Source organism: Luteimonas qiangzhengi (assembly GCF_039548515.1).
GTDB lineage: Bacteria > Pseudomonadota > Gammaproteobacteria > Xanthomonadales > Xanthomonadaceae > Luteimonas.
In genome coordinates, this window is record NZ_JBCLVE010000005.1 from 1 (window position 1) to 55,784 (window position 55,784).

Consider the following 55,784-nt stretch of genomic DNA (forward strand, 5'->3'; position numbering starts at 1 on the left):
GGTGTTAGGCGCCAATGACACGACAACAGGCCATTGAAGCAATTCGAGCATCAGTCGCTCAGGGCACGGGCACTCCAATCGTCGAGCCTGATAGAGACGCTGCTGTGATCAAACTCGCACAGGAGCTTGAGAGTGCAACTATTGAGCCTGTTCCAGCCCTGATCGGAGGCATCGCCTACCCAGATGTGGGCCTTGGCGAAGCTCTGGCTGCTGAGTCACCGCTCGTCATTGCTCGCGCTGGTGACAACTGGCTCGGCTTTCTGCCGTCCCGTCAGGAATTCTTCCTTGCATATGGTCCGTCGCCTACTGAACTCAACGCACTGGGTTTCTTCTCGCCGGACGCTTTGGCTGAGTGGCACGGCTAGAGTCACGGGTCATTGCATGGCAGAGTTGGCGCCTAACAATTCATCAAGCCGACACCGCTTCGCGGCGCGGCTTAATTCAGGCGTTAGGCGGCAATGAGACTTTCTCTCCGACCCGCAGCTGATGAAGAGCGTGCCTTCTGTGAGTGGCTCAATCGTCGCAACATGGGCGGTTACCTCGCTACGAGAGGCATCGCCTGGGATCCAGGTCGCTTCGTCAGTAGCTGGATCGAGTTTGAGAACCTGATCATCCTGATGGAGTCTGACGCGGTTGGCTTGCTGCGACTGGCTCCGGAAGCGAATGCTTTGGGCCTTAGAGACCTTCAGGTAATTCAAGAGCACCAAGGTCGGGGCATCGGCACTTGGGCAGTACAGCAGGCGCAGGCTTTTGCGGCTACTCGCGGCTTCCCCCGGTTGCAGCTCCGGGTGTACGAGGAGAGCCCAGCTAGGACGTTGTATGCTCGCTTGGGGTTCGAGACAGAGTCGATTGCTGGTGGCACGGTCCATATGGCGTGGGCGGTGCCGCCTAACAGTTCGTTCAAGCCGAAACCGCTTCGCGGTTCGGCTTAACTCAAGGTGTTAGGCGTCACATGAACCTTCTCGCGCGGCCGTTGAACCCTTGGAAAGACCTGATTGTGCACTTGGGCGCGTGGGCTGTACTGCTAGCACTCCCCTCGCTTTTTTACTCGTTCGCCCCCAACTCTGATTTTGATCTTGCTCTAAAGCGCGCATACCCCAACGAGACAGCGATCGTACTTGGCGGCCACAGTCAGTTCAGTGGTTCTGGCACCCTCAAGCGGCGAAGCTATGTGCTCTTCCCGTCCGTGCTCATCGACCCAAAATTTGTCCAGGTTGAACAGCGCAACTCGAGTACTCCCGCAGTTCTTGAAGAGCGCGGTCTATTTTTAGCGACGCTTGTAATCTTCTTGGGGCTTTGCAGTTATTATTTCTGGCGACGTTGGCGCACCAGACCGGATGACGCCTAACAGTTCATTCAAGCCGAAACCGCTTCGCGGTTCGGCTTAACTCAAGTTGTTAGGCCTTGTTTCCCGCACTGTTGTTGCCGGGTTCCAGGCAATCTGTAGCGCCTCGCTCATCCGCAGCGTTTGCGCCTCGCACGCGCGGTGCAGGCATCGGCAGTCAGCCATGCAGCAGCTCGGCTTCGGACAGGCGCGACTCTTCGCAAGATGCGACCGGCCGAGTCGGCTTCGGGCAGGGCGCAGTGAGAGTTCTTGGCCGCGCGAGTCTATGGTTCTGGCTTCGGCCCCGGCAAGTAGCAGCCTCAGGGCGTTCGGCCAGACTTGTTGTACTGTTCGGCTCAGGGGTTGGGCTGCTGCAACGGGGCACGAGTGCCGAGGTGCGGCGGCCTAACAAGTCGTTCAAGCCGAATCCGCTTCGTTACGCAAAACACATGGCAGGTAAAGCTTGCCATGTGTTTCGCTTCACTACGCTGCTCGGCTTAACTCTGGTGTTAGGCCGCTGGGGAGTCACATGGCCAATCCAACCAACAAGCTTCTGGTAGCCGGGGCAGCACTCAGCGGATTTGCCGCGCTGTTGCATCTTGCGTGCTTGGTGGTGGGCGCGCCGCTGTTCCGCTTCTTGGGGGCCGGCGAGCAGATGGCCCAGCTCCACACAGCCGGTCATTGGTACCCCACCGTCGTTACCTTGGTTATTGCCAGCGTGCTCGTTGGGTGGAGCGCTTACGCTCTCTCCGGCGCGGGTGTAATTCGCAAGCTGCCTCTGCGCCGCACCGTACTCTCCGCGGTCACAGCCATCTACATTGGCCGCGGCGTCGCGTTCGTACCGGTCATGGCCTACTTTCCTGGGAACAGCGTGACGTTCTGGGTCGTGAGTTCCGCAACCTGCCTACTGATCGGCGTCGTCCACTTGGTGGGGCTCCGGAAATCTTGGGCCAGGCTGTCAGGCAGCGCGGCCTAACAATGCGTTCAAGCCGAAGCCGCTTCGTTCCGCAAAGCACATGGCAGGTACAGCTTGCCATGTGCTTTGCTCCACTACGCGTCTCGGCTTAACTTAGGCGTTAGGCCCCATAGGAGAGATTCAATGATGGAAGCAGTGTTATTTCTCGCATTAGCGTTGTCTGGTCCAGTGGACGTTGCCGAGCCGGTCGTTTGCATCAAAACATCTATTGATGCATCCGGCCGCACGTCCAACAACAAGGTCATTGCTAGCTCAGGTGACAGATCAAATGACCGGGGTGCACTCCAGTTTCTGCGGGCGCTTGATTTCTCACGCGTCCCTGTTGGCGTGGAGTTAGACCAGACCGGACACATCCTGGTTCGGGCTACAGGTTCTGATACATACACCGTTGACGTAACGGAGGCCCGACTACTCGAATCCTGTCCAACTGCGGGGCCGCATGGGGCCTAACCATGCGTTCAAGCCGAAGCCGCTTCGTTCCACCAACCACATGGCAGGTAAAGCTTGCCATGTGGCTGGCTCCACTACGCAGCTCGGCTTAACTTGGGTGTTAGCTTGCATAGGAGATTGCATGCAGTCTGTAAGAATCGCAGCTCTAGCTCTGACTTTACTAATGACATCATCGCCAGCGGTAGCCGAGAACCTGTCACTCGCCTGCTATGTCGGGTCAGATCCCGCACCATTTGTAGTGCGGGTGAATACGACCGAAGGCACCGTAGTTGATCGGGGAGAGGCTGGAAAGAACGTCACAATTACTGACGACTCAATTGCGTACTTCCGCTACAGCAAACCGAATACGGACAATTCTTTATGGAGAATTGAGATCGACAGGTGGACTGGGAACCTTACTGTCTACAACAAAAACGGCCAGCCCTTGCCGGTAGCAACACGTTGCGTGAAGCAACAGAAGGCACTCTAAGTGCAAGCTAACAATTCGTTCAAGCCGAGACCGCTTCGCGGCTCGGCTGCATGGTGGCGTGTACCACTCCGCCGTTCCGCGCAGCGGTCCGGCTTAACTCAGGCGTTAGGCCTCAAAAACAACTTCGAGATAGAGATGGCTACTACTCGCACATTGACGCCTCGTAAGGCGCTAATGTTTTTCACGTTCGCGCTTGTGGGATCACTGACCGGAACTTTGGTCGGGCCTCGCATCGCTGGGGCGTTTGACGGCTCACCGGTGTGGCTTCTTTCTGGCATTTTGTGCGTCTTAATTCTGCTCGCGTTGATCGTTACTTACATGGCATTTCGCCTTGCTACGAAGAGCAAGCGGCCAAGGCACTCCAAACAAGACGACGCGGCCTAACAATGCGTTCAAACCGAAATTGCATCGCTACACCAGCCACATGGCAGGAAGAGCTTGCCATGTGGCCGGCTACGCGCTGCAATTCGGCTTAACTTAGGTGTTAGGCGCCAATGACACGACAACAGGCCATTGAAGCAATTCGAGCATCAGTCGCTCAGGGCACGGGCACTCCAATCGTCGAGCCTGATAGAGACGCTGCTGTGATCAAACTCGCACAGGAGCTTGAGAGTGCAACTATTGAGCCTGTTCCAGCCCTGATCGGAGGCATCGCCTACCCAGATGTGGGCCTTGGCGAAGCTCTGGCTGCTGAGTCACCGCTCGTCATTGCTCGCGCTGGTGACAACTGGCTCGGCTTTCTGCCGTCCCGTCAGGAATTCTTCCTTGCATATGGTCCGTCGCCTACTGAACTCAACGCACTGGGTTTCTTCTCGCCGGACGCTTTGGCTGAGTGGCACGGCTAGAGTCACGGGTCATTGCATGGCAGAGTTGGCGCCTAACAATTCATCAAGCCGACACCGCTTCGCGGCGCGGCTTAATTCAGGCGTTAGGCGGCAATGAGACTTTCTCTCCGACCCGCAGCTGATGAAGAGCGTGCCTTCTGTGAGTGGCTCAATCGTCGCAACATGGGCGGTTACCTCGCTACGAGAGGCATCGCCTGGGATCCAGGTCGCTTCGTCAGTAGCTGGATCGAGTTTGAGAACCTGATCATCCTGATGGAGTCTGACGCGGTTGGCTTGCTGCGACTGGCTCCGGAAGCGAATGCTTTGGGCCTTAGAGACCTTCAGGTAATTCAAGAGCACCAAGGTCGGGGCATCGGCACTTGGGCAGTACAGCAGGCGCAGGCTTTTGCGGCTACTCGCGGCTTCCCCCGGTTGCAGCTCCGGGTGTACGAGGAGAGCCCAGCTAGGACGTTGTATGCTCGCTTGGGGTTCGAGACAGAGTCGATTGCTGGTGGCACGGTCCATATGGCGTGGGCGGTGCCGCCTAACAGTTCGTTCAAGCCGAAACCGCTTCGCGGTTCGGCTTAACTCAAGGTGTTAGCGCCCATGACAAACCATGCTCACTGACACTCCAAAGCTGCTTGGTGACGCTCGTGCCATATCCGAGCGCATGCAGCTGCTTCGTGATCCTCATATCGCGCCCTTGACCGACTACGTTGAGCGGCTGCGTCTAGAGGCCGGACCCGGCGCCGTGATTCCCTACTTCGACCCTTGGGACGGAGGTATTGAGGCTGAGGTTCTTTTTCTGTTGGAAGCCCCTGGAGCAAAAGCCGTCAGATCTGGCTTCGTATCACGTAACAATCCAGATGAAACAGCGAAGAATATTTTCGAGTTGTGCCACGAGGCTGGACTTCATAGAAAGGCCATGGCTCTCTGGAGCGTGGTCCCTTGGTATATTGGAACTGGCAGCAAGATTCGCGCTGCCACACCAGCCGATCTTGAGGCCGGTCTGAAACCGCTGCCGCGCTTACTCGAACTTCTGCCGAGGGTAAGAACCGTGGTCTTGGTCGGCCGCAAAGCCGAGCGAGCTCAGCCTCATATCAATGAAGTCAGATATCGTGTATTCACGTCACCGCATCCTAGCCCGCTCTTTGTCAACAATGCTCCCGGCAATCGTGAAAGGCTTCTCTCAGCTTTTCGCCAAGTGCGTGACGCTGTCGTCCCACGCGCTGGGCGCTAACAAATCATTCAAGCCGATGCCGCTTCGCGGCACGGCTTAATTCTAGTGTTAGGCCGCGGGGCAACACCGAGGGCACCGCTGCATCCATCGTTCAATCTCGACTCGCAGTTAAAACGGAGAGCTCAGCATGTCCACTGGCGTCGTAGTTGTTTTTATCGTCATTCTGATTGCAGCGGCGGCAACCTACGCGGCAAAGAGAAAGAAGGGGTAAGGGCTATTGTGCGGTGCAAGGAGTCAAGAGACATCGGCTCTTGCACCGTAACTCCCGCACAGGAAGATCGGGTCCAATCCAGCCATGTTGTTCACAATTGCTGCATGCGTCATCTGTGGCATCGTGCTGGTGGCTGCAGGCTCATGGGTCGCGGCCTAACAGTTCGTTCAAGCCGACCCCGCTTCGCTGCTTCTCTTGAGTTGACGGGTGCTGGTACGCTTCCGGTCCACCAGCCGTCGCCGCAGCGGGGCGGCTTAACTCAAGGTGTTAGGCGGCTGAGCAACCACGTCACAAATTGAGACAATGATGGAAGACGACTACGAACTTGTAATGTCCCCGCTCTGCCAGTCCATTACTGACAGCGGACACACCGTACGCGTTGAGATCTATCGCGGGCCGGACACTGACTGGACCCTCGAAGTGGTCGATGCATCCAACACTTCTACCGTTTGGGACGATCTGTTCGCCACGGATCAGGCCGCCTTGGATGAGGTGCTGCGGATCATCCGAGAGGATGGTATGAAGTCAATCGTAGAGCCCTCTGGGGAGGCAGCACAGTGATGGGCAGCCGCCTAACCGATGGGTGTCCACTTTTTCGAAGGAAGTCCCCGCCTGAGATGCTTCGGCTTCCAGGACTGATTGTGCTTGGTGTCGGCCGCCGAAACGTTCCAATCAGCGCAGAGCTTCAGGAAGCCGAGCTACCCAGCCGGAGCCAACAAGCGATGAGCATGGGTATACACCGCATGTCCGTCATCGCGGGCAAACCCGATCAGTGTCAGGTTGGCGCGTTCCGCGAGTGAAAGCGCGAGCGCGGTGGGAGCGGACACCGCGGCCATCAGGGCCACACCGGCACTGGCCGCTTTCATGGCCATTTCATAACTGGCGCGGCTGGTGACAACGAGGAAACCGGCGGCGGGATCAGCGTCCTCGGCGTGCATGGCGCCGATCAGCTTGTCCAGGGCGTTGTGACGGCCCACGTCTTCGCGTACCAGCTGCAAACCGCCATCGAGGGCGGCCCAGCCTGCGGCATGGGTCGCACCGGTGCGGGCATTGATGTCCTGGCCGGAGCGCAGTCCGCGTAGGGCCCGCTGCAATGCCGGCACGGTCACGCGCACGTCCGCGGCGACCGGGGGCGGATAACGCAGCGCCGCTTCCAACAACTCGCTGCCGCATACACCGCAGCCGCTGCGCCCGCTCATGCTGCGTCGCCGGTTCTCCAACGCCTGGGCGCGATTGGCGGGAATGCGCATGCGGATCTGGATGCCTTCGATCAGGTGCTCGACGCTGTCGATAACCAGATCCGCCCGCGCGTCGACGATGCCTTCGCTGAGGGCGAAACCGGCCGCGAAATCCTCGAGGTCGGTTGGGGTGGCCATCATTACCGCGAACGGCTGGTCGTTGTAGACGAAGGCGACCGGCACTTCTTCGGCGATGTGGTCATCAAGCTGGCGGCCGGTATTGCCGCGCCAGCGGTGTACGCGGCGGACAACGCTGCCGGGGGTGGCGCGCGCATCGGGCGGGGCTGAAGAGGGGTTCGACATGCTGTCAGCATGCCGCAATCGGCATCGCGATGCTGGCTGGATCGGGGGCACCCCGCCTGCCGGGGCTTTTCCCGACGCGCCGCGGCGGGCATCATGCTGGCAGACCCAGAACGGAGTTTCCGATGCGCCAGCTGTTACTGCCATTGCTGCTTGTTGGACTGGCCGGCTGCGCGCTGCTGCAGCCCGCGGCCACTCCCACCGATGGCGCCGCGCACTCCTCCGAGCGGGAGCTGGAAACCACGTTCATCGTGGTCCGCCATGCGGAAAAGGCCACGGACGACACGGAAGACCCGGCGCTTGATGCCGACGGCGAGGCCCGCGCCGAGGCGCTGGCTCGGGAGCTGGCCGACGTGCCCCTGACAGCGATCTATTCCACGCCCACCAAGCGCACCCGTGGTACGGCGGCGCCCGTGGCGGCTGAAAAGTCGCTGGAAGTGCGGGACTACGATCCCGCGCTGGCGGCGACCGAACTGGCCACGCTGTTGCACATCCGCCATGCGGGCGATGCGATCCTGCTGGTGGGGCACAGCAATACGGTGCCCGACATCGTGACTGCGCTGTGCGCCTGCCCGGTGGAGGCAATGAGCGAGGCGGAGTACGGGGATCTGTTCCGCGTGCGCATTGCGTCAGGCGGTAAGGCCACGCTGGAGCGCGACCGCTTCTGAGCCGCCCGGTGCATCGACGCCCGCTACAACAGTGACCGACGTCACAAATCGGTGCGCGGATGGCGAGTATGGTCGGAGCTGGGAGGAGCGCTTGTGCAGCGTCACGCTGCGCCACCAGCGCATCCAGAAGGGGAGAACCGCAATGAATTCCATGACCAGACGACTGCTGCCGCTTGTCGCTTTTGCTTTGGCAATGAGCGCTGCAACGGGAGCCAACGCGCAGGCGGGGTCGACCTGTCCGCAGCTGCCGGCCGATTCAGGACTGAGCTGGGAGCAGCGTGGGAACGACGCATTCCTGATCTGCAGCGCGGTGGGCGCGGACGGCAGCGAAGCATTCGGCCTGTCACTGTCCGCCAATTCACCATTCCAGCCGCGGCGTGCCTTTCGGGAAGAGCGCGGCGTGGTGGCCGGCAAGGACATCCGCTGGTATCGGGCGGAAGTGGGCACCCAGCCTGACATCCTCGTCCGGGAAACCCGGGTGGAACTGAGCCGGGACCAGGTGGCTCACATCTGGATGCGCACGTCTTCCGAAGAGGTGCTGCAGGAACGCATGCTGCTAGTGGAACGGCTGGATTTCGATGATATGCGGGTCAGCAGCAACTGAGCGACCTGGCGCGATTTAACTGAAATGGAACACCCGGCAGTGAGCTTCGGGCTGTGGGCGGGCGGACGGTTTTCCTGCAAGGACCTGGCGCCCTATATCGTGGCAGCTGGCGCCGGCGGGCTTTGCGCCGATCGCGATCGGCCTGACGCTGACCCTGATTCACCTGATCTCGATCCCGGTGACCAATACCTCGGTGAACCCGGCACGCTCGGTGGGCGTGGCGCTGTTTGCGGATACGGCCGCGGTGTCACAGCTGTGGCTGTTTTGGTTGGCGCCGCTGCTGGGCGGGGCGATCGGTGGTCTGGTCTACAAGTGGCTGGGGAGCGAAGTTCGCGAGTCGGGGGCGTAGCCCCGACCTACGGGAGAGGGGAATACCGCGCCCCCGCAGGGGCGTAGCCCCGACCTGCTGGAGAGGAGAATGCCGCGCCCCCGCAGGGGCGTAGCCCCGACCTGCGGGTGGACTGCTTGAGTGTCGGCGGCGTAGCCCAGACCTACGGGGTTGGCAGTAGGTCGGGGCTATGCCCCCGACGCACATGCTGCGCTCAGAAACGGCCTTCCTGGAAGTCGACAAAGGCCTGCATCAGCTCCTCACGGGTGTTCATGACGAACGGACCGTGGCGTGCAACCGGTTCGCGCAGCGGGCGGCCGGCGACGAGGATCAGGCGCGCACCGGCCTCACCCGCACGCAGGGCCAGCAGGTCGCCGCCGCCCAGGACGGCAATCTCCTGCGTATCGAGCGCCCTCGCCTCCTCGCCGACGCCGATCTCAACGGCGCCTTCGAAGGCGTAGGCAAACGCACTGTGGCCTTCAGGCAGCGCGAACTCCCAGCTGCGCCCGGCTTCCAGCGCGATATCCAGGTACAGCGGATCGGTGGCCGGCTGCACGATCGGTCCGGCGACCTCGCCGACGCTGCCGGCAATCACCTTCACCTCGACACCCTCCGACGGGCTGGCGGTGGGAATACACTCGGGGCCGAACTCCTGGTAACGCGGCTCGGTCATCTTGTCCTTGGCCGGCAGGTTCACCCACAGCTGGAAGCCGCGCATGCGGCCCTCCTCCTGCTCGGGCATCTCCGAATGCACCAGACCGCGGCCGGCGGTCATCCACTGCACCGCACCCGGCACCAGCAGGCCCTCGTTGCCGTGGTTGTCGCGGTGGCGCATGCGGCCGTCAAGCATGTAGGTGACGGTCTCGAAGCCGCGGTGCGGATGCTCCGGAAAGCCGGCGATGTAGTCCTCGGCACGGTCGGTGCCGAATTCGTCCAGCAGCAGGAACGGATCCAGGTCGGGCAGCTGCGGGCCGCCGATCACCCGGGTCAGCTTGACCCCGGCGCCGTCGGAAGCGGGCATGCCGCGCAGCTTGCGGGCGATGCGGGCGTGGGACGCGGTGGTGTTCATGTCTGGCTCCTGTGCGGGAACCGGAATAATGGGGGCGCACGGCCCCTTTGCGCAGGTGCGTGGGTGAAACGGTGGGTTACGCAGGGCGTCGGGGGCGTAGCCCCGACCTACAGGGATATCTTACGCGCGACTGCCGGCGGTCGTTTTCCATACCGAGGGCCGCTGCAGTCGCCACGCCCTGTGGATGCGCGGATTGCGGGCAAAGTCGGTGGGGATGGTGTCGGGCGTGATTTCCTCGCACTGGGCAAACTGCGCCACGGCCTCTTCATCCAGGCGGAAGCGGCGGAAGTTGTTGCTGAAGTACAGCACGCCCCCCGGCGTCAGCCGGGCCACCGCAGCCTGCAGCAGGCGCACGTGCCCGCCCTGGATCTCGAAATCATTGGCGCGGGCGGAGTTGGAGAAGGTGGGCGGGTCGCAGAAAATCAGGTCGTACTGGCCGCGCTCGGCCTCAAGCCAGGTCAGCGCGTCCGCCTGGACCATGCGGTGGTCGCTGCCGCCCAGGCCATTCTCACCCAGGTTGTCGGCCAGCCACTGCAGATAGGTGGCCGACAGGTCCACACTGGTGGTCTGTGCGGCACCACCGATGGCGGCCTGCACAGTGGCCACGCCGGTGTAGCAGAACAGGTTGAGAAAGCGCTTGCCGCGCGCCTCGGCGCCGATGCGGGCGCGCAGCGGGCGGTGATCAAGGAACAGCCCGGTATCCAGGTAATCGAACAGGTTCACCTGCAGCCGCGCCGCGCCCTCATTCACCACGATGTGCTCGCCACGCGCATCCATGCGTCCGTATTTGCTGCCTCCCTTGCCGCGGGTGCGGGTCTTGACCGCGATGCGCTCCTGGGGGAGTTCAAACACCTCGCGGGCGGCAGCCAGCAGGTCACCGAGGCGGCGACGGGCGGTCTGCTCGGGGATGGTGGCCGGCGGGGCGTATTCCTGCACATGCAGCCAGTGCTGATCGGGGGCGTCGGCCTCGGTGTAGACATCGATGGCGGCGGCGTATTCCGGCAGGTCGGCATCGTAGACGCGGTAACAGCCGATGCCTTCGCGCGCGCGCCAGGATTTGAGCCCGCGCAGGTTCTTGCGCAGGCGGTTGGCCACCATCTGCGCGCCTTCGCCGAGCGGTTGCGGCGCGGAGGATTCGCGCTTGGCCGGAGCGACGTCGTCACAGACGATCAGGCTGCATTCGAGCGAGCCATTCCAGAGCCGGTAACGCTTGCGGGCGCGAAGGCGGGTGGCGAAAGCCAGCTCCTCATCGCCGCACAGCAGGCTGGCGCGCCAGCCGGGAACCGCACTGGCCAGGGCTGCGCCCAGGGCCCGATACAGCGCCGGATCGGCAGCCAGGCGGGCGTCATAAGGGGGATTGCACACCGCCAGGCCTGCCGGGGCGTGCCCGTCGCTATCGGCGCCGCTCGTGAGCGTTGGGAATGCATCGGCCAGGCGCTCGATCGGGACCACCCGGAAGTTGATTGAATCGGCCAGCCCAGCGGCTGCAGCATTGGTGATGGCCGCATCGATGGCACGCCGGTCGATATCGCTGCCGTAAAAGTGCGGACGCAAGGCCGCGCGGCCGGCCTGTTCGCGGGTCAGCGCTTCCTGCCACAGGGTGTTCCATGTTTCGCGCTCGAACCCCGGCCAGCGGGACGGCAGGATGGCCTGGGCAGTCTGCGTGTCCGCCTGCTCAGGCCGGTGCTGCCTGCCGGAATCACCGGCCAGCGCGCGCAACCGCAGCAGTCCGGGCGCCACATCGGCCGCCATCAGCGCGCCTTCGATCAGCAGCGTACCGCTGCCGCACATCGGATCCAGCAGCCCACCGCCATCGGCGTACACCTGCGGCCAGTTGCCACGCAGCAATACCGCGGCGGCCAGGTTTTCCTTCAGCGGCGCATCGCCCTGGGCCTTGCGCCAGCCGCGCCGGTGCAGCGGGCCGCCGCCCAGGTCCACGGACAGCAGCGCCCTGCCCTTGCGCACCACCAGGTTCAGGCGCAGGTCGGGTCGCTCCAGATCCACGTCCGGGCGGGTGCCGTCGCGATCACGCATGGCGTCGACCACGGCGTCCTTGGTGCGCTGGGCAGCGTAGCGGGCGTGGGTGATGGCGGTGCCGGACACGTGGGCATCCACGGCAAGCGTCATGCCGGGGCTCAGGTGTTCATGCCACTCCAGCGCGCGGGCGCCTTCGTAAAGGGCGTGCTCATCCGGGCAGTCCCAGTCGGCCAGCGGCCACAGCACCCGGCTGGCGGTGCGCGCCCACAGCACGGCGCGCTGGGCGTCGGTCAGGCTGCCGGTGGTGTTGACGCCGGCGACGGTGGCGGTGGCTTTTTCACAGCCCAGCGCCAGCAGCTCATCGGCAAGCAGGTATTCAAGACCTTTGGCGCAGGAGACAAAGAAATTCATGGCGACAGGATACAGGCCGCCGGGCCATTCGAATGGCGCCGGGCATGGCAGCAAGCCGTTCGCGAAAGTCGCGGAATCGGGTGATTACAGGGAAGAAAGCAGCTCGGCGAACGCGTCGGCGGAAGCCTGCACATGGCGCTCCAGGCGGTGGTTGTCATCCACCAGCAGCAGACGCGCGCGGCGCGGGCGGGCCCAGGCGATCACCTGGGCGGCGTCGATCAGCTCATCGTCCCAGCCGTGCACGATCGAAACCGGCACGTCGGCCGCATCCAGCGCGGGCGCCGGGCTCAGCCGCGCCGGGGGCGCCATCAGGAACAGCCCCGCCACCGGGACCTGCAGCGACACCCGACCGGAAATCCACGCACCCAGGCTGGAACCGGCCAGCACCAGCGGCCCGCGCGTGGCCGCGCCCCGGGCGCCCTTGAGCAGGCGCTGCAGCCTGCTGGGCACATCGCCCAGCTCGCTGATTTCCTGGCGGGCGTCCAGATCGGTGTAGTCGGGCCGCTCGTGGGTCCAGCCCAGGCGCTCGCAGACTTCGGCCAGCGCGGTCACCTTGGTGGCGCCCGGCCCGCTCTCGAATCCGTGGGAAAGGATGACGTGGCCGCGTGCGCTCATGCCCGCGAACGCCTGCAGCAATCGTTACCGCGCAAAAGCATGTCCATGCGGGGATGCTAGAGCATTTCCCTCACCACCGAGACGTCGCACCCGCGCGCGCGGCGATAAATCGCCTAGCATCGGCACATGGCCGATACCGCACCCTCCATCACCCGCCAGCACCTGCCCTACGTCGAGCGCCTGGGGCACCGCACGCTCGATGACATCGACCTGGTGGTGATCCACTGCACCGAGCTGCCGGATATGGCCATGGCGCGCGAATACGGCGAGCGCATCCTGTACCCGGACGCCGGCACCGGCGCGGCCGGGCACTGGTACGTGGACCGCGACGGCGCGTTGACCGAATACGTGCCGGTCGAACGCATTGCCCACCACGTGCGCGGCTGGAACCCGCGCTCGGTGGGGATCGAACTGGTCAACATCGGCCGCTATCCGCACTGGTATGACAGCCGCCACCAGGCCATGACCGAGCCTTACACCGACGCGCAGATCGAGGCGCTGCTGCAGCTACTGCGTCACCTGCGGGCAGCCCTGCCGCAGCTGCGCTGGATCGCGGGCCACGAGGCGCTGGATACGGATCGGATGCAGGCCAGCGATGACCCGGCCCTGACCGTGGCGCGTAAGGTGGATCCCGGTCCGCTGTTTCCCTGGGACGAGGTGCTGGCGCGGATTCCGCTGGAACGGCTGCCCACCTAGCAGTCAGGCCCCTGCCCGCCCGGGCCACGGGGCCGGCAGGTACAATTGCAGCCCCTGAAAACAGCCGCCGCACGCATGCCTTCCCCCGCTTCCGAACTGATTGACCTGCTCTCATTGGAGCGGCTGGAACAGGACCTGTTCCGCGGCCAGAGCCGTGACATTGGTACCCGCTACGTGTTTGGCGGCCAGGTGCTGGGCCAGGCGCTGTCGGCCGCCCAGACCACCATGACCCACCCGCGACCGGCGCATTCGCTGCACGCCTATTTCCTGCGTGCGGGCGATGTGGATCATCCGATCGTGTACGAAGTCGACCGCACCCGCGATGGCGGATCTTTCTCGGTACGCCGGGTGACCGCGGTGCAGCACGGCAAGGTGATCTTCTTCTGCGCGGCCTCGTTCCAGGAGCCCGAACAGGGCGCCGAGCACCAGCTGACGATGCCGGAGGTGCCCAGGCCCGATGACATTGCACCGCTGGCGCCGCTGTCGGCCGCCAGGCTGGAAAAACTGCCGACCAAGGTGCAGCGATGGCTGGACCGGGCCGGGCCGTTTGAATTCCGCCACGTGTACCCGCGCGACGATCTGGATCCGCCCAAGCGCCCGCCGTACCAGCAGGTGTGGTTCCGCTTGGCCGAAAAGGTGGGTGATGCGCCGGAGCTGCACCGGGCGCTGCTGGCCTACGCCTCCGATTTCCACCTGCTGGGCACGGCGACCTTCCCCCACGGCATCAGCTATTACCAGCCGAATGTGCAGATGGCATCGCTGGATCACGCGCTGTGGTTCCACCGTCCGTTCCGCGCCGACGAGTGGCTGCTGTATTCGATCGACAGCCCCAGCGCCAGCGGCTCACGGGGCCTTGCCCGCGGGATGATCTACGATATCAACGGCCATCTGGTGGCCAGTACCGCCCAGGAAGGCCTGATCCGCATGGCCGCCGTTGCGGCCGGTGAAGTGAACCAATGAGACAGATTTTCAGCAGCATGCGTGTGGAAAACGTGGAGCGCCTGGCGCAGATCATGCGCGAGGAGGGGATCGAGGTGCAGATCACCAACGGCCGCTCCTACATGAGCGGGCGCAGCCGTGTTTTCAACTACCGCGACACTCCGCCTGCGCGGCAGCAGCCCGCGCTGTGGGTGGTGCGTTCGGAAGACCAGCCGCGGGCGCGCCAGCTGATGCGCGACATCGGCATGCCGGGCCCGCCCACTACACGCCCGGTCACCGACAGCTACCTGTCATCGGCGGACCTGCCGCCGATCACCCCGGAAAAACCGCAGCAGACGCCGCGTCAGCGGCTGATCATGCGCTACCGGCGCCTGCTGCTGGTGGCCATCGCGATTATGGCCGCGCTGGTTATCGGACGTTCGTTCTGACCTTCAGCTCGTCCTGACTCAGGAAGCCGTCGCGGTTGTCATCCATCCAGGCAAAGCTGCCCAGCAGGCGGGGCATCTTTTCCTCGACTTCCACCCGGCTCAGCACGCCGTCGCCATTGAGGTCGGCCGCGCTGAAGCGCTCCTGGAAGCGACGCTCGCGCTCGGCCTCGCGCTGCGGGCGCTGGGCCTGCTGCCAGGCACGCAGTTCGGTGCGAACGATATAGCCGTCGCTGTTGGCGTCGATGGCATCGAACTGCTCCAGCAGCCAGCCGCCACCCATGCCACTCATCCCGGTCATGCCCGGATGGCCGCGATGGCCGCGATGACCGGGCTGTCCCCGCTCGCCCTGCCCGGCCTGGCTGGTGCGTTCCGCGCGTTTCTCAGCGCGCTCCTCCGCGCGTTCGATCCGGGCCTGCGCTGCCTGTTCCAGTTCGACGCGGCTGATACGGCCGTCCCCGTCGGTATCCAGGCGGGCGATGCCCATTGCCCCGCCCTGCCCCCGATGGGCGAAACGGTGTCCACGATGATGCTTGCCGCCACGGCGCGCCTGCATTTCCGACGCCTCCGTACGTTCCGACGCGCTGGCGTCGCGCTGCGCAGCTTGTGCGGGATCAGCGGCCATCGCCTGTGCGGACAGGGCGCCGAGGGCGATGACGGTGGCTGCGAACAGAGTTGTGGTCTTCATTGCATGTGCTCCTGGTACGGCGGCGCCATGCCACCTGTGCACCGGTCAACGCAGCTGCCCCGGCCCCGGTTGACCCGGCCCGGAATACGTTCAGCAGGCGGACAGTCGCAGCAAATGCGATTGCGGGCAGTATGCTGACCCCATGGGTGACTCCGAATCCCTGCGCCTGTTCCATACCGGCCAGCATCCCTGCGGCTACTGGCCCGAGCGCACCGCGCGCGATCTGGTGCTGGATCCGCACGATCCGCGCCTGCCCGGCTTTTACGCCCGCGCGCTGCAATGGGGCTTCCGACGCTCCGGCGATATCGTGTACCGGCCGCACTGTCAGGGCTGCCGGGCCTGCGTTGCGGTACGGATTCCGGTCGCTCAGTTCCAACCCAGCCGTAGCCAGCGGCGCTGCCTGACCGCCAATGCCGACGTGCAGATGCGGGTACTGCCAGCCGAGCGCACCGATGAACAGCTGGCCCTGTACCAGCGCTACCTGCAGGCGCGCCACCCGAACGCCGGCATGGATGGGCACGGCGCAGCCGAGTTCGACCAGTTCCTGATCGGCAGCTGGACCAGTGGCCGGTTCCTGGAGTTTCGCAGTGACGGACGTCTGCTGGCGGTTGCCGCCACCGACATGGTTGAAGACGCCCTGTCGGCCGTCTACACGTTTTTTGAACCGGACGAAGCCGCGCGCGGCCTGGGCACGCTGGCGATCCTGCACCAGATCCAGTGGGCGCGGCGCGAGGGCCGCACCCACCTGTACCTGGGCTATTGGATCGACGGCCACGGCAAGATGGACTACAAACGCAGGTTCCGCCCGCTGGAGTCGTTTGACGGCCGAAGCTGGCGTCCGCTCGACTGAAGGCCCCTCCCCCGATGAAGCTCCGTCCGCTGCACTTCCTGATCCTGCTGTCCGCCGTGCTCGTCCTGACCGCCTGCGTGCGCGTCAACGTCTACGGCGATCCGGCCCTTGCCCGTTCCGCCATGACCGATACCCTGCGCGTCGCCAGCTACAACGTGTCCCTGTATTCGGATGAGGCCGGGGGCCTGATGCAGCGCCTGGAGGAAGGCGACGAAGGGGCCAGCCGTGTCGCGGCGGTATTGCAGCGGGTGCGGCCGGATATCGTGCTGCTCAACGAGTTTGATTACGAGGCCGACGGCAGCGCCGCTGATCTGTTCCAGCGCGCGTACCTTGGGCGTGCGCAGCCCGGCGGCGGACAGCCGCTGCACTACCCCTACCGCTACCTCGCACCGGTCAACACCGGGGTGCCGAGCGGGCTGGACCTGGACGGCGACGGCACCGTGGGCGGCGAAGGCCGGGCCCGCGGCAACGACGCCTGGGGCTACGGCCTGCATCCGGGCCAGTACGGCATGCTGCTGCTTTCACGCCACCCGATCGATGCCGACGCGGTGCGCACCTTCCAGCTGTTGAAGTGGAGCGACATGCCGGACGCGCGTCGGCCGCTGGATCCGGAAACCGGGGCGCCCTGGCATCCGCAAGATGTCTGGACCCGCCTGCGGCTGTCCTCCAAGTCACATTGGGACGTGCCGTTACGCACGCCGGGTGGCGTGGTCCACATACTGGCTTCGCATCCCACGCCGCCGGTGTTCGACGGCCCGGAAAAGCGCAACCAGGCGCGTAACGCCGATGAGATCCGGCTGTGGCAGGAGTACCTCTCCGGGCGCGATGTGCCGTGGCTGTGCGATGACGCCGGCCGCTGCGGCGGGCTGGCGGCGGACGCCCGGTTCGTGATCCTTGGCGACCTGAATAACGATCCTGCCGACGGGGCCGGCGTGCCCGAAGCGATCCTTGGCCTGCTTGAGCACCCGCGCGTGCTGCGCCATCGCACCCCGCGCAGTGAAGGCGCGGTGCACTCGGCGCTGACCGCCGGCGGCGCCAACCTCCAGCACCGCGGCGCCCACGCCCATGACACCGCGGATTTCGGACCGCGCAACGGCAACCTGCGGGCGGACTACGCGTTGCCCTCCACCGGCTTTGAATACCTGGGCGGGCAGGTGTACTGGCCGCCACCTGATGACCCCGCCGCCCCCATCGTGGAAGGCAGCGATCACCGATTGGTGTGGGTGGACCTGCGGCTCCCATAGCGGTTTCTGTTGACGAACTGATATCACTTTGATATCAATAACGCTCCAATCCCCAGCGGAGCGCTGCCCATGAAAGAGAATCCGATCCGGTCGCTGTCCGGCATACCCGTGCTGGCTGCCCTGCTGGCAGTGATGGCAGCCTGCGCCTATGCCTTCTACCTGGTGGTGGCCGCGGCCGGCGGAGTGGCGCTGCTGATCGGTGCCATCATCGTGGCGGTCCTGGCCGTATTCCTGCTGATCGGCCTGTACATGGTGGAACCGAACCAGTCGGCGGTGCTCAGCCTGTTCGGCAAATACGTGGGCACCGTGCAGGAAAACGGCCTGCGCTGGAACAACCCGTTCTTCACCAAGCGCAAGGTGAGCCTGCGGATCCGCAACTTCGAGAGCGGCAAGCTGAAGGTCAATGAGCTGGACGGCAGCCCGATCGAGATCGCCGCGGTGATCGTGTGGAAGGTGGTGGACTCGGCCGAGGCGGTGTTCAACGTCGATGACTACGAAAGCTTCGTGCACATCCAGTCCGAGGCCGCCCTGCGCGCCATGGCCACCAGCTACCCCTACGACCAGCACGAAGAAGACCAGATGTCACTTCGAAGCCATCCGGTAGCGATTTCAGACGAGCTCAAGCGGCACCTGGATGAGCGCCTGGCTTCGGCCGGCGTGGAGGTGCTGGAAGCCAGGATCAGCCACCTGGCCTACGCGCCGGAGATCGCCCAGGCGATGCTGCAGCGCCAGCAGGCCAACGCGGTGGTGGCGGCGCGTGCACGGATCGTGGCCGGTGCCTGCGGCATGGTGGAAATGGCGCTGGAGGAACTGCAGAAGAGCGGCACCGTGCAACTGGATGAGGAGCGCAAGGCGGCCATGGTGAGCAATCTGCTGGTGGTGCTGTGCAGTGACCGCGCGGCGCAGCCGGTACTCAATACCGGATCGCTGTACTGACCATGGAACATACACTTGTGATCCCGCTGATCGTCGCTGCCAGCAGCGTGCCGGCCTTCCTGGCTGCGCGTGCGTTTGCCGGCGACCGCCCTCGACTGGCCACGCTGATGCGCCTGGTGGGCATGGCGATTGTGGCCGGCGCGGTTGGCCTGGCCTGGGCCGGCGACGACCGCTCAAGGCAGCTGGCGGTTGCCGTGGGGGTCGCCTTGGCGGTGAACGGACTGGGTCTGTTCGTGCTGTGGGACATCCTGCGAAGGCGCCGCCGGGCTGGCAGGTGATGTCGCAGAAGAAGAGCTACCCGCTGCGCATCAACGCCGAGATCCTGGCCGCGGTGCAACGCTGGTCCGATGACGAGCTGCGCAGCCTCAACGCCCAGATCGAATACGTACTGCGCGATGCGCTGCGCAAGGCCGGGCGCCTGCCCGCAAAACCACAGCGCACGGGGGAGGAAAAATGAGCAGAAAATGGAGCTATCAGACGATCAAGCTCAAGACGAACTGGTGGGGCGCTGTTGACGAAAAGGCGGCGCAGGAACAGCTCAACAGGCTGGGACTCCAGGGCTGGGAACTGGTATCCGTCACATCCCAGGGAGCCGGATATCCGGCATTTGCGTACTTCAAGAAGGAGTTTTGATATGACCCATCGCACAATCCGTTTTGCCCTCGCCCTGCTTGCAGCCTTCGCTTTCTCCAGCGCCTGGGCCCAGAGTCCATCCGAACGGGCCCTGCAGGTGCTTGATCAGCTGGATGCGGGCCAGATCGAAGAGGTCACCGCCACATTCACCGATGAGATGGCCGCCGGCCTGGACGCGGCCACACTCGGCCAGCTGTGGGCCTCGCTTCCCCAGCAGCTCGGTGCGCTGCAGCAGCGCGGCACCCCGCAGGAACAGCGTCAGGACGATCATGATGTGGTGGTGGTGCCGCTGCAGTACGAGCGCGCCGCGGCCAACGCGATCCTGAGCTTCAACGACGCCGGCCAGCTGGCTGGACTGTTCGTGCAGCCGGCACAGCCCGCCGCACCGGCACCCGAGGCCCCGCAGCCGGCCGAGCCGGAAGAAGAGCAGTAATCCTGCACCCGGCCGGCGACGCCATGTCGCCGGCCGTCAACAAGGACACAGCACATGGCCCGATTGATGGAACAACTGGGCGGACTGCTCCTGGCCATTCTGGTTTGCGGCGCAGCCACGGCCGGCAGCTTCAGCGAACAGGAGCTTGAGATCGGCCCTGCCGATGCGCCTCTGCCCGCCACCTTGGTGATGCCTGAGGGCGAGGGTCCCTTCGCGGCCGTTGTGCTGGTACACGGCTCCGGCCCCCACGACGGCGATGGCACCATCGGCCCCAACCATCCACTGCGCGATATCGCCCACGGCCTGGCCGAACGGAGGATCGCCACGCTGCGCTATGACAAGCGCACCAAGGTGTACCCAATCGCCGCCGCTTTCGATCCCGACTTCGACCTGGACCGGGAAAGCACGGCCGACACCGTCACCGCCGTGGCGCTGTTGAAGGGCATTCCAGACATCGATCCGCAGCGCGTGTTCGTATTCGGCCACAGCCTGGGGGCGATGCTCACCCCGCGGATTGTTGAACGTTCGGACGCTGCCGGAGGCATCCTGTTCGCCGCGGCAGCGCGCCCGCTGCTGGATCTGATGCCGGAGCAGGTCCAGCGCATGGGAAATCTGCGTGGCGCCGATGCCGCAACCACACAGGCTTCCGTGGATGCAATCAACGACGCCATTGCCCGTCTGCGCGCAGGCGAGGACGTACCGGACATCCAGCAGCGCCTTGGCGCGTCGGCGGTGTATTTCCGCAGCACCGAAGCGCTGGATCCGATCGCCGAGGCGCGCGCCCTCGATCAGCCTCTGCTGGTGATGCACGGCGGGCGGGACATTCAGGTCACAGATACCGACTGGGCAGCGTGGCAGGCAGCGTTCGAAAGCGACCCGCGGGTCACGCTGAAGCACTGGCCGGCGCTCGGCCACCTGGGCATCGCCGCGGACGCGGATGACCCGCTCGCCACCTATCAGCAGCCGGGTCAGGTAAGCCCGTCGCTGATTGATGCCGTGTCCGCGTGGATCATGGAGCGCTGACGATGGGCAAGACGAAGACTCCTGGAGTCACCTTCCCTCTCGCCCCCACACCTGCCCGGTTCCGCCTGTGGCTGTGGCTGCTGGCCGGCGTGTTACCGGTTGTGGGAGCCGGTTGGCTGTTCATCCATCTGGCGGCCCGCGGCAGCATCACCCCGATCACGGCATTGCTCGGCTTCGTCGCGACGGTGCTGCCCGCGCTGCTCGTCGGCGTGGGGATCAGCCGGCAGGTGCGCCGTCACCGCCTGGTGCTGGGCGCCGGCTGGATCGGCGTGGCCACGGGCGCGCACCGGCGACGGATGCTGCTTTCGGAGCTGGATCTGGATCGTGCGCGGGTACTTGATCTGGATGAACACCTCGAGTTCAAGCCACGGCTGAAAACCAACGGCGCATTCGTGCCGGGGTTCCAGACGGGCTGGTACCGGCTGCGCAACGGCAGCCGTGCACTGGTGGCCCGCGCGGGCGGAAAGAAGATGCTGTGGATCCCGACCACGCATGATTTCGGGCTGCTGCTGCAGCCCCGACAGCCACGCGATCTGCTGCACGCGCTTCGTGATGCGGCCGCAGGAAACGTTGATCCCGTCAGTGCAGTCGATGCCGGGGCCAAGCCGGAGAAAACCTACTGGTTCCCCGCCAAGCAAATGGGCTGGGGCTGGGGCATCCCTTCCGCCTGGCAGGGTTGGGTGGTGCTTGGGCTGTTCATCCTCGGCGTGATGGGCTTGCCGCTGATTGGGCCGGAGGAGTGGGAGCTTCCCGGGATTGGACTGCTGGTGGTCGCGCTGCTGGTGATCTGCTTCCTGAAAGGCGAGCCACCACGCTGGCGCTGGGGATATGAAGATGAGGAATTCTGATCTGCGGCCAGGCCCGCGCCGGCAGCCGGGCAACCTGCTCAACACCGCCGAGGTGGAGGTATGGCCGGGTGGCCTGCTGCAGGCCCGTGCGAACCACGATGCACGTCTGCTGGCCCGTGCCCTGCGGGTGCTGCGGCGCAAGCGCGACGGTCGTTACCTGGCGGCGGCGCTCCCCGACGGATTGGCAGGGCTGCTGCCGGACTGGGACCGCGAACCCGGGATTGACGAAGCCCTGAGCGCGCTGCGCGCCCATCCGGGCCAGCTGCGCCCCGGTGCTGAGCCGATCGCCACCCTGCCCCTGCATCGCTTGCACGAGCGGCTGGATGCCCTGGGAGTGGACGCTGACGGCTACGCCAGTCGTACCGGACTGGAGCTGGTGGCGGAACCGGCCTGGCTGGCCTTCGCCGGGTTTGATCGCTATCGCCGGGCCCTCTGGCTGCAGGTGGAGGCCGCCAACGCCTGGCTGCGCATGCGCGAGGCGGCACGGCGCAACGGCGTGGTGCTGGAGGCGATTTCCGGATACCGCAGCCACGACTACCAGCTTGGCATTTTCGAGCGCAAGCTGGCGCGCGGGCAGGTGGTCGGAGAGATCCTGCAGGTCAACGCGGCGCCGGGCTACAGCGAGCACCATTCCGGGCTGGCGCTGGATATCAGCGCGCCGGGCGAACCCGCCGCGGAGGAATCGTTCGAATCCACCCCGGCCTTTGCCTGGCTGCAGGACAACGCGCCAATGCACGGTTTCCACATGAGCTATCCGCGCGACAACCCGCACGGCATCGTTTACGAGCCCTGGCACTGGTGCTTTGCACCGGCCCGGCGGCCCGCGCCTATTCCTGCGAGCGCTTGACCGGCTCCGCCACCCCGCTGGCCGCGTCGGCGATACGCCACAGGTAGAAGCTGGCGCAGGTGCGCCATGGCCCCCAGCGTTCGCCCCGCTCACGCAGCTGACGCGGGGTCGGCAGGGCGTCCAAACCGTCGATGACCTGTGCCCCTTTGCGTACGCCCAGATCATCGACCGGCAGCACGTCCGGGCGCCCCAGCCGGAACATCAGCATCATCTCCACCGTCCAGCGGCCGATGCCGCGGGTCGGCACCAGCGCCTCGATGATCTGCTCATCGGCCATGTACGACATGCGCCGGGTGCCTGGAATTTCCCCGCCTGCCTCGCGCGCAGCCAGGTCCCGCAATGCAAGCGTCTTGTTGCCGGACACGCCGCAGGCCCGCAGTGCGGCATCGTCTATCCCACCCAGGGTATCGGCATGCAGCCGCGTGCTGCCGATGGCCGCTTCTACGCGGCCCACGATGGTCGCCGCGGCCTTGCCGCTGAGCTGCTGGTAGAGAATGGCGCGGGCCAGTGCATCGACCGGATCAAACGCCTGCTTCCAGCGCCGCTCCGGCTCCAGCGGGCCGATCCTGCGCATCCAGGCCCCGAGTGCGGGGTCAACGCGCATCAGCCGGCGGCGGGCCACCTGCAGATCGAAACCGCGGCTGTAGCGAGCCATGACGCTCAGTCCCGCAGCAGGTCGGCGGCCAGCGTCAGCCAGCCCAGGATCATCAGGCTGCCGCCCAGCGGAGCCGCGGCCGTGGGCCAACCCAGCAGGGCAGCGCCCGCCAGGCTTCCCGAAAACAACAGCATGCCGGCAAACAGCAACAGCAGCGCGCCCAGGCGCAGGCGGCGGGCGGGCAGCGGCGCCAACAGGGCCAGCGCCACGCCGTGGCCGAACGCGAACAGGGCTGCGGTCTGCAACCACGCCTGGGCGGCGCCATCAACGCCGTGGGAGGCGTAGGCCGCCATCGCCACTGCCAGGCCTGCACACAGCGCGCCCAGCGCCGCCAGGATGGAACGCAAACGTCCGGCACCCGGCCGGTCTGTTTCCACAGTCATCATTTTTTCCACCTCGCCAAACGCAACACGCCGCACCCTGGGGGCGCGGCGTGTTGGTCAAACACCATGATGCAGTGCGGCGCTGGCCGTTACTGCTTCACGGTCCAGTAGACCTCGTACTGGCCTTCCGGCGTGAACGAGTCTTCGATACCGGACTTGTACAGCTCGAACGGACGCCCGGTCACCTCATGACCCTGGGTCATTGCCCAGGCGCGGATCGCGTTGCGCACGTTCTCCAGCTCAGCCATGAAGCCGGTGTAATCACCACCTGCCACAACGGTCGGCTCGGTACGCATGTACTCAACCGGCCCCAGCAGGTCGAGATCGGCCAGTTCGCCCTCATCGACCATCGGCTGGTCAGCGGCGACAGCAGCCGCAGCCTCTTCACCGTTGTCTTCTTCGTCGCCATTGTCGTTCGCGGCCGGGCCGCTGCCTGCGCTGCGCACCGGCTGGACCACGTCGAAGTTGTAGGTGTCGCGACCCAGTTCAGTGGTGACGATCCGCATCGGACCGGCTGCTTCCAGGTTGTTGGCATCCATGGTGCGGTTGATCCACTCCATGTTGCTTTCCATGGAACCCTGGATCTCGGCGGTGCGACGCTCGATCGCGCCGGCGCGGACCGCCAGCAGGTTCTCTGCCGGACGCTCGACCACGCGCAGGTTCTCCAGGGTGCTGCCGTCGACCGCGTAGTCCACGTTCGGCACTGCGGAGAGCATGTTGCTCAGCCGGCTCAGGCCCAGGGTCATGCTGTCGCCAACGCTGCGGCTCACGTACAGACCCGCGTAGCGGCCCATCAGGTTCCAGCCGTAGTCGACGCTGTAGGTCTGGGTGATCTGCAGGTTACGGCCGCCGCGACCGGTCGGACGCAGGGCAAAGGTGGTCTGCTTGTTGCTGCCCTGGCGGTCATCCTCGATCGCGATCTTCACCTCGCGGCGCGGCACGGACTCCACGATCGTCCAGCTGCCAGTGCCAACGGTGCGCACATCGGAGCTGTAGGAGATGGTGGCGCCCTCACCCGCGTCGGAGCCGGAGCGTTCCAGGCTCATGCGCGGGTCGTACAGCGCCATGGGATGCCACTCATGGAAGCGGCGGAAACTGTTGATCGTGTCGAACACGATGGTCTGGCGGCGGTTGGTCTCCACCTGCTCGACCAGCGTGCGGTTGGCGGGCAGCAATACGCCTACCACTACGAACAGCACGGCGACGATCACCAGGGAAATCAGAATTTCGAGCAAACGGGTCATTCAGGGTTCTCCACACCTATATCCAGCCGTGCCGGCTCGCAAGCGGGCAATCCTAACAAGTTGAGAGGTCGTGAGCGAGAGCGGGATTGCATATCCGGCGTTTTCAGGGGCATCACACCAGCCCCAGTTCGAACGCCTTCAGGACCGCACGGGTGCGATCGCGGACCCCGAGCTTGCTCAATATGTTTGAAACATGGTTTTTGATGGTGCCCTCGGCCACGCCGAGGGAGTTGGCGATCTCCTTGTTGGAAAATCCGCCCGCCATCAGCCGCAGGATCTCGGTCTCACGGTCGGTGAGCGGATCAGGACGGTCGAGACTGACGAATTCATTGCGCATGTGTTCCAGGCCCGACAGCAGGCGCTGGGTCATCGCCGGCTGTACCAGCGATCCGCCGCCGGCCACGGTGCGGATCGCACCCACCAGCTGCTCCAGGGACACGTCCTTGAGCAGGTAGCCCTTGGCGCCGGCCTTGAGCCCGGCCAGCACCAGCTGGTCGTCGTCGAAAGTGGTGAGGATGATGGTGGGTGGCAGCCGGTTTTCACGCGACAGCAGCTGCAGCGCCTCCAGGCCGGACATCAACGGCATGCGCATGTCCATCAGCACCACGTCGGGCGCCGCCTCTGGAATCACTTCCACGGCCTGCTTGCCATCCGAGGCCTCGGCCACGACTTCAATGCCGTCATCCAGGGCCAGCAGCGAGCGGATGCCCTGCCGGACCAGGGTCTGGTCGTCCACCAGGCAAACTCGGATCATGGGCTTCTCGGTTGCTTTGATCATGTGCTATCCAGTCCCAAAATGGCGGGAGCGCCGGGCGGGTCGACCGGGTCGTCGACCGGCAGCTCCAGGTCAAGCGCGAACCCTTCGCCGGGGGCGGTACGAACCACCATCTTCCCACCGTATGCGGTCAGCCGCTCGCGCATGCCGCGCAGCCCGTTGCCGAACCCTTCCAGGTTGACGCCGCGACCGTCATCCTGCGCCCGCACCCGGATCCAGCCGCCGGCCACGCTGTAGTCCAGCTCCAGCCGCTGCGCCTTGGCGTGGCGCACGGTGTTGGTGATGATTTCCTGGGTGCAGCGCAGCAACACGTGCGAACGCTCGGCGTCATCGATCAGGAACGGCTCGGGCATGCGCATTTCCACCGCCAGCCCGGGCACGTTTTCGGCCAGCGGCCTGAGCGTGGCGCTCATGTCGATGGCGCCATCGTCGCGAATCTGGCTGACCGCCTCACGCACATCGCTCAGCAGCAGCTTGGCCAGGGTATGGGCCTGGCCCACGTGCTCCTGGGCCGCGCCAGAGGTGAGGTGGTTGGCCACTTCCAGGTTCAGGCTGAGCGCGGTCAGGTGATGGCCGAGCAGGTCGTGCAGCTCGCGGGCAATGCGGGTGCGCTCATTCACACGCACGCTTTCAGCCAGCAGGGCGCGGGTGGCGCGCAATTCCGAATTCAGCCGCCGCTGCTCATCCCGGGCCTCGGCCTGCTGCCGGGCCACCAGCGCGGTGGTGAACACAAAGCTTGAAAAACCCATGTAACCGAGCGCCTGCAACACGCCCACCAGCAGCGGGAAGCCGAGCGGGCCGGTATAGATGGGCAGCACCGCCATGTTGCCCATCACCAGCCAGACCACGCCGATCCGCAGCGGCAGCATCCACGGCAGCAGCCCGGCCACCACCATCAGCAGGATGCTGCCCAGCGCGGTGCCGGACAGGTAGCTGACCCCGATGGCGCAGCAGGTCAGCAGCAGCAGGCCGATGTGGTCCCAGATGCCGGGCTTGCGGTCACCCAGCGAGCGGGTGATCCACCAGTAGACCCCGCCAAACAACAGGTACACGACCAGCCAGCGCAGGATCAGCAGCATCCAGCCCCTGTCAATCTCGTCGAGCGGGAGCGACTGCGGATCGATCAGGAAAATGATCAGCCACAGCCCGACCGCAGCCCATGTAAACAGGCCTGCGTAACGAAGCATCCGGCTGTTGCCAATGCGGACCAGCATGTTTTTCCGCGCATCGCTCAAAGTCAGGGCGAAGGGTTATCGAACCACCCCTGTTCGCGCAAGGCCGGAAAGGCATGCCCGCCCCCGCAGCGCGCGGCCACGGACCGCCGGGCGCGTGGGCCGCGTTCGCCGCCCCTGGCTGCCTGTGCGATAATTCGGGCGCTGTAGAGCAGCCGCTTCCCGAGGAGCGGATGTCCCCCGGAGCATGTAAATGTCGACCCTGATCCGCGACGTGTATGAACACGAACTGGATTCCATCCTTGCCCTGAACAACGCTGCCGGACCGGCCATCCTGCCGCTGGACGCCGCGCGCCTGCGCCATTTTTTCGACACCGCGGATTATTTCCGGGTGGCCGAGAATGACGGCAACGTGGCCGGGTTCCTGGTGGGGTTCGGGTCCGGGTCGGGCCATCAGGGCAGCAACTTCGCCTGGTTCGGCGAGCGCCACGCGTCGTTTTTCTATATCGACCGGATCGTGGTGGCCAGCCGCCGCCGCGGTGGTGGCGTGGGCCGGGCCTTCTATGCCGATGTGCAGAGCTTCGCCGAGGCCCGCTGGCCGCTGCTGACCTGTGAGGTGCTGATCGAGCACGACAGTGACTCCGCGCGCCTGTTCCACGGCGCTTTCGGCTTCCAGGAGGAAGGCCAGCATGTGATGCCGGAGACCGGAATCCGCGCCTCGATGCTGGTCAAGAAGATGTGCAGCTACCCCTGGATCCGCGAACGCTACGGCGATCGCCTGCCTGACGTACCGTGGCTGCTGCAGCCGCGCCAACACCGCGGCGGCCCGGCCGAGCGAGCAACTGGAACCTGATGATGGCGAGTGATTTCGAGCCGGCTGGCGAACTGAAGTTCGGCCAGGTCGGTATTGCCAACCTGCGCGTACGCACCCTGGACGTGGAGCGCCTTGGCGCGGAGATGCGTGAGCGGGTGCAGCGCGCGCCAAAAATGTTCGAACGCGCGGCGCTGGTGATCGATTTCGGCGGCCTGCCGGCCATTCCCGATGTCGCCACCGCCCGGACTCTGCTGGACGAACTGCGTGCCGCCGGCGCACTGCCCGTGGCCCTGGCCTGGGGCAGCGGCGACAACGAGGCGCTGGCCGTGCAGCTGCAAATGCCGGTCCTGGCCCGGTTCCGCGCCCAGTACGAGCGCGCTGACGGCTCCACGCCTGCCCCGGCGCAGGCCGCGCCGGCACCCGAGCCTGCCGCGGCGCCCGCTCTGCAGACCCAGGCGACCGCGGGACAGCCGGGCATGATCCTGCCCAACTCGGTGCGTTCGGGCCAGCAGGTGTATGCGGACAACCGCGACCTGACCGTGCTCAATGCGGTCAGCGCTGGCGCGGAAGTGCTGGCCGATGGCTCCATCCATATCTATGGCCCGCTGCGCGGACGGGCACTGGCTGGCGCCCAGGGCAATGCGAAGGCGCGTATTTTCTGCCGCGCCTTCCACGCCGAGCTGGTCGCGGTGGCCGGCCAGTACAAAGTGCTGGACGATATTCCGAAAGAATTGCACGGCAAGGCCGCGCAGGTCTGGCTTGAAGACGAAGAGTTGAAGATCGAGGCGCTTGATTAGCACCCGGTTTCGTGATGCGCTGGTCGCCAGCCGCATCTGCAGCACCCACGACAATAACAACCAACGATCCACACGGAGATCACGACATTGGCCGAAATCATCGTAGTCACCTCAGGCAAGGGCGGCGTGGGCAAGACCACCAGCAGCGCCAGCATCGCCAGCGGCCTGGCCCGGCGCGGCCACAAGACCGCGGTGATCGATTTCGACGTCGGCCTGCGCAACCTCGACCTGATCATGGGTTGTGAGCGCCGGGTGGTGTACGACTTCGTCAACGTGGTCCAGGGCGAAGCGTCGCTCAAGCAGGCCATGATCAAGGACAAGCGCTTTGACAACCTGTACGTGCTGGCCGCATCGCAGACCCGCGACAAGGACGCGCTGACCCGCGAAGGCGTCGAGCGCGTACTCAAGGAGATGAAGGACGACGGTTTTGATTACATCGTCTGCGACTCCCCGGCCGGCATCGAGAAGGGCGCCTTCCTGGCCATGTATTTCGCCGACAAGGCGATCGTGGTGGTCAATCCGGAAGTGTCCTCGGTCCGTGACTCCGACCGCATCATCGGCCTGCTGCAGTCCAAGACCCAGCGCGCCGAAGCCGGCGAGTCGATCGAGGAATTCCTGCTGCTGACCCGCTACAGCCCCAGCCGCGTCGAAACCGGTGAAATGCTCTCCATCACCGACGTGGAAGAGGTGCTTGGACTGAAGACGATCGGGGTGATCCCCGAGTCCAGCGACGTGCTCAACGCTTCCAACAAAGGCGAGCCGGTGATCCTGGACATGGAGTCGGGCGCGGGCCAGGCCTACGACGACGCCGTTGCGCGACTGCTGGGCGAGGACCGGCCGATGCGCTTCACCCAGCTGGAGAAGAAGGGTTTCTTCAGCAAGCTGTTCGGGGGTTGAGCCAATGGGCCTGTTTGATTTCCTGAAAACCAAGAAAAACACCGCTTCGATCGCCAAGGAGCGCCTGCGCATCATCGTTGCGCAGGAGCGCAGCGGGCGCGATGCGCCCGACTACCTGCCGCTGCTGCAGCGCGAGCTGCTGGAAGTGATCCGCAAGTACGTGAGCATCGACGCCGACGCGGTGAAGGTGGACCTGGTGAAGGAAGGCGAGCACGACGTGCTCGATATTTCCGTGGCGCTGCCCGAAGACGGCACCGGCACCGCCTGAACCCAGCAGTTTTTCTGACAATGGGTACTGCACCGCTTCCCGCATCCGTTGGCGCGGCCGATGCCGCATCGGCCGGTCCGGACGTGGTGTGCGTGGGCGATATCGACTTTGCCCATGCTGCCGCCCTGATGGCCCGTTACGGGCTGACCCTGCACCTGGTTGACCCCGGCGCGCCGATTCCCGGCAGCTACTGGGGCGAGCCGGAGGCGGGGATCATTGCCAGCAATGTGTATGTCCGTCCGGACACGCCCGTGCACTCGATGCTGCACGAGGCCTGCCACCTGATCGTGCTGCCTGCCGAACGGCGCGCCCAGGTGCACACCGACGCCACCGACTCGGTGGCTGAAGAAGACGCCACCTGCTACCTGCAGATCCTGCTGGCCGACCACCTGCCCGGTGTGGGCCGCGACCGGCTGATGGCCGACATGGACACCTGGGGCTACAGCTTCCGCTTGGGCAGCACGCGCGCCTGGTTCGAGCGCGACGCCGAGGACGCCCATGCCTGGCTGACTGAGCGGGGCCTGCTGCCCGCTGCAGTGCCACTTGCAGAGCCGACGGCGCTCCCATAGCCTGCCGCTTCCGTCCCACGCGGCCCGGGCCGCCCAGGAAATCACCGTGACCTATCGCCGCCTGCTCTGTATCACCGCCCTGGGCGCCTGCCTGGCCCTGTCCGCCTGCCAGCGCGACTCCGCCCAGTCGTCCCTGCCGGCCGGGGTGCCGGAGGACGAGACCGCCGACCAGTTTGTGAGTCGGGTCAACGATGAAATGCGCGAGATGTATCGCGAGATGACCGCGTCCCAGTGGCTCTCGTCCACCTATATCAACGAAGACAGCCAGCTGTTGGCCGCCAAGGGCAACGAGCGCTGGCTGACCGCGCTCAACGACTGGATCGACCAGGCGCGGCGCTTTGAAGGCCAGGAAATGGCGCCGGAAACCGCGCGCGCAATCAGCCTGCTCAAGCTCGGCACCGCCATGCCGGCCCCGCGTGACCCGGAGCGCCTTGCCGAGCTGACCCGCATCGCCACCCGCATGGAAGGCATGTACGGCGCGGGCGCTTATTGCGCGGAAGGCCGCCCCGAGGACTGCCGCCAGCTGGGCCAGCTGGAAGAAGTGCTGCGCACCAGCCGCGATTACGACGCCCAGTTGGATGCGTGGCAGGGCTGGCACTCGATCGCCAAGCCGATGCGCCAGGACTATGTGCGCTTCGTGGAGCTGGTCAATGAGGGCTCGCGCGACATGGGCTATGCCGACGCCGGCGAGATGTGGCGCTCGGGCTATGACATGAGCCCGGTCGAAATGGCCGCGGAAACAGATCGCCTGTGGAACCAGGTCAAGCCGCTGTATGACCAGCTGCACTGCTATGCGCGCACCCGCCTTGAAGCGCAATATCCCGACCGCGGATCGGTTGATGGGCTGCTGCCCGCGCACCTGATGGGCAACATGTGGCAGCAGGACTGGAGCCACCTGTGGGACATCCTGGCGCCCTACCCCAATGCCGGCAGCCTGGATGTGTCCAGTGCGCTGCAGAAGCAGTACCAGCAGGGTCTGGATGCGCGCATGGCGCGGCAGCCGACCCTGCCGACGCCCGCAGAGCGGGTGGAGATCGAACGCCAGGCGCAGCATGACGTGGCGGTAGGCATGACCCGGCGCGCCGAGGAGTTCTACACCTCGCTGGGGATGCCGGAGCTGCCCGAGCCGTTCTGGGCCAACAGCCAGTTCATCAAGCCGCGCGACCGCGACGTGGTGTGCCACGCCAGCGCCTGGCCGATGGACATGGCTGACGATGTGCGCATCAAGATGTGCATCGAGCCCAACGAGGAAAACTTCACCACGATCTACCACGAGCTGGGCCACATCTATTACTTCCTGGCCTACAAGGACCAGCCGCCGCTGTTCCAGAACGGTGCCCATGACGGCTTCCACGAGGCCATCGGCGACGTGATCGTGCTGTCCATGACTCCCGACTACCTGGCCTCGATTGGCCTGGTGGAAGCGCAGGCGCAGGATCAGGCGGCGCTGATCAACTCGCAGATGCGCATGGCCCTGTCGAAGGTGGCGTTCCTGCCATTCGGGCTGATGATCGACCGCTGGCGCTGGGGCGTGTTCGACGGTTCGATCACCCCGGACAGCTACAACACGGCGTGGTGGGATCTGAAGGCGCGCTACCAGGGCGTGGCGCCGCCGGATGCGCGCGGTGAAGAATTCTTCGATCCGGGCGCGAAGTACCACGTGCCGGGCAACACCCCGTACACCCGTTACTTCCTCTCGCACGTGCTGCAGTTCCAGTTCTACCAGTCGCTGTGCGAGGCCAGCGGCCATGACGGCCCGCTGCACGAGTGCAACTTCAGCGGCAACCAGGCGGCCGGCGAGCGGTTCTGGAACATGCTGGAGCGCGGCGCCGGCCAGACCTGGCAGCAGACCATGCGCGAAATGACCGCCGGCGAGGAAATGGACGGTTCGGCGATCCTGAAATACTTCGCCCCGCTGCAGAGCTGGCTGGAAGCCCAGAACGAAGGCCAGGCCTGCGGCTGGCCGGGCGGCAGCTGAGCCGGCGTCTCCGCCTGGTGGTTCCCGCTCACCTGAGCGAAAACTCGACGGGAACCACCACGTGCAGCTCGCTGACATCCGACGTCGCCTCTCCCGGACGTACATTCCAGTTGCGCGCACCCTCGATGGCAGCACGATCAAGCACGGGGTGCCCGCTGCTTTCGGCCAGCTGGGCCGACCGGATCACACCGTCACCTCCTATCCGGATCTCCAGCAGCACACGTCCTTCCAGGCCCTCACGCACGGCGGAAGCCGGGTAACGCGGCGGAAGCATCCTGATCTGGTGTTGGAGCAGGGAGTGCAGCACCCTGTGCCCTTCTCCACTCCATGGAGGATCGCCCACCCCGGCCCGGCCATCCGGGCCCGGGCTGCCCGGCTGGAAATGGATCGGCACCCGCTTGCGCTCGCCGTCCCCGGCATCACCGGCCAGTTGACTGAAACACCATCTCCGCGCCGTCACAACGGCCGCGCTGTCCAGCGCATAGTCACCACTGGGCTGATCCACCAGCAAACCCGTGACCGTGCCATCAGCAAGAACATCGAAAACCAGCACCACGGTTCCGCCCTCCTGTGAAACGGCCATGGGCAGCACGCGACTGTCCGGGCAGATGCCAGCGGCATCAAAGTCCACATCCGCTTGTGCTCCCCTGACCGGCTCAGGAGGCATCGCCATGGGCATGGACGCCCGCAACGAGGCAGCCCGCAGGCTGCCCTGCTCCAGCGGGTCAGGAGCGGGAAGCACCTGCTCCACGTAGTCCAGCAGGGAGGCGTCGGGCTGCAATTCCTTTTCGGTCAGCACAGCCAGCCAGGCGCGATTGAGCAGGATATGCGTGCGCACCCGGGTGATTGCCGACCTGGCCTGCATGAGCTCCAGCCGATCGGACCATTCATCGGGGAGCTGTCCGTCTTCTGCAGATCCGGGAGCAAGGCGAATGCCGATGGACATCGCACCCATGGCGGCCTCGTCATCCACGTCCACCAGCAGGTAACCGTACGCCAGCCATAGATACCCATCCTCGGGGGTCAACAGCAGCGCGGCCTGGATCTTTTCCATGACATCCACGAGAACCCGCTCCGGTGGACGCGGCAGTCGGCGGATGATCCGTGCATCGACCGGCGTTGAACCGCCTCTCAACCCCACCATCTCCACCCGGGCCTGACCTGCCAGCTGTTCCGCCCGGTCCTGTCGTTCGTCAGGGGTAGCCGGGCCGACGCGCGTGCCTGCGGGCACACTTTCCGACCATTTCGCCATCCATTGCAGCTGTGTATCCACGCGTCCGGTCTGGCGGCGTGCGGCTGCCTGCGCGATCCCATGGATCAAGCCGGGAGCCTGCCGCTCATATTCTTCACGCGAACTCCTGCCCGGAACATCTTCCCTTGCCGCCCCCCGGTTCCGCGCGGACACCGGACCCTGCGCAGACACCGGCGGTTCTACAGAGGTGGCGGCCGACTCCTGGATCCGCTTCGCCGGCGCCACCACCAGCATGATCAGAAGCAGGGCGAGGAAAACGCCGACGGCGCCGGCCAGATAGCGCTCATCGCGATCCTTCACAGCCACGTACAGCAAGGCCAGCACCGCTGGCACGCCTGCCAGCGTCACCCCGCCGCGGAAGCCAAGCAGCCGGCCGCCAGTCTGCCCGGTAACGAACCAGCCCCCCACCCACTCAAGGAGCCAATACGGCAGAAGTGCCGCCTTGCCCACCACGGGCAGCACCATCAACACCAGGCCCAGGCTGACCACCCAGCCCAGGACCGGTGCCACCCTCATGGACGTCTGCTCACGAGCAGGACGGGCAGCAGCACCAGGGCGAAAAACATGGCCAGCAGCAACACAACGCTGTGAAAGAGCAGTTCGACCGTGTGCACCATCTTCTCCCCGAAACCCGGCGCAAGAAGACTCTCAAACGCGTCTGCGGCACCAACGCCCCAGGTGGCAATCCAGCCGAACAGCACCGGCACGATCACCGCAAGCGATATCCGGGCCCCGAACCCGAGCGGCCGCGCCGGAGGGGGCGCCGGGGCGGCTGTCGCCCCCTGCGGGGCCTGCACCACAGTCTGCGGAGACCGCGCTGGCCGATTGGCCCGGACTGATTGCGGGCGGTTTCCCCTGCGCACGCCACCGGCACGCGCAGCGCGCTTGCGCGCGTCCTCAAGCACCGCAGCCCTGGCACAGGCTCCACAGGAGAGTCCGGTGAAATGCTGGTGCCGGGCATCCCGGGCGCAGGCCACCAGGGCCCTACTGTCGCGGCGCGCGTACGCCGACAGCTCCGCTGCCCACTCCCCGGCGGAAGGACGTGACTCCGCCGGCCCTGCGAACGCGCGATCGAACAACGTGCGCAGCGACCCGGGCATCTGCCCATGTCCGCTGACAGCTACCGGCTTGATGTCACCATGCGGCCGTAGGCCATAGCCATACAGGCGTGCCCTGATCCGCCCCGGCAGGTCCGTCGGCAGCCGGGCATTCCGCGTCCGGCCGCTGTACGGATGGATTCCCGAATTGAGCAGCTGGAACACCACGACCGCCAGCGCAAACCGGTCCTGCTGCTCTTCCCTTCCCGGGGTCACGCCGGATCCGTGGAATTCGGGCGCCAGGTAATCAGCGGTGACCTGTCCAGCAGGGAAGCGTTCACCCCGCCCCTGTACGCTGAACCCATCGCAGTCCAGCAGGGCGATGTAGAGCGACTCCCGGTAGAAACGCAGGTTCAGCGGCTTGAGGTCCACGACGTAATGGCCACGCCGATGCAGCGCGGCCAGCGTGACCGCCAGGTTGGCCGCCAGTACCGCCTTGGGCCCAAGCCCCGTGGGCAAGCCTTCCGCCCGTGCCTGGCGCTCCTGCAAGACATGCTCGAGATCGCTGGTGGCGGCGATATCCAGCTTGGGCATCCTGAACCCGACAAAGCGTCCCTGCCTGTCCCGCAGCAAAGCCTCCGGCCATGCGATCTGGACGTGGCGCTTCCCGTTCTCAATCCTGTCCGGCAGATCCGGACACAGCGCAAGCATCGCCTCCAGCTTGCGCTCATATACCTCCAGCCCAACCCCCTGGTGGTACAGCTTGGCCACGCTTTCAGTCGCGTTGTCCAGCTGGAATACGCTGCCGGCCCCGCCACTCTTGATCAGGCGGCCGAGTACCAGCCGGCGACCGGCGTTGTCGAAAACCACGGCTCCCTCGCGCGCCGCCATGAAAGCTCCGTCAGCTGGCCAGGGCAATCAACAGCGTCTTGTCATCGCTGGTGATAGCATCCGTCCTGGGATCTGCCAATGTGGCCTGCAACGCGCGTGCGCCCTGATCTGCATCCACCTGTCGCAGATACCCGAAGACGGGATCGATGAACGGCCGGTACAGACCAGCCCCGCCCTTGTCCATCACGAAACTTTCGGCACCGTCGGACATCAGGGCAATGGCTGACACGTCCCCATGAAACGGGGTCACACGGAGCCGGCTCCACCATTTCTGGTCCGTCACGAACCAGGTTTCGTTGGCGTACTCCCCATTCTCCGGCGGCGAGAGCACTACCGCGCCGTCGCTGTACTCGCAGATGCCCACCCCATCCCCGAGATGGAAAAAACACCCGCCGGACGGCGTGGCCACTGCCCCGACCAGCGTGCAGGCGTAATCACGCAGCTGGCCGTGGCGCCCCACCACCAGGTGCTCCAGGCGCGCGCGCGCCGCGGCCACGGCCTCCGCCAGAATCACGGCCCAGTCCGTATCGTCCCGCACCAGCCGGTCATCACGCAGCCGGGCGCCCAGCGCAGCCACTGTTTGCCGGGCGATCGTGGTTGCCCCTTCGTCGGCGTGCAGGGCGGAACCGGCTCCGTCACAGACCACCGCCACCAGAGAATCTCCTGCCTGGGAGAAAGCAAATGCATCCTGGCAGGGAGTTCCGGAGTCACGGTGCGAACGGCCGGTGGCGGAAGCTGCCACCACCTTCCACGCCATATCAGACGGGAACCGTCGACCAGCTGTCGGTTGCTGGCAACTGGGCTTGGCCACCGGGGGTCGAATGGGACACCACCCGCATGCTGGCGCTCAGCCACTGGAAGAGCTCGCGGAACTGAAGCCCCTGCAGCTGCTTCACCGCACGCGCGCCGTTGTTGCTGAACTCGCCCAGCACTTCGACCTCGGCATTACCGACCGCAATGGGAAAGACCGCCACCTTGCTCGCGGCCTCATCACTTCGGCAACGCTGTGCAGCCGCCTGGAATGCATCGGTAGGCAGGCCGTCGGACATGAGGAACAGCCACGGCCGCGTATAGGCGACACCCGCCTGGCGGAAGCGCGCCTTCTCGTCCTCGATTTCCGTCAGCGCCAGATCCACCGCATGCCCCATCGGCGTGGTGCCGTGGGCCTTGAGCACAGGCGCAGTGAAGTCCATGGCGTCCTGCCAGTCTCCCACCAGCGTGGCTTCGTCCATGCCGCCATAGCTGATGACCAGCACGCGCACGCGCTTGGCGGCAATCACATCATTCTTGAGCTCCTGCTCAAGCAGCTGGAGCCCTTCGTTCAAATGATTGATGGGTTGCCCGCCCATGCTGCCGGAGCAGTCCAGCACAAGCACCAGTGGAGTCCGCTGTTCGGTATTGTCGACCAGTGCAACATCGGGAATCGCGATCGGATCCATCCTTGCCTCCTCATCCTTGGGGTGGCTGGATTCTAACTGCTGGCATGGCACAGGGCAGCACCAACCGACCGCGGCGCCGGCAACGCAACGTCCACCCCGCTTACAGCTGCTCCGTTGGCTCATACGCAGCCGGCTCGGCGGGGATGCTGGGGCGCGTACGGCCGGGCCGGGTCTCCCAGCGCCAGAAAAACCAGCCGATCACCAGGAACGTGGCCGCCAGGCTGGCCAGACCCAGCGCAGTGCCGCTGACCAGCGGAGAAAGCAGGCCGGCGACGATCGCGTTGAGCACCAGGCCGGTAAACGCCTGCAGCGAGGCGGCAGCGCCGCGCTGGGCCGGGAACATGTCCATGATCGCAAGCGTCACGATCGGGAACACCAGGGCGATACCGAACGCGTTGAGCACCAGTGGCAACACCGCCCAGGGCACCGTGGGCACATCCACCACCAGGTAATAGAGCAGATTGGCGGCGATGGCGACCGCGCTGCAGGCAAAGCCGATGTTGGCCAGGGTGACGCCGCGGATACGCCCGGCCGCGCGGCCCGACACCCACGCGCCCACCATCATGCCGCTGATCATGGGGATGAACAGCCAGCCGAACTGGTTCTCGTCCAGCGACAGAATGTCCATTACGAACGCCGGGGCCGAGACGATGAACAGGAACAGCGCGGAAAAGTTGAACGCACCTGCTGCCGCCAGTCGCTGGAAACGCGCGTTGGCAAAGATGGTGATGTAGTCGCGCAGCAGGTTGCGCGGGGCCAGCGAGCGGCGTTCGGCAAGGGGCAGGCTTTCCGGCAGCCAGCGCCAGGTGGCCACCAGCAGCACCACGGAAAAGATCACCAGGAACCAGAAAATCGCCGGCCACCGTGCCCAGCCCAGGATCCAGCCGCCGATAATCGGCGCGATCGCCGGAGCAATGCCGAAGATCATCGATACCTGGCTCAGCAGCCGCTGGGCGTCGTTGCCCTGGAACAGATCACGGATCACCGCGCGGCCGACCACCACACCCACGCCCGCCGACAGGCCCTGCACCGCGCGAAACACCAGCAGCGTGCCCAGCTCATCGGCCATGGCGCAGCCAATCGAGGCCAAGGTGAACACCACCAGCCCGCCCAGGATGACCCGGCGCCGGCCTAGCGCGTCCGACAGCGGTCCGTGCACCACGCTCATCAGCGCATAGGCCACCAGGTACACGCTGATGGTCTGCTGCATGGCCAGCTTGTCGGCGCGCAGGTCCTCTCCCATCTGCAGGAAGGCGGGGAAGATGGTGTCGATGGTGAACGGGCCGAACATGGCCAGCCCGGCCAGCAGCCAGGGCAGCCTCCACCGGCCACGTTCATGGGGAGTGGTCAGGCTCACAAACGCCTCCGGCAACGGTTGTGCAGGCAGGCAAAGGCGGCCGGCGCCGCGCAGCGGCGGGCATGGCGGAGGAATGCAGTCATGGGGGATCAGGGGGACAGCGAGCGCCCAATTCTAACCGCCAAGGCAGCTTCCGGCAGGCACAACTCTGCTTCCTGCTGAATGCGGTTGATCCGCTGCCGGCCAGCGGCAGATCGCGGGCCACGCGGTATAATCGACGGTTCGTGGTGGGAGAAGCCGGCGTTGCCGGCTGCCGAAGGCGCAACGCCCGTAATCGCTCAGGCCAGATACCACCCGGGCAGTAAAACTCTGGAGAGACCGGCCACAGCCGGCGCCGAAGGGGCACGGGGTGCAGCAGCACGCATCCCTCAAACTCTCAGGCAAAAGGACAGAGGGGCACCCCTACCGGTCAGGTTGCGCGCCGGCCGCCTCGCGTGGCCGCGCTGACCCCGGAACGCCCCACCACCCTGCCACGCCGGATGCCTGCCATGTCCCCTGCCAAGCCCTCCCTTCGCGATCTGGAACACCACGACGCCTTCGTTGAACGCCACATCGGCCCCAACGATGCGGAAATCGCCCACATGCTCGAGGTGATCGGTGTCGATTCACTCGAGGGGCTCACCGAAGCCGTGGTGCCCGAATCGATCCGCAACAACGATCTCAACCTGCCCGCCTCGATGACCGAGGAAGAAGCACTGGCGAAGATCCGCGCCGTCGCCGACCGCAACAAGGTATTCCGCAGCTTCATCGGCCAGGGCTATTACGGCACCCACGTGCCACAGGTGATCCTGCGCAACATCCTCGAAAACCCGGCCTGGTACACCGCCTACACCCCCTACCAGGCGGAAATCTCGCAGGGTCGGATGGAAGCACTGATCAACTTCCAGACCATGTGCGCCGACCTGACCGGCATGGACATCGCCAACGCCTCGCTGCTGGACGAAGCCACTGCCGCCGCCGAGGCGATGACCCTGGCCAAGCGCGCCGGGCGCTCGAAGTCGAACGTGTACTACGTGTCCGAGCGGGTGCACCCGCAGACGCTTGAAGTGCTGCGTACCCGCGCCGAAGGCCTGGGGATCGAGCTGCAGGTGGGGCCTGAAGACAAGGCTGCAGAAGCCGACTGCTTCGCGGTGCTGCTGCAGTATCCGGACACCTTCGGCAAGGTCGGCGACTACCGCGCCCTGACCAAGGCCGTGCACGCGCGCGGTGGCCTGGTCACGGTCAGCGTCGACCTGCTGGCCCTGACCCTGATCGCCTCTCCCGGTGACTGGGATGCAGACATCGTAGTGGGCAACACCCAGCGCCTGGGCGTGCCGTTCGGCTTTGGCGGCCCCCATGCGGCCTTCATGGCCTGTCGCGACGCGTACAAGCGCAACATTCCGGGTCGCCTGATCGGCGTGTCGATCGACGCCCAGGGCAACCCCGCCTACCGCCTGACCCTGCAGACCCGCGAGCAGCACATCCGCCGCGAAAAGGCCACCAGCAACATCTGCACCGCGCAGGTACTGCTGGCGGTGATGGCCGGCATGTACGGCGTGTACCACGGCCCGGACGGCCTCAAGCGCATCGCCGGCCGCACCCACCGCCTGACCACGATCCTGGCCGCTGCCCTGCGCAAGGCCGGCGTGACCGTGGGCGATGACTTCTTCGACACCCTGCACATCACCGACGTTGATGCCGCATCGATCCACGCCAAGGCGCGCGCTGCGGGCATCAACCTGCGCGAAATCGATGCGTCGAGCATCGGCATCAGCCTGGACGAAACCACCACCCGCGCCGATGTGATCGAGCTGGCGGGCCTGTTCGGTGCCGGCATCGCTGACATCGACGCGCTGGATACCGAAGCCGGCGACGCCCTGCCGGCCGCGCTGGCGCGCGAGTCGGAGTTCATGCAGCACCCGGTGTTCAACACGCACCACAGCGAGCACGAGCTGCTGCGCTACATGCGCCAGCTTGCAGACAAGGATCTGGCGCTGGACCGCACCATGATCCCGCTGGGCTCGTGCACCATGAAGCTCAACGCCACCGCCGAAATGGTGCCGATCACCTGGCCCGAGTTCGCCAACATCCATCCGCTGGCGCCCGCCGACCAGTCCGAGGGCTACAAGGAGCTGATCGACGGCCTGGAGCAGATGCTGGCCGAGATCACCGGCTACGACGCGGTCAGCTTCCAGCCCAACTCGGGTGCCCAGGGTGAGTTCGCCGGGCTGATGGCGATCCAGGCCTACCACGCCTCGCGCGGCGAATCGCAGCGTGATGTGTGCCTGATCCCCGAATCCGCCCACGGCACCAACCCCGCCTCCGCCCAGATGGCCGGCATGCGCGTTGTGGTGGTGAAGTGCGACGAGAACGGCAACGTCGACGTGGACGACCTGCGCGCGCAGGCCGAGAAGCACACGGACAAGCTGTCCGCCCTGATGATCACCTACCCGTCCACCCACGGCGTGTTCGAGGAAGCCGTGGTGGAGATCTGCGAAATCATCCACGCCAACGGCGGCCAGGTGTACACCGACGGCGCCAACATGAACGCCATGGTCGGCCTGGCCAAGCCGGGCGCATGGGGTTCGGACGTGTCCCACCTCAACCTGCACAAGACGTTCTGCATCCCGCACGGCGGCGGCGGTCCGGGCGTGGGTCCGTGCGCGGTCAAGTCACACCTGGCGCCATTCCTGCCCAAGGCGTTCGGCGCCAGCGGCGAAGCGGAAGGTGGCATGGTCTCGGCGGCGACCTTTGGCTCGGCCAGCATCCTGCCGATCAGCTGGATGTACATCGTGATGATGGGCGCGGACGGTCTGCGCAAGGCCAGCCAGTTGGCCCTGCTCAACGCCAACTACGTGTCCAAGCGCCTGGCCGACCACTACGAGACCCTGTACGCGGGTCGCGGCGGGCTGGTGGCGCACGAGTGCATCCTGGACCTGCGCCCGCTCAAGGATTCCAGCGGCGTCAGCGCCGAGGACGTGACCAAGCGCCTGATCGACTTCGGCTTCCACGCCCCCACCCTGAGCTTCCCGGTGGCCGGTACGCTGATGGTGGAGCCGACCGAGAGCGAGTCGCTGGTTGAGCTGGATCGCTTCATCGACGCCATGATCGAGATCCGCGAAGAAATCCGCGCGGTGGAAGACGGCCGTCTGGACCGCGAAGACAACCCGCTGGTCAATGCGCCGCATACAGCGGCCGTGGTCAGCGCCAGCGAGTGGACCCACAGCTACCCGCGCGAGCTGGCGGCGTTCCCGCTGCGTTCGCTGTACCAGAGCAAGTACTGGCCGCCGGTGGCACGGGTGGACAACGTGCACGGCGACAAGAACGTCATGTGCTCGTGCATCCCGATCGACGCCTACAAGGACGACGAGGAAGCGGCGGAGGCGTAAACCTTCGCAACGCCTTAGGTCGGCCCTACGCGGCCGACGCGAGGGGTGGCTGGGCTCCGGCACGTCGGGGGCGTAGCCCCGACCTACGGCGATCTTGGGGTTGGCGGTCCAGGCGGCGTCGGGGGCTTAGCCCCGACCTGCCGCGATTACGGTCCCGCCCGGTCGCCGGCTGCGTCCTGTCGGGCCTCGTGCTCGCGGGCGAAGCGCTCCAGCTGGCGCGAGGTCCACTGTGGCGTCTTCGTGTAGCGGCCCACGACCGCGTAGGTCGAGGGGATCACGATCAGGGTGAACAGCGTGGCCACCAGCACGCCGGTGAAGATCACCAGGCCGATGGTGATCCGGCTTTCCGCGCCCGGCCCTGACGCCATGATCAGCGGAATCGCCCCGGCCGCGGTCGACAGGCCGGTCATGATGATCGGCCGGAACCGGGTTTCGGCCGCTTCCAGCGCTGCTTCCACCACGTCCTTGCCCTCGTCCCGCAACTGGTTGGCGAACTCCACGATCAGGATGCCGTTCTTGGCCGCCAGCCCGATCAGCACGATCAGCCCGATCTGCGAGTAGATGTTCAGCGACGAACCGGCGATATACAGGCCGAACAGTCCGCCGGCCACCGCCAGCGGCACGGTCAGCATGATCACCAGCGGCTGCAGCAGGCTTTCAAACTGCGCAGCCAGCACCAGGAACACGATCAGCAGCGCCATGCCGAAGGCAAATGCCGCCGCGCGGTTGGCCTCCTGGTATTCCTGCGCACCGCCCAGGAACTGGGTGCGCACCGTCTCGGGCAGGTTCTGCTGCGCATAGCCCTCGAACCACTCCACCGCATCGCCCAGCGAGTAGCCGTCGGCAAGCGTTGCCGACACGCTCACTGAACGGAACCGGTTGACCCGCGTGCGCTCGGACGCTTCGCCGGTCTCGGTCAGACTCACGATGCTCGACAGCGGCACCGCGTCGCCATTGCCGCTGCGCAGGTACAGACCCTCCAGGTCGGTCAGCGAAGCACGCTGCTCGCGCCGGTTCTGCAGCACCACGTAGTAGCTTTCACCGCGGTCGACGTACTCGCCCACCCGCCGGGAGCCCAGATGCGTCTCCAGCGTGCGCGCCACCTGTTCGTCGCTCACGCCCAGGTCCGCGGCGCGGTCCACATCCACGTCCACCACCAGCCGGGGCGACGTGGGCCGGTAGTCGGAGCTGATCTGCACCAGCTGGGGGTTCTCCTGCTGCGCGGCGGCGACCAGCTCGTCGGCGAACATGCCCAGCTCGGCGTAGTCATCGCCGCCGAGCACGAACTGGATGTCCGAGCCCGCACTTTCCCCTGCCAGACTGGAACGCATCGAGGCGAAGGCGCGCAGGCCGGGCACCTGGCCCAGGCGCTCGTTGATCTCGCCGACGATTTCGGGCCCGCCCCGGTCACGATCGCCCCAGGGCGTGAGGGTGCCGAAGACCACCCCGGAGGAATAGCCGGAGCCGCCGAAGCCGGGGATGCGCACGATCACGTTGGCGATCTCGCCCGCGTCCACATACTCCATCAACATCGCCTCGATCCGCTCGGACTGCTCGCGGGTGTAGTCGAAGCCGGCCCCTTCCTGGGCAGTGAACGATGCAAAGAAGCTGCCGCGATCTTCGGTAGGCGTCAGCTCGCCTGGCAGCCGGTTGAAGAAGAACAGCGCACCGAGGATCGCCACCAGCACCAGCGGCAACACCAGCATGGGCCGGCGCAGCACCATCTCCAGCGAGGCGCGGTAGTTGTCCCGTGCAATATCCATTTTCTCGTGCACCCAGCGGCTCAGACCGGTGGTCTTCTGGCTGGGCACAACGATCTTGGACGCCATCATCGGCGACAGCGTCAGCGCCGCGACGCTCGACAGCACCACCGCCCCGGAGATGGTGATCGCCAGTTCCACGAATACCCGGCCAATGACGCCGGGCAGGAAAATCAGCGGCACGAAGACCGCCACCAGCACCGCCGTGGTGGCCACCACGGCGAAGATCACCTGGTTGCCGCCGTTGAGCGCGGCCAGCATCGGCGGCTCGCCCAGGTCCGCGCGCCGCTGGATGTTCTCCAGCACCACGATCGAGTCGTCCACCACCAGGCCCACGCACAGCACCAGCGCCAGCAGGGTCACGATGTTGATCGAGAACCCGAACGCAGCCAGCACCGAAAACACGCCTACCAGGCACACCGGCACCACCACCGCCGGGATCGCCGCTGCCCGCAGCGAGCCCAGGAACAGGTAGATCACCCCCACCACCAGCAGCGCCGCGATCAGCAGCGTGCGCCAGACCTCTTTGAGCGACTCGGAGACAAACACGGTGTTGTCACTGGACAGCAGCAGTTCCATGCCGTCGGGCAGGGTGGCGCGGATCGCCTCCGCCTCGGCGTGGGCGGCACGAGACAGGGCGATGTCGTTGGCCTGGCTCTGGCGCACCAGGCCGATGCCCACCTGCGGCACCGCATTGCCGCGGAACACGTTGCGCGGCTCCAGCGCCGACAGCTCCACCTCGGCCACGTCGCCCAGCCGGATCACGGTGCCGTCGCCAGTGGTCGAGACCGGCAGCCGCTCGAAGTCTTCGGGCGAGTTGTAGCTGCGCTGGATGCGTACCGTGAGGTCGGTTTCCGGCGCCTCCACGAATCCGCCGGGCAGCTCCACGTTGCGGGCACGCAGCGCGCTTTCGATATCGCTGGCGGTCAGCTGCCGGGCGGCCAGCGCGTCGGCATCGAGCCAGACGCGGATCGCATAGCGCAGGTTCCCGCCGGTCAGGACCTGCGACACCCCGTCGATCACCGCGAAGCGGTCGCGCAGGTAGCGCTGGGAGAAGTCGGTGAGCTCCTCGATGCTCATCCGGTCCGATGTCAGCGAATACCAGATGATCGGCCGCGAATCCGCTTCCTGCTTGCGCACATTGGGCGGATTGATTTCCTCCGGCAGACTCTCCTGGGCGCGCGCTACAGCGCCGCGCACATCGTTGGCCGCCGCATCGATGTCACGGCCCAGGGAGAAAGTGATGTCGATGTTCGAGCGCCCGTCCAGACTGGTGGACACGATCTCGTCCAGCCCGGCGATGCCCGACAGCGCGTCCTCGATCACCTGGGTAACGCGGTTCTCCACCACTTCGGCGTTGGCGCCCCGGTAGGTGACGATGACCGACACCACCGGCCGGTCCACATCCGGCAACTCACGCAGCGACAGCGACTGGTAGCCCAGTACGCCAAACAGCACGATCAGCGCGCTGAACACGGCGGCCATCACCGGCCGCCGGACGGAAACCCCGACCAGGCTCACTCCGTCAGCTCCGCCACGGCCTCTCCGGCAGGGCGGTGCTCACTGACCCTTACGATCGCGCCGTCGCGGGTGCGGTGGGTGCCATCGGACACCACCAGCTCACCGGCACGCAGGCCGGCCAGCACTTCGACCTGGCCGTTCGCACGCAGCCCCACATCCACTTCACGGCGCTGCGCGATGTGCGCCGTGCCTTCGCCTTCCGATTGCTCCTGAACCACAAACACATAGGCCTGGTCGGCCTGGCGCATCAGCGCCGATTCCGGGATCGCCGGGCGCTGACGCTGATCGCGGCGCACCTCGACGCTCAGCAGCATGCCGGGCACCAGCCGGTCATCCCCGTTGGGAATCTCGGCCCGCACCGCCACCGAGCGACTGGCCCGGTCGACCTGGTTGTCGATGCTGGTGACCTGGCCGCTGAACACCTCGTCCGGATAGGCCGCCACGCGCGCATTGACCCGCTGCCCCACCTCGACCGTTGACAAGAAGCGCTCGGGCACGGCGAAGTCGACCTTGATCAGAGACACATCATTGAGGGTGGCGATCACCGTGTCGGTGCCGATCCGCTCCCCGGCGGTGATGTTGCGCAGGCCGACCACGCCTGAGAACGGCGCGCGGATCTTGCGGTCCGTCATCCGCGCCTCCACCGCGATCAGCTGGGCCTGGGCGCGCTTGGCATCCGATTCGGCCTCATCACGAAGCTGCGCTGCCACGTAGCCGCTCTCGGCCAGCTCGGCCATGCGGGCATGCCTGCGCTCAGCCTCGACCAGGGTGGTACGCACCTCGTTGCGGGCGGCCGCCTCTTCGGTGTCGACCAGTTCGGCCAGCAGCTGCCCGGACTCCACGAAATCGCCGGAATCAAACAGCACCTGTTTGACGATGTCGGCGACCTTGGAGGTCACCGCCACCGATTCATTGGCGCGGGCGTTGCCGGCCGCGGTGATCACATCGGCGAACTCGGCCTGGGCCACCTGCGCCACAACCACCGGGGTGGCGTCCGCCGGCGCGGCGCTGCCGCCGACCATGCCTGCCACCTCACGCACCAGGACAGCCACGGCCATCGCCGCGAACACAATCGCCACCGCGGCCAGGAAGGTGCCGCGTCGGGCCATGTCCAATGCCCTGCGCTTCATGGAAGCAACTCCAGTATTGCTCGCCGGATGGTTTCGCGGATCGTTCAGCTGATCGTTCAATGGCTGTCCCTGCTCGATGAAAGAGGAGCGCCGGGCCTGCCGCCACGGCGGGCTGGAATCTAGACCACCCAGCGTTTACCTACCTTTAACGGAGGGGCGGAAGTTCCGCTGGAACCGGGATTCCGGGGATCGAAGTTACCGCTGATTCAGCCAGCAACACCTGCGCCCGGGCAGTCCCACCAGGACACCCGCGCGAAATATGCCAGCAGGTCCGTCAGGCTGCGCAGGTCCTGGGCATTGTGGTGGCCGACGCGGCGCAGTTTTTCCGCGCTGCCGCCACGCAGGTACGACAGCCACGCGGCCGGCGCCTCGCTGCCCGGCAGGTCATCCTCGCGAATGACGCCGAGCACCTGGCGCTCGATAGTCGCCAGCCTGCAGTTCTCCCACACCCCGCGCCAGCGCCGGCGTGCCGGATGCAGCAGATCGATGTGGGCGCGACCGAGCACGGGGTCCGGCTGACGCGCCAAGGTGTAACGGGTGGACAGCAGCGGACGGTCGTAGGACTTGCCGTTGTATGACAGCAGCACCGTGTCATCGGCAAGCCAACGGCTGAATTCGGCCAGCATGGCCTGCTCGGCCGCCAGCGTGGTCATCAGCAGCTGGCGGATACGCAGCTCGCCATTGCGCCAATCCGCTGCACCGATCATGAACGCGCGGGTGCCGGTACCGCCTGCCAGGCCGGTCGTTTCGGTATCGAAGGCGAGGATGCGCGAGGCCGCCACCGGCTCCATGCGCAGCGCGGACAGGTCCAGCACTGCAGCCGGCGGCTTCGCAGGCTGGCGCATCTCGATGCGGCGCAGCCCGGGCGCGATTTCCTCGCCATCCAGCGTGCGGTCACGACTGACCGGCTGCACCAGAGCGCCGCCAGGGCGCAGGCCCATCAGCCGCCGCAGCTGTGCAACCTGCTGGCGGTGGCGATCACCGCCGCGCCCGGAGCCGGAGTCGGTCCGCCTATCGGCAGGCAGACTGACGGGGGCCGGGGGCCGCGCAGGCGACGGCCCGGGACTGACGCCCGCTCCCGCCTGCTGCTTCAGCCTGGCCAGTTTTTTCGCCAGCGCGCTCACACCGTCTCTCCCAGCAGATCCAGCACCGCCAGCGCAACCTGTCGCGGGGTCATGCCATTGGCATCCTCGTCGGAAGCCAGCACCGGGCCCACGCAGGCCGGACAACCGGCCTTGCAGGCGCAATCCCGCACCACTTCCAGCGCATGTCGGCGCAACTCTTCCCGCCGCTCATACAGCGGCAGCGACAGTCCCACCCCGCCCGGGTAGTTGTCGTAGATGAAGATGGTGGGCGTGAAGCCGCGCACCTCGGTGACCACCTCTTCGCCGGTCTCGGCCGAGCGCAGCTGGCCGCGCCCACCCAGGTCAGCGGACACGAACCAGGCACCGTCGCCGCTGCCCACCGCCTTCTGCAGGTCACGGCCCTCGGCCATCACCGACACCATGGCCACCAGGTGCAGCGCGTAGGCCGCACCCAAAAAGCCATCCAGCGCCTGCTGGCGGCTTTCGAAGTGATGATCGAGCACGCGCTGCGGAAGCTGCCACCACACCGCGGTGGTGTGCAGTTCCTGGTCGGGCAGGTTGACCGGCCCGTAGCCGATGTTTTCGTGGGTGTGGAAGCGGATTTTCTTGTAGCCCGAGACGCGCCTCACCACGTGCACCTCGCCGTGGTGGGCGCTGCCCTGCCCGCCCGGCGCGCCGTCGGCTTCGTCCAGGACCTTGAGCTTGGTGTAGTCAATCGCGTCGGTGTAGTAATCGACCCGGGTGCGGCGCACGTAGGCTTTGCGGCCCTGCCAGTCCAGGCGCTCGACCTGGAACGGGGCCGACTGGACCATGTGGATCGCGCCCTCGTACAGGGTCAGCGCAGCGGCCGAATAGTCGACCTCGGCAATGATGGTCTGGCGCCCGTCGGTGCGATCGACGACAACGAAGTTGCCATCGGCAACGGAGCGCAGGTTCACCGCCTGGGCCGGATAGCTGTCGGCGATCCACTCCCAGCGTCCGCCCTCCTGGTGCAGCACGCCGCTTTCGGCCAGCACTTCCAGCCACGGCGCAGCGTCGACCGGACCCAGGCTGTCGCCATCAAGAAACGGCAGCTCAAACGCGGCGCAGCGGATGTGGTCCATCAGGATCAGCGGCTGGTCCGGCTCGATCCGCGCCTGCTCGGGCGTGGCATCGGCGAAGAACTCCGGGTGCCGCACCACGTACTGGTCCAGCGGCTGGCTGCTGGCCACCAGCACGCCGATCGAAGGCTGCTGGCGGCGTCCGGCGCGGCCGAAGCGCTGCCAGGTCTGGGCGATGGACCCCGGGTAGCCATTGAGGACCACGACATCCAGGCTGCCGATATCCACGCCCAGCTCCAGCGCCGATGTACTGACGATGCCGTCGACCCGCCCCGAGCGCATTTCGCGCTCCACCTCGCGCCGCTCGGTGGGCAGGTACCCGCCGCGATAGGCGCGGATGCGGCGCGGCTTGCGCGGATCGTTGTCGAAGATTTCCTTCAGGTATTTGGTCAGCACCTCGACCATCAATCGGGTCTGGCAGAACACCAGGGTCTTGAGCCCGGAGCGGATGGCCAGGCGGGCGATGCGATTGGACTGCGAGCGCGCTGAGGCACGCAGGCCCAGGTCCGGGTTCACCACCGGCGGGTTCCACAGCAGGATGTGCTTGGCGCCGCTGGGCGCGCCGCTTTCGCTGATCGACTCCAACTCGTCCTCGATCAGCGCGCGGCCGTGCTCGGCGGCGTTGCCGATGGTGGCCGAGCACAGGATGAACTGCGGACGCACGCCATAGAACGCGCATACCCGCTTGAGCCGCCGGATCACGTTGGCCACGTGCGCACCGAACACGCCGCGATAGGTGTGGACCTCATCAATCACCACGTAGCGCAGGTTCTCGAAAAACTGCGCCCACTTGGTGTGGTGCGGCAGGATCGCCTGGTGGAGCATGTCCGGGTTGCTGACCACGATGTCGCCGTTGATGCGGATCGACTGGCGGGCATCGCCCGGCGTGTCGCCGTCGAAGGTGGCCGCACGCAGGCCGAGGTTGCCGGCGGCGTTGAGCTCCAGCAGCTCGGCGACCTGGTCCTGGGCCAGGGCCTTGGTCGGAAACAGGTACAGCGCCTTGGCGCCCTGCTCCATCGCCCCGGCAATGACCGGCAGCGTGTAGCACAGCGATTTTCCCGAAGCGGTGGGCGTAGCCACCATCAGATGCCGCCCGTCGCGCGCCGCCCTCCAGGCCTCGGCCTGATGCGAGTACAGCGATTTGATGCCGCGCGTCCGCAGCGCTTCGGCCAGCGCCTCCGGAAGATCCTGCGGCAGCGGGCGGATATCAGCCGGATGGGCCGGGATGGTGAAGTGGCCGGTGATGCGGTCGCCGTAGCGCTCGGCGAGCTTGCCGGCCAAATGCGTGCTGGTTGGCGCGGGCGCGGAAAACGGGCGGTCGTGAAGGATGGCGTTCATGCGGCGGCGGTGAGGCGGAGAGGGGCCCGAGTGTCCCTGGCCGCTGGCTCACAGGGTGAGACTGGGGCAGTTCACGAAGGAATGACGGGGCTGGGCTGATGGTCGGACGGCATGAGCCTGTCCGACTACCGCCGCAAGCGCAGCTTCGACAAAACCCGCGAGCCGGAGCCGGGCAAGGCGCCGCCAAGAGGACAGCGCGCGATCTTCGTGGTGCAGCTGCACCACGCCAGCCGCCGCCACTACGACTTCCGCCTGCAGGTGGGCGATGCGCTCAAGAGCTGGGCGGTGCCCAAGGGGCCGAGCTACGACCCCAAGGTGAAGCGCATGGCAGTGGAGGTGGAGGACCACCCGCTGGACTACGCCGCGTTCGAGGGTGAGATCCCAAAGGGCCAGTACGGCGGCGGGCATGTGGCGCAGTTCGACCACGGCGTGTGGGCCACCGAAGGCGATCCGGAAGCGCAGCTGGCCAAGGGTCACCTGCGTTTCGAGCTGTTCGGCAGCAAGCTCAAGGGCGGCTGGCACCTGGTGCGATCCGGCAAGGCGGCGCGCCAGCCGCAGTGGCTGCTGTTCAAGGACAGGGACGACTATGCCGGTGAGCTGGAGGCCGACGACCTGCTGGCCGATGTCACCCCGGCGCCGGCTGAAGATGTAAAGCGCGCCGGGGCCGGCAAGGCCGACCGGCGCAAGCTGAAGTCGGTGCCTGCGCCGCGCCCGCATCGTCGGCAGTGGAAGAAGAAGGCCTTGGCGCTGGAAGACGCACAGGCCGCCGAGCCACCGACCGGCCCGTTCGAGCCGCAGCTGGCCAAGCTTGGCGACACCCCGCCGCGCGGCGATCGGTGGCTGCATGAACTGAAGTGGGATGGCTACCGGATCCTGGTCACGGTGGCCGACGGCAAGGCGCGGCTGTGGTCGCGCAATGCGCTGGAGTGGACCGACCGGCTGCCCGATATCCGTGAGGCAGTGGAGAACCTGGGGCTGAAATCGGCAGCGCTGGACGGCGAACTGATCGCCGGCGCCGGCGCGATCGCCGACTTCAATCTGCTGCAGTCCACCCTCTCGGGCGAGCGCCAGGGCGCGCTGTCGCTGGTGCTGTTCGACCTGCTGCACATCGACGGCGTGGACATCACCGAAGTACCGTTGACCGAGCGCAAGGGGCTGCTGCAGGAACTGCTGGAGGACGCGCCGCGCCAGCTCGCCTTCAGCTCGCATATCGAGGGCGACGGCGAGGTGGCTTACCAGCTTGCAGGTGATCAGCACTTCGAGGGGATCATCTCCAAGCGAGGTGACCGACCCTATCGCGGCGGGCGCGGCAACGACTGGCGCAAGACCAAACGCTTGGCCAGCGACGAGTTTGCAGTGGTGGGCTACACCGCGCCCAAGGGAAGCCGCACCGGCTTCGGCTCGCTGCTGCTGGCCCGGCCGGACCCGGAACATGGCTGGCTGTACGTGGGCCGGGTGGGCACCGGCTTCAGCGACGAGCTGATGCGCGAGGTGACAAAGAAGCTGGGCAAGGGCGGGGAAAAGAAGCCGACCGCGCACGTGGGCACCACTGATACCGACCTGCGCACGGCGACATGGTTTGCGCCGAAGTTCGTGGTGGAGGTTTTCTTCCGCGGGATCGGCCGCCAGCAGCTGCTGCGTCAGGCTTCACTGAAGGCCGTGCGCTGGGACAAGAATGTGGAAGACCTGGCCGATTCCGATCGGGATGGGCGGACGCAGGCTCCGGATCTTGCCAGTGCTCGCGAAGACGCTGAGGATCGCCCGCTGCCCGCCCTGTCCAGTCCGACCAAGGTGCTTTTTCCTGATGAGGGCTTTACCAAGCAGCAGATCTGGGACTACTACACGGCCGTGCTCGATCACCTGCTACCGGAAATCGCCGGCCGGCCGCTGTCGATCATCCGCTGCCCCAGCGGCATCGGCAAAGCGTGCTTTTTCCAGAAGCACCACACCGCGGGGCTGGAGCTGGTGTCCTCAGTGAAGCTCAAGGAAGAAAGCGGGGCCAACGCCCAATACTTGGTGGTGGAAGACGCGGCGGCGCTGATGGAGCTGGTGCAGTTCAACGCGCTGGAGTTCCATCCGTGGGGATCGCATGCGGCCAATCCCGATATCGCCGACCGGGTGGTGTTCGACCTGGATCCCGGATCCGGCGTGCCCTTTGCCGAGGTCAAGCGCGCGGCCAACGACATCCGCAGGCTGCTGGCCGGACTGGAGCTGGAATCCTTCCTGCGCGTGTCGGGTGGCAAGGGCCTGCACGTGGTCGTGCCGCTCAATCCCGGTTGCGATTGGGGCCTGACCAAGCGCTTTGCCCACGGCTTCGCCGACGCGCTGGCGCAGTCCGAACCGCACCGTTTCCTGGCCAGCGCCAGCAAGCGCCTGCGCAATAAGCGCATTTTCGTCGACTACCTGCGCAACGGCCGCGGCGCCACCGCGGTGGCGTCCTACTCGCTGCGCGGGCGGCCCGGCGCACCGGTCGCAATGCCGCTGTTGTGGAGCGCGCTGCCAAAGCTCAAGCGCGCCAATGCGTTCACCCTGGAAGAAGTGCCGGCCATGCTGCGGCGTCGGCGCAAGGACCCGTGGGAAGGAATGGACCGGATCCGGCAGGATCTGTCCCACTGGGCCGAGGGTGATTGACTCAGCGCCGATCAGGCAGCCGCAGTCATCCTGATCGAGGGCCGGACTTACCGGGCGCGCGGGGCGCACGCACCGACACGTGATCGTGATCGGGCACGTGCCAGCGCCACGGAAACTCCACCGCCCGACTGATTCCGATCCGCGGCCCGACCACCGGTCGTCGGGGTGGCGGCGTTCCGTCGGAGACGATGGTGATGCCACGGTCCGCGTTGACCAGGTCGGCGCCATCCAGCTCGCCGGTGATCCCCATCGCCTGAGACAGCTTGCCGGGCCCGCTGCCGATGTCACGATCGCGCCGCGCCTTGGGCCGCAGCGGGCGCATCAGTTCGATCCCGCCCACCGGCTCAATCGCCCGCAGCAGCACCCCGACGCCCTCGCCCACTTCGCCGCAGACCGCGTTCGATCCCCAGTGGATGCCATAGGTGAAGTACACATACAGGTGCCCGGGCTCGCCAAACATGGTGGCGTTTCGCGGCGTCTTTCCCCGGTACGAATGCGCCGCCGGGTCGTCGCTGCCCCCATACGCCTCGACCTCCACGATGCGCCCGGCGCGGCCGTCTTCACGCACCAGGATCCTGTTGAGCAGCTCGGGGGCGACTTCGACCGGATGACGTCGGTAGAAATCCCGCGGCAGCGATTGCCAGCCGTCAGGAAGCACCAGCGTCATTCCGTGCCTCCGACCCCTACCGGGTGCAGTGCCGCCAGGACCATCTCCATCCTCCAAACGCTGAGCGTCGAGTATAGGCAGGGCACGCCAGTTACCATAAAGGGTCGTGTCCCACCCTTCTCCCAAGGATCCAGAGCCGATGTCGAAACCCGCCGCCGCCGCGGTGAAAGCGCCCGAACACACCCCGCTGATGCGCCAGTTTTTCAGCGTCAAAGCCGACCACCAGGACGTGCTGCTGTTCTTCCGCATGGGCGATTTCTACGAATTGTTCTTTGACGATGCGCGCAAGGCGGCGCGACTGCTGGATATCACCCTGACCCAGCGCGGCAATTCGGCGGGACAGCCGATCCCCATGGCCGGCGTGCCCTACCACGCGGCGGAAGGCTACCTGGCACGGCTGGTGGCGCTGGGCGAATCGGTGGCGATCTGTGAGCAGATCGGCGACCCGGCCGCCAGCAAGGGCCTGGTGGAACGCCAGGTGGTGCGCATCCTCACCCCGGGCACGGTGACCGACGAGGCGCTGCTCAACGAGCGCCGCGACACCCTGCTGCTGGCGGTGTCGCGGAGCAAGCGTGGCTACGGCCTGGCATGGGCTGACCTGGCGGGTGGGCGGTTCCTGGCCAATGAAGTCGCCAACGAAGACCAGCTGGAAGCCGAACTGGCCCGACTGGCCCCCGCGGAAGTGCTGGTGCCGGACGAGGACGGCTGGCCGGACTTCCTGCACGAGCGGAGCGGCCTGCGCGCCCGCCCGCCGTGGCTGTTCGATGCCGACAGCGGCCGCCGACAGCTGCTGAAGTTCTTCAACCTGCACGACCTGACCGGCTTCGGCCTGGAGGACCGTCCGCTGGCGATTGCTGCCGCCGGCGCCCTGCTCGGCTACGTGGAGGAAACCCAGAAGCAGCAGCTGCCGCACCTGACCTCCATTGCGGTGGAAACCGGCGACGGCGCGATCGCCATGAACGCCGCCACCCGCCGCCACCTTGAACTTGATACGCGCGTCGATGGCGACACCCGCAACACCATGCTCGGCGTGCTCGACACCACGGTGACGCCCATGGGCGGACGCCTGCTGCGCCGCTGGCTGCACCGCCCGCTGCGCGAGCAGCGCACGCTGGAGCAACGCCACCATGCGGTGCAGACCCTGATCGACAGCGGTGCCGAGGCGGATCTTCGCGAAGGGTTCCGCGCGCTTGGGGATCTGGAGCGGATCCTGTCGCGGATCGCGCTGCGTTCCGCCCGCCCACGGGACCTGTCCACCCTGCGCGATGGCCTGGCGATGCTTCCCGCGGTGCGCGACACCCTGACCGCGCTGGATTCGCCGCGCCTGCAGACGCTGGGCGACGGACTTGGCGAACACGCGGCCGAAGCCCACCTGCTGGCCACCGCACTGGTGGAGCAGCCGCCCGTGCTGGCCCGCGACGGCGGCGTGTTTGCCGACGGCCACGACGCCGAGCTGGACGAGCTGCGCGCCCTGTCCGCCAACGCCGACCAGTTCCTGGTTGATCTGGAAGCGCGCGAACGCGCGGCCAGCGGTATCGCCAACCTCAAGCTCGGCTACAACCGGGTGCATGGCTACTTCATCGAGATCAGCAAGGCGCAGTCGGCCAGGGCGCCCACCCACTACACCCGCCGCCAGACGTTGACCAACGCCGAGCGCTACATCACCGAAGAGCTCAAGCAGTTCGAAGACAAGGTGCTGAGCGCGCGCGAACGCGCCCAGGCCCGCGAACGCCTGCTGTACGAGCAGCTGCTGGACGCACTCAACCAGCGGTTGGAGCCGCTCAAACGATGCGCCGGCGCACTCAGCGAACTCGACGTGCTGGCCGCATTCGCCGAACGCGCGCAGGCGCTGGACTGGTCACGCCCGGAACTGACCGATGCGCCGGGCCTGCTGATCGAACGCGGCCGCCATCCGGTGGTGGAGGCGGTGCGCACCGAGCCTTTCGAGCCCAACGACCTGGCGCTGCACCCCGAGCGCCGGATGCTGGTGATCACCGGCCCCAACATGGGCGGCAAGAGCACCTATATGCGCCAGAACGCGCTGATCGTGCTGCTGGCCCACATCGGCAGCTTCGTGCCCGCGGCGCGCGCGAAACTCGGACCCGTCGATCGCATCCTGACCCGCATCGGCGCCGGTGACGACCTCGCCAAGGGCCAGTCCACCTTCATGGTGGAGATGGCCGAAACCAGCTACATCCTCCACCACGCCACCGAACACTCGCTGGTGCTGATGGACGAAATCGGCCGCGGCACCTCGACCTATGACGGCCTGGCGCTGGCCGAAGCCTGTGCGCGGCACCTTGCGGCCGCCAACCGCAGCATGACCCTGTTTGCCACCCACTATTTCGAGCTGACCGCGCTGGCTTCGGCCGAAAGCGGGATCGCCAACGTGCACCTGGACGCTGTGGAACACGGGGATTCACTGGTATTCATGCACGCAGTCAAGGATGGCCCGGCCAACCGCAGCTTCGGCCTGCAGGTGGCCGCGCTCGCGGGCCTGCCGCGCGCGGTGGTCGCCGACGCCCGCGCGCGCCTGGCCGAACTGGAGCACCGCGGTGAAGACAGCCAGACCGGCGGCATGCGCCCGCAGGCCCTGGACGAGCCCCGCCAGATCGGCCTGTTCGCGCCGTCGTCTGCAGTGCAGGACGCGCTGGCCGCGCTGGACCCGGACGAGCTGACCCCGAAGCAGGCGCTGGAAGCGCTGTATCGATTGAAAGCGCTTGGATAAGGCGCAACCGGAGATAAACCAATGACCGTCGACCCGATGACGACACGCCCGCTGTACCCGGTCGATGCGCAAGGCCGCTTCGACGCCGACCAGGCCGCTGCGTGGCTGGACGAACGCCTCCAGGCCGATGATCTGGACGCCGTGCGGACTGCTCTGTCCGGCGTTCTGGCGGTCGACCTGGCCGATACCCTCGGGCGCCTGCCGTCATCGGCCAGGGCGACGGTGCTGCCACTGATTCCCGGCGAGGAGCGCGCCCAGGCGTTCGGCTATCTGCCGCTGGAACTGCAGACCAGCCTGGTCGCAAAAATGCCGCGCAACAAAGTGGTCGAGCTGCTGGGACTGATGTCGTCCGACGAACGGGTCGACCTGTACAACACCCTGCCGGCGGATCGGCGCGAACGGCTGCTGCCGGCACTGGCACACGCCGAGCGCGAGGACATCCGGCGCCTGGCCAGCTACCCGGCCGACAGCGTCGGCGCGATCATGACTTCGGAGTACGCGGCCCTGACCGCAACGCTCAGCGCCGACGAGGCGATCGCCGAACTGCGCCGCATCGCCCCGGATACGGAGACGATCTACAACGCCTATGTCATCGACCCGCAGCGCAGGCTCATGGGCGTGGTCAGCCTGCGCCGGCTGATTCTGGCCGATCCGGACATGCC

Annotated in this window: 54 protein-coding genes, 1 pseudogene and 1 riboswitch (1 of these 56 running past the window's edge); of the genes and pseudogenes, 35 read left to right on the forward strand and 20 right to left on the reverse strand. The window is 66.1% G+C overall.

Annotated elements, in window-relative coordinates:
- Positions 1-14: 14 nt before the first annotated feature.
- The 9 genes from WCE59_RS04010 to WCE59_RS04035 all read left to right on the forward strand — a co-directional run bounded on the left by WCE59_RS04010 (position 15) and on the right by WCE59_RS04035 (position 6,055).
- Positions 15-365, forward strand: a complete 351-nt coding sequence (locus WCE59_RS04010) for a hypothetical protein (RefSeq protein WP_343257431.1) — start codon at positions 15-17, stop codon at positions 363-365.
- Positions 366-527: 162 nt separating this feature from the next.
- Positions 528-932: a GNAT family N-acetyltransferase gene (locus tag WCE59_RS13755; protein WP_449284107.1), complete on the forward strand. Its 405-nt coding sequence runs from the start codon at positions 528-530 to the stop codon at positions 930-932.
- A 20-nt stretch (positions 933-952) separates the two neighbouring features.
- The gene (locus WCE59_RS04015; RefSeq protein WP_343257432.1) at positions 953-1,348 is read left to right on the forward strand and encodes a hypothetical protein; all 396 of its coding nucleotides are present in this window, start codon (positions 953-955) and stop codon (positions 1,346-1,348) included.
- A 505-nt stretch (positions 1,349-1,853) separates the two neighbouring features.
- Complete coding sequence (locus WCE59_RS04020; protein WP_343257433.1) at positions 1,854-2,300, forward strand: hypothetical protein; 447 nt, start codon at positions 1,854-1,856, stop codon at positions 2,298-2,300.
- Positions 2,301-2,426: 126 nt separating this feature from the next.
- Positions 2,427-2,750, forward strand: coding sequence for an energy transducer TonB family protein (locus tag WCE59_RS13760; RefSeq protein ID WP_449284108.1), 324 nt, complete (start codon positions 2,427-2,429; stop codon positions 2,748-2,750).
- 963 nt (positions 2,751-3,713) lie between these two features.
- The gene (locus tag WCE59_RS04025) at positions 3,714-4,064 is read left to right on the forward strand and encodes a hypothetical protein (RefSeq protein WP_343257431.1); all 351 of its coding nucleotides are present in this window, start codon (positions 3,714-3,716) and stop codon (positions 4,062-4,064) included.
- Between the two features lie 162 nt (positions 4,065-4,226).
- Positions 4,227-4,631 carry a GNAT family N-acetyltransferase gene (locus WCE59_RS13765; protein ID WP_449284107.1) on the forward strand — a complete coding sequence of 135 codons (405 nt, stop codon included), beginning with the start codon at positions 4,227-4,229 and terminating at the stop codon, positions 4,629-4,631.
- Between the two features lie 28 nt (positions 4,632-4,659).
- Positions 4,660-5,283 carry a uracil-DNA glycosylase gene (locus WCE59_RS04030; RefSeq protein ID WP_343257434.1) on the forward strand — a complete coding sequence of 208 codons (624 nt, stop codon included), beginning with the start codon at positions 4,660-4,662 and terminating at the stop codon, positions 5,281-5,283.
- A 514-nt stretch (positions 5,284-5,797) separates the two neighbouring features.
- Entirely contained in the window at positions 5,798-6,055 is a 258-nt protein-coding gene (locus tag WCE59_RS04035) for a hypothetical protein (RefSeq protein ID WP_343257435.1), read from the forward strand.
- A 137-nt stretch (positions 6,056-6,192) separates the two neighbouring features.
- Here WCE59_RS04035 and fdhD read toward each other — a convergent pair whose 3' ends face one another.
- Positions 6,193-7,035, reverse strand: coding sequence for a formate dehydrogenase accessory sulfurtransferase FdhD (gene fdhD, locus WCE59_RS04040; protein WP_343257436.1), 843 nt, complete (start codon positions 7,033-7,035; stop codon positions 6,193-6,195).
- A 122-nt stretch (positions 7,036-7,157) separates the two neighbouring features.
- Between fdhD and WCE59_RS04045 the strand changes: the two genes are divergently transcribed.
- From WCE59_RS04045 to WCE59_RS04055, 3 genes and pseudogenes are all read left to right on the forward strand, one after another.
- Positions 7,158-7,700 (forward strand): SixA phosphatase family protein, encoded by a 543-nt coding sequence (locus WCE59_RS04045; protein WP_343257437.1) that lies wholly within the window; start codon positions 7,158-7,160, stop codon positions 7,698-7,700.
- A 151-nt stretch (positions 7,701-7,851) separates the two neighbouring features.
- Positions 7,852-8,304, forward strand: coding sequence for a hypothetical protein (locus tag WCE59_RS04050; protein ID WP_343257438.1), 453 nt, complete (start codon positions 7,852-7,854; stop codon positions 8,302-8,304).
- A gap of 109 nt (positions 8,305-8,413) precedes the next feature.
- A pseudogene (locus WCE59_RS04055) lies at positions 8,414-8,653 on the forward strand (aquaporin); the annotation flags it as partial.
- Positions 8,654-8,846: 193 nt separating this feature from the next.
- Here the strand turns inward: WCE59_RS04055 and WCE59_RS04060 are convergent.
- From WCE59_RS04060 to WCE59_RS04070, 3 genes are all read right to left on the reverse strand, one after another.
- Positions 8,847-9,701 (reverse strand): pirin family protein, encoded by an 855-nt coding sequence (locus WCE59_RS04060; RefSeq protein ID WP_343257439.1) that lies wholly within the window; start codon positions 9,699-9,701, stop codon positions 8,847-8,849.
- Positions 9,702-9,821: 120 nt separating this feature from the next.
- Positions 9,822-12,089 (reverse strand): bifunctional 23S rRNA (guanine(2069)-N(7))-methyltransferase RlmK/23S rRNA (guanine(2445)-N(2))-methyltransferase RlmL, encoded by a 2,268-nt coding sequence (rlmKL, locus tag WCE59_RS04065; protein ID WP_343257440.1) that lies wholly within the window; start codon positions 12,087-12,089, stop codon positions 9,822-9,824.
- Positions 12,090-12,173: 84 nt separating this feature from the next.
- Positions 12,174-12,704 (reverse strand): hypothetical protein, encoded by a 531-nt coding sequence (locus WCE59_RS04070; protein ID WP_343257441.1) that lies wholly within the window; start codon positions 12,702-12,704, stop codon positions 12,174-12,176.
- Positions 12,705-12,830: 126 nt separating this feature from the next.
- On the opposite strand from WCE59_RS04070, the gene WCE59_RS04075 reads away from it, so the two are divergent.
- The 3 genes from WCE59_RS04075 to WCE59_RS04085 all read left to right on the forward strand — a co-directional run bounded on the left by WCE59_RS04075 (position 12,831) and on the right by WCE59_RS04085 (position 14,767).
- Complete coding sequence (locus WCE59_RS04075; RefSeq protein WP_343257442.1) at positions 12,831-13,400, forward strand: N-acetylmuramoyl-L-alanine amidase; 570 nt, start codon at positions 12,831-12,833, stop codon at positions 13,398-13,400.
- 75 nt (positions 13,401-13,475) lie between these two features.
- Positions 13,476-14,360, forward strand: a complete 885-nt coding sequence (gene tesB, locus WCE59_RS04080) for an acyl-CoA thioesterase II (RefSeq protein WP_343257443.1) — start codon at positions 13,476-13,478, stop codon at positions 14,358-14,360.
- A complete protein-coding gene (locus WCE59_RS04085) occupies positions 14,357-14,767 on the forward strand; it encodes a pathogenicity-like protein (protein WP_343257444.1) in 411 nt (136 codons plus the stop codon). Before tesB ends, WCE59_RS04085 begins: the two co-directional genes overlap by 4 nt.
- Here the strand turns inward: WCE59_RS04085 and WCE59_RS04090 are convergent.
- Entirely contained in the window at positions 14,748-15,452 is a 705-nt protein-coding gene (locus WCE59_RS04090; RefSeq protein ID WP_343257445.1) for an EF-hand domain-containing protein, read from the reverse strand. The two genes, WCE59_RS04085 and WCE59_RS04090, sit on opposite strands and share 20 nt — an antisense overlap.
- A gap of 142 nt (positions 15,453-15,594) precedes the next feature.
- Here WCE59_RS04090 and WCE59_RS04095 point away from each other — a divergent pair, with 142 nt between their 5' ends.
- The 10 genes from WCE59_RS04095 to WCE59_RS04140 all read left to right on the forward strand — a co-directional run bounded on the left by WCE59_RS04095 (position 15,595) and on the right by WCE59_RS04140 (position 22,266).
- Complete coding sequence (locus WCE59_RS04095) at positions 15,595-16,302, forward strand: arginyltransferase (RefSeq protein WP_343257446.1); 708 nt, start codon at positions 15,595-15,597, stop codon at positions 16,300-16,302.
- Positions 16,303-16,316: 14 nt separating this feature from the next.
- A complete protein-coding gene (locus WCE59_RS04100) occupies positions 16,317-17,546 on the forward strand; it encodes an endonuclease/exonuclease/phosphatase family protein (RefSeq protein WP_343257447.1) in 1,230 nt (409 codons plus the stop codon).
- A gap of 69 nt (positions 17,547-17,615) precedes the next feature.
- The gene (locus WCE59_RS04105; RefSeq protein ID WP_343257448.1) at positions 17,616-18,482 is read left to right on the forward strand and encodes an SPFH domain-containing protein; all 867 of its coding nucleotides are present in this window, start codon (positions 17,616-17,618) and stop codon (positions 18,480-18,482) included.
- Between the two features lie 2 nt (positions 18,483-18,484).
- Complete coding sequence (locus WCE59_RS04110; RefSeq protein ID WP_343257449.1) at positions 18,485-18,760, forward strand: hypothetical protein; 276 nt, start codon at positions 18,485-18,487, stop codon at positions 18,758-18,760.
- Positions 18,760-18,939 carry an Arc family DNA binding domain-containing protein gene (locus tag WCE59_RS04115; protein WP_343257450.1) on the forward strand — a complete coding sequence of 60 codons (180 nt, stop codon included), beginning with the start codon at positions 18,760-18,762 and terminating at the stop codon, positions 18,937-18,939. The genes WCE59_RS04110 and WCE59_RS04115 overlap by 1 nt, the downstream gene beginning before the upstream one ends.
- Positions 18,936-19,115 carry a DUF4177 domain-containing protein gene (locus tag WCE59_RS04120; protein ID WP_343257451.1) on the forward strand — a complete coding sequence of 60 codons (180 nt, stop codon included), beginning with the start codon at positions 18,936-18,938 and terminating at the stop codon, positions 19,113-19,115. Before WCE59_RS04115 ends, WCE59_RS04120 begins: the two co-directional genes overlap by 4 nt.
- Position 19,116: 1 nt before the next feature.
- On the forward strand, positions 19,117-19,548 hold the full coding sequence (locus WCE59_RS04125) for a DUF3887 domain-containing protein (protein ID WP_343257452.1): 432 nt from the start codon (positions 19,117-19,119) through the stop codon (positions 19,546-19,548).
- Between the two features lie 54 nt (positions 19,549-19,602).
- A complete protein-coding gene (locus tag WCE59_RS04130; protein ID WP_343257453.1) occupies positions 19,603-20,571 on the forward strand; it encodes an alpha/beta hydrolase family protein in 969 nt (322 codons plus the stop codon).
- Positions 20,572-20,573: 2 nt separating this feature from the next.
- Positions 20,574-21,419, forward strand: coding sequence for a hypothetical protein (locus tag WCE59_RS04135; RefSeq protein WP_343257454.1), 846 nt, complete (start codon positions 20,574-20,576; stop codon positions 21,417-21,419).
- Positions 21,406-22,266, forward strand: coding sequence for a M15 family metallopeptidase (locus WCE59_RS04140; protein ID WP_343257455.1), 861 nt, complete (start codon positions 21,406-21,408; stop codon positions 22,264-22,266). Before WCE59_RS04135 ends, WCE59_RS04140 begins: the two co-directional genes overlap by 14 nt.
- Here the strand turns inward: WCE59_RS04140 and WCE59_RS04145 are convergent.
- The 5 genes from WCE59_RS04145 to WCE59_RS04165 all read right to left on the reverse strand — a co-directional run bounded on the left by WCE59_RS04145 (position 22,247) and on the right by WCE59_RS04165 (position 26,537).
- Positions 22,247-22,921 (reverse strand): DNA-3-methyladenine glycosylase family protein, encoded by a 675-nt coding sequence (locus WCE59_RS04145; RefSeq protein ID WP_343257456.1) that lies wholly within the window; start codon positions 22,919-22,921, stop codon positions 22,247-22,249. The genes WCE59_RS04140 and WCE59_RS04145 overlap by 20 nt on opposite strands.
- A 5-nt stretch (positions 22,922-22,926) precedes the next feature.
- Positions 22,927-23,304 carry a DUF423 domain-containing protein gene (locus tag WCE59_RS04150; RefSeq protein WP_343257457.1) on the reverse strand — a complete coding sequence of 126 codons (378 nt, stop codon included), beginning with the start codon at positions 23,302-23,304 and terminating at the stop codon, positions 22,927-22,929.
- 89 nt (positions 23,305-23,393) lie between these two features.
- Positions 23,394-24,548 (reverse strand): SRPBCC family protein, encoded by a 1,155-nt coding sequence (locus WCE59_RS04155; protein WP_343257458.1) that lies wholly within the window; start codon positions 24,546-24,548, stop codon positions 23,394-23,396.
- Between the two features lie 112 nt (positions 24,549-24,660).
- Complete coding sequence (locus WCE59_RS04160; RefSeq protein WP_343257676.1) at positions 24,661-25,302, reverse strand: response regulator transcription factor; 642 nt, start codon at positions 25,300-25,302, stop codon at positions 24,661-24,663.
- A gap of 20 nt (positions 25,303-25,322) precedes the next feature.
- On the reverse strand, positions 25,323-26,537 hold the full coding sequence (locus WCE59_RS04165) for a sensor histidine kinase (protein ID WP_343257459.1): 1,215 nt from the start codon (positions 26,535-26,537) through the stop codon (positions 25,323-25,325).
- Between the two features lie 211 nt (positions 26,538-26,748).
- Here WCE59_RS04165 and WCE59_RS04170 point away from each other — a divergent pair, with 211 nt between their 5' ends.
- The 6 genes from WCE59_RS04170 to WCE59_RS04195 all read left to right on the forward strand — a co-directional run bounded on the left by WCE59_RS04170 (position 26,749) and on the right by WCE59_RS04195 (position 31,818).
- Entirely contained in the window at positions 26,749-27,348 is a 600-nt protein-coding gene (locus WCE59_RS04170; protein ID WP_343257460.1) for a GNAT family N-acetyltransferase, read from the forward strand.
- A 2-nt stretch (positions 27,349-27,350) separates the two neighbouring features.
- Positions 27,351-28,106: a septum site-determining protein MinC gene (minC, locus tag WCE59_RS04175; protein ID WP_343257677.1), complete on the forward strand. Its 756-nt coding sequence runs from the start codon at positions 27,351-27,353 to the stop codon at positions 28,104-28,106.
- An 87-nt stretch (positions 28,107-28,193) separates the two neighbouring features.
- Positions 28,194-29,003, forward strand: a complete 810-nt coding sequence (gene minD / locus WCE59_RS04180; protein WP_343257461.1) for a septum site-determining protein MinD — start codon at positions 28,194-28,196, stop codon at positions 29,001-29,003.
- 4 nt (positions 29,004-29,007) lie between these two features.
- Positions 29,008-29,271 (forward strand): cell division topological specificity factor MinE, encoded by a 264-nt coding sequence (gene minE / locus WCE59_RS04185; RefSeq protein WP_343257462.1) that lies wholly within the window; start codon positions 29,008-29,010, stop codon positions 29,269-29,271.
- Positions 29,272-29,291: 20 nt separating this feature from the next.
- The gene (locus WCE59_RS04190; RefSeq protein ID WP_343257463.1) at positions 29,292-29,840 is read left to right on the forward strand and encodes a hypothetical protein; all 549 of its coding nucleotides are present in this window, start codon (positions 29,292-29,294) and stop codon (positions 29,838-29,840) included.
- A 46-nt stretch (positions 29,841-29,886) separates the two neighbouring features.
- The gene (locus WCE59_RS04195) at positions 29,887-31,818 is read left to right on the forward strand and encodes a M2 family metallopeptidase (RefSeq protein ID WP_343257464.1); all 1,932 of its coding nucleotides are present in this window, start codon (positions 29,887-29,889) and stop codon (positions 31,816-31,818) included.
- Positions 31,819-31,846: 28 nt separating this feature from the next.
- On the opposite strand, the gene WCE59_RS04200 is transcribed toward WCE59_RS04195, so the two are convergent.
- The 5 genes from WCE59_RS04200 to WCE59_RS04220 all read right to left on the reverse strand — a co-directional run bounded on the left by WCE59_RS04200 (position 31,847) and on the right by WCE59_RS04220 (position 37,728).
- Positions 31,847-33,586, reverse strand: coding sequence for a TonB family protein (locus WCE59_RS04200; RefSeq protein WP_343257465.1), 1,740 nt, complete (start codon positions 33,584-33,586; stop codon positions 31,847-31,849).
- Positions 33,583-34,998 (reverse strand): hypothetical protein, encoded by a 1,416-nt coding sequence (locus WCE59_RS04205; RefSeq protein WP_343257466.1) that lies wholly within the window; start codon positions 34,996-34,998, stop codon positions 33,583-33,585. The genes WCE59_RS04200 and WCE59_RS04205 overlap by 4 nt, the downstream gene beginning before the upstream one ends.
- A 10-nt stretch (positions 34,999-35,008) precedes the next feature.
- Entirely contained in the window at positions 35,009-35,755 is a 747-nt protein-coding gene (locus tag WCE59_RS04210) for a PP2C family serine/threonine-protein phosphatase (protein WP_343257467.1), read from the reverse strand.
- 1 nt (position 35,756) lies between these two features.
- Positions 35,757-36,437, reverse strand: a complete 681-nt coding sequence (locus tag WCE59_RS04215; protein WP_343257468.1) for a vWA domain-containing protein — start codon at positions 36,435-36,437, stop codon at positions 35,757-35,759.
- A gap of 100 nt (positions 36,438-36,537) precedes the next feature.
- Positions 36,538-37,728 carry a multidrug effflux MFS transporter gene (locus tag WCE59_RS04220; protein ID WP_449284109.1) on the reverse strand — a complete coding sequence of 397 codons (1,191 nt, stop codon included), beginning with the start codon at positions 37,726-37,728 and terminating at the stop codon, positions 36,538-36,540.
- A 365-nt stretch (positions 37,729-38,093) separates the two neighbouring features.
- A riboswitch (glycine riboswitch) is annotated at positions 38,094-38,196 on the forward strand.
- Between the two features lie 77 nt (positions 38,197-38,273).
- On the opposite strand from WCE59_RS04220, the gene gcvP reads away from it, so the two are divergent.
- Positions 38,274-41,162 carry an aminomethyl-transferring glycine dehydrogenase gene (gene gcvP / locus WCE59_RS04225; RefSeq protein ID WP_343257678.1) on the forward strand — a complete coding sequence of 963 codons (2,889 nt, stop codon included), beginning with the start codon at positions 38,274-38,276 and terminating at the stop codon, positions 41,160-41,162.
- A gap of 146 nt (positions 41,163-41,308) precedes the next feature.
- Here the strand turns inward: gcvP and WCE59_RS04230 are convergent, their stop codons facing one another.
- The 4 genes from WCE59_RS04230 to WCE59_RS04245 all read right to left on the reverse strand — a co-directional run bounded on the left by WCE59_RS04230 (position 41,309) and on the right by WCE59_RS04245 (position 49,096).
- On the reverse strand, positions 41,309-44,443 hold the full coding sequence (locus tag WCE59_RS04230) for an efflux RND transporter permease subunit (RefSeq protein WP_343257470.1): 3,135 nt from the start codon (positions 44,441-44,443) through the stop codon (positions 41,309-41,311).
- Complete coding sequence (locus WCE59_RS04235; RefSeq protein ID WP_343257471.1) at positions 44,440-45,573, reverse strand: efflux RND transporter periplasmic adaptor subunit; 1,134 nt, start codon at positions 45,571-45,573, stop codon at positions 44,440-44,442. Before WCE59_RS04235 ends, WCE59_RS04230 begins: the two co-directional genes overlap by 4 nt.
- Before the next feature lie 206 nt (positions 45,574-45,779).
- The gene (locus WCE59_RS04240; RefSeq protein WP_449284103.1) at positions 45,780-46,697 is read right to left on the reverse strand and encodes a ribonuclease H-like domain-containing protein; all 918 of its coding nucleotides are present in this window, start codon (positions 46,695-46,697) and stop codon (positions 45,780-45,782) included.
- Entirely contained in the window at positions 46,694-49,096 is a 2,403-nt protein-coding gene (locus WCE59_RS04245; protein WP_343257472.1) for a DEAD/DEAH box helicase, read from the reverse strand. Before WCE59_RS04245 ends, WCE59_RS04240 begins: the two co-directional genes overlap by 4 nt.
- Positions 49,097-49,207: 111 nt before the next feature.
- Here WCE59_RS04245 and ligD point away from each other — a divergent pair, with 111 nt between their 5' ends.
- Positions 49,208-51,727, forward strand: coding sequence for a DNA ligase D (gene ligD, locus WCE59_RS04250; RefSeq protein WP_343257473.1), 2,520 nt, complete (start codon positions 49,208-49,210; stop codon positions 51,725-51,727).
- A gap of 25 nt (positions 51,728-51,752) precedes the next feature.
- On the opposite strand, the gene WCE59_RS04255 is transcribed toward ligD, so the two are convergent.
- Positions 51,753-52,394, reverse strand: coding sequence for a DNA-3-methyladenine glycosylase (locus tag WCE59_RS04255; protein WP_343257474.1), 642 nt, complete (start codon positions 52,392-52,394; stop codon positions 51,753-51,755).
- 139 nt (positions 52,395-52,533) lie between these two features.
- Here WCE59_RS04255 and mutS point away from each other — a divergent pair, with 139 nt between their 5' ends.
- Together mutS and mgtE are read left to right on the forward strand one after the other, a co-directional pair.
- The gene (gene mutS / locus WCE59_RS04260; protein WP_343257475.1) at positions 52,534-55,122 is read left to right on the forward strand and encodes a DNA mismatch repair protein MutS; all 2,589 of its coding nucleotides are present in this window, start codon (positions 52,534-52,536) and stop codon (positions 55,120-55,122) included.
- A 21-nt stretch (positions 55,123-55,143) separates the two neighbouring features.
- On the forward strand, positions 55,144-55,784 hold the beginning of the coding sequence (gene mgtE, locus WCE59_RS04265) for a magnesium transporter (RefSeq protein WP_343257476.1). Its footprint extends 775 nt past the window's final position; the window shows 641 of its 1,416 coding nt (coding positions 1-641); its start codon is at positions 55,144-55,146; its stop codon lies off the right edge, out of view.

Excerpts from the sequence above, each read along its gene's own strand:
- WCE59_RS04115 (WP_343257450.1), top strand. The coding sequence starts at position 18,760 with ATGTCGCAGAAGAAGAGCTACCCGCTGCGCATCAACGCCGAGATCCTG.
- WCE59_RS04010 (WP_343257431.1), top strand. The coding sequence starts at position 15 with ATGACACGACAACAGGCCATTGAAGCAATTCGAGCATCAGTCGCTCAG.
- fdhD (WP_343257436.1), bottom strand. The coding sequence starts at position 7,035 with ATGTCGAACCCCTCTTCAGCCCCGCCCGATGCGCGCGCCACCCCCGGC.
- WCE59_RS04145 (WP_343257456.1), bottom strand. The coding sequence starts at position 22,921 with ATGGCTCGCTACAGCCGCGGTTTCGATCTGCAGGTGGCCCGCCGCCGG.
- WCE59_RS04235 (WP_343257471.1), bottom strand. The coding sequence starts at position 45,573 with ATGAAGCGCAGGGCATTGGACATGGCCCGACGCGGCACCTTCCTGGCC.
- tesB (WP_343257443.1), top strand. The coding sequence starts at position 13,476 with ATGCCTTCCCCCGCTTCCGAACTGATTGACCTGCTCTCATTGGAGCGG.
- rlmKL (WP_343257440.1), bottom strand. The coding sequence starts at position 12,089 with ATGAATTTCTTTGTCTCCTGCGCCAAAGGTCTTGAATACCTGCTTGCC.
- WCE59_RS04210 (WP_343257467.1), bottom strand. The coding sequence starts at position 35,755 with ATGGCGTGGAAGGTGGTGGCAGCTTCCGCCACCGGCCGTTCGCACCGT.
- WCE59_RS13765 (WP_449284107.1), top strand. The coding sequence starts at position 4,227 with ATGGGCGGTTACCTCGCTACGAGAGGCATCGCCTGGGATCCAGGTCGC.
- WCE59_RS04035 (WP_343257435.1), top strand. The coding sequence starts at position 5,798 with ATGATGGAAGACGACTACGAACTTGTAATGTCCCCGCTCTGCCAGTCC.
- WCE59_RS04095 (WP_343257446.1), top strand. The coding sequence starts at position 15,595 with ATGGGTGACTCCGAATCCCTGCGCCTGTTCCATACCGGCCAGCATCCC.
- WCE59_RS04105 (WP_343257448.1), top strand. The coding sequence starts at position 17,616 with ATGAAAGAGAATCCGATCCGGTCGCTGTCCGGCATACCCGTGCTGGCT.
- WCE59_RS04150 (WP_343257457.1), bottom strand. The coding sequence starts at position 23,304 with ATGACTGTGGAAACAGACCGGCCGGGTGCCGGACGTTTGCGTTCCATC.
- mutS (WP_343257475.1), top strand. The coding sequence starts at position 52,534 with ATGTCGAAACCCGCCGCCGCCGCGGTGAAAGCGCCCGAACACACCCCG.
- WCE59_RS04140 (WP_343257455.1), top strand. The coding sequence starts at position 21,406 with ATGAGGAATTCTGATCTGCGGCCAGGCCCGCGCCGGCAGCCGGGCAAC.
- WCE59_RS04110 (WP_343257449.1), top strand. The coding sequence starts at position 18,485 with ATGGAACATACACTTGTGATCCCGCTGATCGTCGCTGCCAGCAGCGTG.
- WCE59_RS04245 (WP_343257472.1), bottom strand. The coding sequence starts at position 49,096 with ATGAACGCCATCCTTCACGACCGCCCGTTTTCCGCGCCCGCGCCAACC.
- WCE59_RS04045 (WP_343257437.1), top strand. The coding sequence starts at position 7,158 with ATGCGCCAGCTGTTACTGCCATTGCTGCTTGTTGGACTGGCCGGCTGC.
- WCE59_RS04030 (WP_343257434.1), top strand. The coding sequence starts at position 4,660 with ATGCTCACTGACACTCCAAAGCTGCTTGGTGACGCTCGTGCCATATCC.
- WCE59_RS13755 (WP_449284107.1), top strand. The coding sequence starts at position 528 with ATGGGCGGTTACCTCGCTACGAGAGGCATCGCCTGGGATCCAGGTCGC.
- WCE59_RS04015 (WP_343257432.1), top strand. The coding sequence starts at position 953 with ATGAACCTTCTCGCGCGGCCGTTGAACCCTTGGAAAGACCTGATTGTG.
- WCE59_RS04090 (WP_343257445.1), bottom strand. The coding sequence starts at position 15,452 with ATGAAGACCACAACTCTGTTCGCAGCCACCGTCATCGCCCTCGGCGCC.
- WCE59_RS04135 (WP_343257454.1), top strand. The coding sequence starts at position 20,574 with ATGGGCAAGACGAAGACTCCTGGAGTCACCTTCCCTCTCGCCCCCACA.
- WCE59_RS04170 (WP_343257460.1), top strand. The coding sequence starts at position 26,749 with ATGTCGACCCTGATCCGCGACGTGTATGAACACGAACTGGATTCCATC.
- WCE59_RS04165 (WP_343257459.1), bottom strand. The coding sequence starts at position 26,537 with ATGCTGGTCCGCATTGGCAACAGCCGGATGCTTCGTTACGCAGGCCTG.
- WCE59_RS04160 (WP_343257676.1), bottom strand. The coding sequence starts at position 25,302 with ATGATCCGAGTTTGCCTGGTGGACGACCAGACCCTGGTCCGGCAGGGC.
- WCE59_RS04060 (WP_343257439.1), bottom strand. The coding sequence starts at position 9,701 with ATGAACACCACCGCGTCCCACGCCCGCATCGCCCGCAAGCTGCGCGGC.
- WCE59_RS04190 (WP_343257463.1), top strand. The coding sequence starts at position 29,292 with ATGGGTACTGCACCGCTTCCCGCATCCGTTGGCGCGGCCGATGCCGCA.
- gcvP (WP_343257678.1), top strand. The coding sequence starts at position 38,274 with ATGCCTGCCATGTCCCCTGCCAAGCCCTCCCTTCGCGATCTGGAACAC.
- WCE59_RS04020 (WP_343257433.1), top strand. The coding sequence starts at position 1,854 with ATGGCCAATCCAACCAACAAGCTTCTGGTAGCCGGGGCAGCACTCAGC.
- WCE59_RS13760 (WP_449284108.1), top strand. The coding sequence starts at position 2,427 with ATGGAAGCAGTGTTATTTCTCGCATTAGCGTTGTCTGGTCCAGTGGAC.
- WCE59_RS04100 (WP_343257447.1), top strand. The coding sequence starts at position 16,317 with ATGAAGCTCCGTCCGCTGCACTTCCTGATCCTGCTGTCCGCCGTGCTC.
- WCE59_RS04025 (WP_343257431.1), top strand. The coding sequence starts at position 3,714 with ATGACACGACAACAGGCCATTGAAGCAATTCGAGCATCAGTCGCTCAG.
- WCE59_RS04085 (WP_343257444.1), top strand. The coding sequence starts at position 14,357 with ATGAGACAGATTTTCAGCAGCATGCGTGTGGAAAACGTGGAGCGCCTG.
- WCE59_RS04200 (WP_343257465.1), bottom strand. The coding sequence starts at position 33,586 with ATGAGGGTGGCACCGGTCCTGGGCTGGGTGGTCAGCCTGGGCCTGGTG.
- WCE59_RS04220 (WP_449284109.1), bottom strand. The coding sequence starts at position 37,728 with ATGTTCGGCCCGTTCACCATCGACACCATCTTCCCCGCCTTCCTGCAG.
- WCE59_RS04130 (WP_343257453.1), top strand. The coding sequence starts at position 19,603 with ATGGCCCGATTGATGGAACAACTGGGCGGACTGCTCCTGGCCATTCTG.
- minE (WP_343257462.1), top strand. The coding sequence starts at position 29,008 with ATGGGCCTGTTTGATTTCCTGAAAACCAAGAAAAACACCGCTTCGATC.
- WCE59_RS04255 (WP_343257474.1), bottom strand. The coding sequence starts at position 52,394 with ATGACGCTGGTGCTTCCTGACGGCTGGCAATCGCTGCCGCGGGATTTC.
- WCE59_RS04070 (WP_343257441.1), bottom strand. The coding sequence starts at position 12,704 with ATGAGCGCACGCGGCCACGTCATCCTTTCCCACGGATTCGAGAGCGGG.
- ligD (WP_343257473.1), top strand. The coding sequence starts at position 49,208 with ATGAGCCTGTCCGACTACCGCCGCAAGCGCAGCTTCGACAAAACCCGC.
- WCE59_RS04050 (WP_343257438.1), top strand. The coding sequence starts at position 7,852 with ATGACCAGACGACTGCTGCCGCTTGTCGCTTTTGCTTTGGCAATGAGC.
- WCE59_RS04125 (WP_343257452.1), top strand. The coding sequence starts at position 19,117 with ATGACCCATCGCACAATCCGTTTTGCCCTCGCCCTGCTTGCAGCCTTC.
- WCE59_RS04215 (WP_343257468.1), bottom strand. The coding sequence starts at position 36,437 with ATGGATCCGATCGCGATTCCCGATGTTGCACTGGTCGACAATACCGAA.
- WCE59_RS04075 (WP_343257442.1), top strand. The coding sequence starts at position 12,831 with ATGGCCGATACCGCACCCTCCATCACCCGCCAGCACCTGCCCTACGTC.
- WCE59_RS04155 (WP_343257458.1), bottom strand. The coding sequence starts at position 24,548 with ATGACCCGTTTGCTCGAAATTCTGATTTCCCTGGTGATCGTCGCCGTG.
- minC (WP_343257677.1), top strand. The coding sequence starts at position 27,351 with ATGGCGAGTGATTTCGAGCCGGCTGGCGAACTGAAGTTCGGCCAGGTC.
- WCE59_RS04120 (WP_343257451.1), top strand. The coding sequence starts at position 18,936 with ATGAGCAGAAAATGGAGCTATCAGACGATCAAGCTCAAGACGAACTGG.
- WCE59_RS04205 (WP_343257466.1), bottom strand. The coding sequence starts at position 34,998 with ATGGCGGCGCGCGAGGGAGCCGTGGTTTTCGACAACGCCGGTCGCCGG.